Source organism: Streptomyces sp. NPDC003284, from assembly GCF_053589675.1.
The window spans coordinates 399460-456799 of the sequence record NZ_JBSFSI010000004.1; the positions used below are offsets into that span (position 1 = coordinate 399460).

General features: G+C 73.7%; 45 protein-coding genes, 4 pseudogenes and 2 riboswitches (2 of these 51 running past the window's edge). Of the genes and pseudogenes, 27 read left to right on the forward strand and 22 right to left on the reverse strand.

Translation table 11 applies throughout. The features are described from left to right. Positions 1-1985: the 3' portion of a protein kinase domain-containing protein gene (locus ACWDYF_RS11740; RefSeq protein ID WP_389465449.1), read on the forward strand. It extends 706 nt beyond the left edge of the window; only the last 1985 of its 2691 coding nucleotides appear in the window; its start codon lies off the left edge, out of view; it ends in the stop codon at positions 1983-1985. Between the two features lie 113 nt (positions 1986-2098). On the opposite strand, the gene ACWDYF_RS11745 is transcribed toward ACWDYF_RS11740, so the two are convergent. After that, positions 2099-3559, reverse strand: a complete 1461-nt coding sequence (locus tag ACWDYF_RS11745) for an APC family permease (protein WP_389465446.1) — start codon at positions 3557-3559, stop codon at positions 2099-2101. Beyond that, a complete protein-coding gene (locus ACWDYF_RS11750; protein ID WP_389465444.1) occupies positions 3552-5243 on the reverse strand; it encodes an amidohydrolase in 1692 nt (563 codons plus the stop codon). The genes ACWDYF_RS11745 and ACWDYF_RS11750 overlap by 8 nt, the downstream gene beginning before the upstream one ends. 154 nt (positions 5244-5397) lie before the next feature. Here ACWDYF_RS11750 and ACWDYF_RS11755 point away from each other — a divergent pair, with 154 nt between their 5' ends. Then, positions 5398-5997: a TetR/AcrR family transcriptional regulator gene (locus tag ACWDYF_RS11755; protein ID WP_389465441.1), complete on the forward strand. Its 600-nt coding sequence runs from the start codon at positions 5398-5400 to the stop codon at positions 5995-5997. Positions 5998-6066: 69 nt separating this feature from the next. Here ACWDYF_RS11755 and ACWDYF_RS11760 read toward each other — a convergent pair whose 3' ends face one another. Further along, on the reverse strand, positions 6067-6726 hold the full coding sequence (locus tag ACWDYF_RS11760; RefSeq protein ID WP_389465438.1) for a TetR/AcrR family transcriptional regulator: 660 nt from the start codon (positions 6724-6726) through the stop codon (positions 6067-6069). Between the two features lie 46 nt (positions 6727-6772). On the opposite strand from ACWDYF_RS11760, the gene ACWDYF_RS11765 reads away from it, so the two are divergent. Next, positions 6773-7240, forward strand: coding sequence for an SRPBCC family protein (locus tag ACWDYF_RS11765; protein ID WP_381742189.1), 468 nt, complete (start codon positions 6773-6775; stop codon positions 7238-7240). Between the two features lie 33 nt (positions 7241-7273). Here ACWDYF_RS11765 and ACWDYF_RS11770 read toward each other — a convergent pair whose 3' ends face one another. After that, complete coding sequence (locus ACWDYF_RS11770) at positions 7274-8800, reverse strand: SulP family inorganic anion transporter (RefSeq protein WP_389465435.1); 1527 nt, start codon at positions 8798-8800, stop codon at positions 7274-7276. 162 nt (positions 8801-8962) lie between these two features. On the opposite strand from ACWDYF_RS11770, the pseudogene ACWDYF_RS11775 reads away from it, so the two are divergent. Both ACWDYF_RS11775 and ACWDYF_RS11780 read left to right on the forward strand, forming a co-directional pair. Beyond that, positions 8963-9355, forward strand: a pseudogene (locus ACWDYF_RS11775) (MerR family transcriptional regulator); the annotation flags it as partial. A gap of 102 nt (positions 9356-9457) precedes the next feature. Continuing rightward, positions 9458-9742: pseudogene (locus ACWDYF_RS11780) on the forward strand (VOC family protein); the annotation flags it as partial. Between the two features lie 9 nt (positions 9743-9751). On the opposite strand, the gene ACWDYF_RS11785 reads toward ACWDYF_RS11780, so the two are convergent. Next, the gene (locus tag ACWDYF_RS11785; protein ID WP_381742185.1) at positions 9752-10312 is read right to left on the reverse strand and encodes a DinB family protein; all 561 of its coding nucleotides are present in this window, start codon (positions 10310-10312) and stop codon (positions 9752-9754) included. Between the two features lie 71 nt (positions 10313-10383). Then, entirely contained in the window at positions 10384-11049 is a 666-nt protein-coding gene (locus ACWDYF_RS11790; protein ID WP_389465430.1) for a TetR/AcrR family transcriptional regulator, read from the reverse strand. Positions 11050-11132: 83 nt separating this feature from the next. Here ACWDYF_RS11790 and ACWDYF_RS11795 point away from each other — a divergent pair, with 83 nt between their 5' ends. From ACWDYF_RS11795 to ACWDYF_RS11825, 7 genes and pseudogenes are all read left to right on the forward strand, one after another. After that, positions 11133-12074: an aldo/keto reductase gene (locus ACWDYF_RS11795; RefSeq protein ID WP_389465426.1), complete on the forward strand. Its 942-nt coding sequence runs from the start codon at positions 11133-11135 to the stop codon at positions 12072-12074. 106 nt (positions 12075-12180) lie between these two features. After that, positions 12181-12279 (forward strand): annotated as a pseudogene (locus tag ACWDYF_RS11800) (hypothetical protein); the annotation flags it as partial. 142 nt (positions 12280-12421) lie between these two features. Then, a complete protein-coding gene (locus ACWDYF_RS11805; RefSeq protein WP_451584277.1) occupies positions 12422-12838 on the forward strand; it encodes a hypothetical protein in 417 nt (138 codons plus the stop codon). A 498-nt stretch (positions 12839-13336) separates the two neighbouring features. Further along, positions 13337-17884: an RICIN domain-containing protein gene (locus ACWDYF_RS11810; protein WP_389465418.1), complete on the forward strand. Its 4548-nt coding sequence runs from the start codon at positions 13337-13339 to the stop codon at positions 17882-17884. Positions 17885-17893: 9 nt separating this feature from the next. Continuing rightward, positions 17894-18340 (forward strand): hypothetical protein, encoded by a 447-nt coding sequence (locus tag ACWDYF_RS11815; RefSeq protein WP_389465415.1) that lies wholly within the window; start codon positions 17894-17896, stop codon positions 18338-18340. Positions 18341-18736: 396 nt separating this feature from the next. Next, positions 18737-19299, forward strand: a pseudogene (locus ACWDYF_RS11820) (transposase family protein); the annotation flags it as partial. A 195-nt stretch (positions 19300-19494) separates the two neighbouring features. Continuing rightward, on the forward strand, positions 19495-20070 hold the full coding sequence (locus tag ACWDYF_RS11825; RefSeq protein WP_389465413.1) for a GrpB family protein: 576 nt from the start codon (positions 19495-19497) through the stop codon (positions 20068-20070). Positions 20071-20138: 68 nt separating this feature from the next. Here the strand turns inward: ACWDYF_RS11825 and ACWDYF_RS11830 are convergent, their stop codons facing one another. Beyond that, positions 20139-20975: an EamA family transporter gene (locus ACWDYF_RS11830; RefSeq protein ID WP_389465411.1), complete on the reverse strand. Its 837-nt coding sequence runs from the start codon at positions 20973-20975 to the stop codon at positions 20139-20141. A 174-nt stretch (positions 20976-21149) separates the two neighbouring features. On the opposite strand from ACWDYF_RS11830, the gene ACWDYF_RS11835 reads away from it, so the two are divergent. Further along, positions 21150-21761, forward strand: a complete 612-nt coding sequence (locus ACWDYF_RS11835; RefSeq protein WP_389465408.1) for a helix-turn-helix domain-containing protein — start codon at positions 21150-21152, stop codon at positions 21759-21761. A 51-nt stretch (positions 21762-21812) separates the two neighbouring features. Here ACWDYF_RS11835 and ACWDYF_RS11840 read toward each other — a convergent pair whose 3' ends face one another. Next, a complete protein-coding gene (locus ACWDYF_RS11840) occupies positions 21813-22991 on the reverse strand; it encodes an SGNH/GDSL hydrolase family protein (RefSeq protein ID WP_389465405.1) in 1179 nt (392 codons plus the stop codon). 223 nt (positions 22992-23214) lie between these two features. After that, positions 23215-23459, forward strand: a riboswitch (cobalamin riboswitch). Positions 23460-23612: 153 nt separating this feature from the next. On the opposite strand from ACWDYF_RS11840, the gene metE reads away from it, so the two are divergent. Next, positions 23613-25925, forward strand: a complete 2313-nt coding sequence (metE, locus tag ACWDYF_RS11845; protein ID WP_389465403.1) for a 5-methyltetrahydropteroyltriglutamate--homocysteine S-methyltransferase — start codon at positions 23613-23615, stop codon at positions 25923-25925. Here metE and ACWDYF_RS11850 read toward each other — a convergent pair. From ACWDYF_RS11850 to ACWDYF_RS11870, 5 genes are read right to left on the reverse strand one after another with little or no spacing between them, the layout of a single operon-like run. After that, entirely contained in the window at positions 25922-26878 is a 957-nt protein-coding gene (locus ACWDYF_RS11850) for an ECF transporter S component (protein ID WP_389465400.1), read from the reverse strand. The two genes, metE and ACWDYF_RS11850, sit on opposite strands and share 4 nt — an antisense overlap. Next, positions 26875-28506, reverse strand: coding sequence for an ABC transporter ATP-binding protein (locus ACWDYF_RS11855; RefSeq protein WP_389465397.1), 1632 nt, complete (start codon positions 28504-28506; stop codon positions 26875-26877). The genes ACWDYF_RS11850 and ACWDYF_RS11855 overlap by 4 nt, the downstream gene beginning before the upstream one ends. Continuing rightward, positions 28503-29672, reverse strand: coding sequence for an energy-coupling factor transporter transmembrane component T (locus ACWDYF_RS11860; protein ID WP_018565342.1), 1170 nt, complete (start codon positions 29670-29672; stop codon positions 28503-28505). The genes ACWDYF_RS11855 and ACWDYF_RS11860 overlap by 4 nt, the downstream gene beginning before the upstream one ends. Continuing rightward, the gene (locus ACWDYF_RS11865) at positions 29669-30631 is read right to left on the reverse strand and encodes a hypothetical protein (protein WP_389465393.1); all 963 of its coding nucleotides are present in this window, start codon (positions 30629-30631) and stop codon (positions 29669-29671) included. The genes ACWDYF_RS11860 and ACWDYF_RS11865 overlap by 4 nt, the downstream gene beginning before the upstream one ends. Continuing rightward, positions 30628-33399, reverse strand: a complete 2772-nt coding sequence (locus tag ACWDYF_RS11870; protein WP_381742170.1) for a prenyltransferase/squalene oxidase repeat-containing protein — start codon at positions 33397-33399, stop codon at positions 30628-30630. Before ACWDYF_RS11870 ends, ACWDYF_RS11865 begins: the two co-directional genes overlap by 4 nt. 179 nt (positions 33400-33578) lie before the next feature. Further along, positions 33579-33711, reverse strand: a riboswitch (cobalamin riboswitch). Between the two features lie 292 nt (positions 33712-34003). Between ACWDYF_RS11870 and ACWDYF_RS11875 the strand changes: the two genes are divergently transcribed. After that, entirely contained in the window at positions 34004-35416 is a 1413-nt protein-coding gene (locus ACWDYF_RS11875; protein ID WP_389465389.1) for a hypothetical protein, read from the forward strand. A 34-nt stretch (positions 35417-35450) separates the two neighbouring features. Here ACWDYF_RS11875 and ACWDYF_RS11880 read toward each other — a convergent pair whose 3' ends face one another. Further along, a complete protein-coding gene (locus ACWDYF_RS11880; RefSeq protein ID WP_381742167.1) occupies positions 35451-35921 on the reverse strand; it encodes an HIT family protein in 471 nt (156 codons plus the stop codon). Positions 35922-36072: 151 nt separating this feature from the next. Here ACWDYF_RS11880 and ACWDYF_RS11885 point away from each other — a divergent pair, with 151 nt between their 5' ends. Further along, positions 36073-36858 (forward strand): hypothetical protein, encoded by a 786-nt coding sequence (locus ACWDYF_RS11885; protein WP_389465385.1) that lies wholly within the window; start codon positions 36073-36075, stop codon positions 36856-36858. On the opposite strand, the gene ACWDYF_RS11890 is transcribed toward ACWDYF_RS11885, so the two are convergent. The 3 genes from ACWDYF_RS11890 to ACWDYF_RS11900 form a co-directional block, all read right to left on the reverse strand. Further along, positions 36847-37341: a MarR family winged helix-turn-helix transcriptional regulator gene (locus tag ACWDYF_RS11890; protein WP_018565348.1), complete on the reverse strand. Its 495-nt coding sequence runs from the start codon at positions 37339-37341 to the stop codon at positions 36847-36849. The genes ACWDYF_RS11885 and ACWDYF_RS11890 overlap by 12 nt on opposite strands. Then, a complete protein-coding gene (locus ACWDYF_RS11895; protein ID WP_389465382.1) occupies positions 37341-38822 on the reverse strand; it encodes an MFS transporter in 1482 nt (493 codons plus the stop codon). Before ACWDYF_RS11895 ends, ACWDYF_RS11890 begins: the two co-directional genes overlap by 1 nt. A 176-nt stretch (positions 38823-38998) precedes the next feature. Next, the gene (locus ACWDYF_RS11900) at positions 38999-39991 is read right to left on the reverse strand and encodes a TetR/AcrR family transcriptional regulator C-terminal domain-containing protein (protein WP_389465379.1); all 993 of its coding nucleotides are present in this window, start codon (positions 39989-39991) and stop codon (positions 38999-39001) included. A 163-nt stretch (positions 39992-40154) separates the two neighbouring features. Between ACWDYF_RS11900 and ACWDYF_RS11905 the strand changes: the two genes are divergently transcribed. From ACWDYF_RS11905 to ACWDYF_RS11915, 3 genes are all read left to right on the forward strand, one after another. Continuing rightward, positions 40155-41264: an FAD-dependent monooxygenase gene (locus ACWDYF_RS11905; RefSeq protein WP_389465376.1), complete on the forward strand. Its 1110-nt coding sequence runs from the start codon at positions 40155-40157 to the stop codon at positions 41262-41264. Positions 41265-41475: 211 nt separating this feature from the next. Further along, positions 41476-41883, forward strand: coding sequence for a YciI family protein (locus ACWDYF_RS11910; RefSeq protein ID WP_381742158.1), 408 nt, complete (start codon positions 41476-41478; stop codon positions 41881-41883). A gap of 19 nt (positions 41884-41902) precedes the next feature. Beyond that, the gene (locus tag ACWDYF_RS11915; RefSeq protein ID WP_389465720.1) at positions 41903-43042 is read left to right on the forward strand and encodes an RNA polymerase sigma factor; all 1140 of its coding nucleotides are present in this window, start codon (positions 41903-41905) and stop codon (positions 43040-43042) included. Between the two features lie 87 nt (positions 43043-43129). Here ACWDYF_RS11915 and ACWDYF_RS11920 read toward each other — a convergent pair whose 3' ends face one another. After that, positions 43130-44266 (reverse strand): FAD-dependent oxidoreductase, encoded by a 1137-nt coding sequence (locus ACWDYF_RS11920; protein ID WP_389465373.1) that lies wholly within the window; start codon positions 44264-44266, stop codon positions 43130-43132. Positions 44267-44463: 197 nt separating this feature from the next. Here ACWDYF_RS11920 and ACWDYF_RS11925 point away from each other — a divergent pair, with 197 nt between their 5' ends. After that, the gene (locus ACWDYF_RS11925) at positions 44464-45189 is read left to right on the forward strand and encodes a TetR/AcrR family transcriptional regulator (RefSeq protein WP_451584276.1); all 726 of its coding nucleotides are present in this window, start codon (positions 44464-44466) and stop codon (positions 45187-45189) included. Positions 45190-45351: 162 nt separating this feature from the next. After that, positions 45352-46344, forward strand: coding sequence for an alpha/beta hydrolase (locus ACWDYF_RS11930; RefSeq protein ID WP_389465369.1), 993 nt, complete (start codon positions 45352-45354; stop codon positions 46342-46344). On the opposite strand, the gene ACWDYF_RS11935 is transcribed toward ACWDYF_RS11930, so the two are convergent. Continuing rightward, positions 46273-47292, reverse strand: a complete 1020-nt coding sequence (locus tag ACWDYF_RS11935) for a LysR family transcriptional regulator (RefSeq protein WP_389465717.1) — start codon at positions 47290-47292, stop codon at positions 46273-46275. The genes ACWDYF_RS11930 and ACWDYF_RS11935 overlap by 72 nt on opposite strands. Positions 47293-47370: 78 nt before the next feature. Between ACWDYF_RS11935 and ACWDYF_RS11940 the strand changes: the two genes are divergently transcribed. The 3 genes from ACWDYF_RS11940 (at position 47371) to ACWDYF_RS11950 (ending at position 50084) form a co-directional block, all read left to right on the forward strand. Beyond that, the gene (locus ACWDYF_RS11940) at positions 47371-48372 is read left to right on the forward strand and encodes an EamA family transporter (RefSeq protein WP_389465366.1); all 1002 of its coding nucleotides are present in this window, start codon (positions 47371-47373) and stop codon (positions 48370-48372) included. After that, on the forward strand, positions 48369-49070 hold the full coding sequence (locus ACWDYF_RS11945) for an NAD(P)-dependent oxidoreductase (protein ID WP_389465363.1): 702 nt from the start codon (positions 48369-48371) through the stop codon (positions 49068-49070). The genes ACWDYF_RS11940 and ACWDYF_RS11945 overlap by 4 nt, the downstream gene beginning before the upstream one ends. A gap of 171 nt (positions 49071-49241) precedes the next feature. Further along, complete coding sequence (locus ACWDYF_RS11950) at positions 49242-50084, forward strand: class I SAM-dependent methyltransferase (protein ID WP_389465713.1); 843 nt, start codon at positions 49242-49244, stop codon at positions 50082-50084. 84 nt (positions 50085-50168) lie between these two features. On the opposite strand, the gene ACWDYF_RS11955 is transcribed toward ACWDYF_RS11950, so the two are convergent. Both ACWDYF_RS11955 and ACWDYF_RS11960 read right to left on the reverse strand, forming a co-directional pair. Next, a complete protein-coding gene (locus ACWDYF_RS11955) occupies positions 50169-50507 on the reverse strand; it encodes a WhiB family transcriptional regulator (RefSeq protein ID WP_018565362.1) in 339 nt (112 codons plus the stop codon). Between the two features lie 241 nt (positions 50508-50748). Further along, the gene (locus ACWDYF_RS11960) at positions 50749-51627 is read right to left on the reverse strand and encodes an alpha/beta fold hydrolase (protein WP_389465361.1); all 879 of its coding nucleotides are present in this window, start codon (positions 51625-51627) and stop codon (positions 50749-50751) included. Positions 51628-51836: 209 nt separating this feature from the next. Between ACWDYF_RS11960 and ACWDYF_RS11965 the strand changes: the two genes are divergently transcribed. After that, positions 51837-53834, forward strand: coding sequence for a BTAD domain-containing putative transcriptional regulator (locus tag ACWDYF_RS11965; RefSeq protein ID WP_389465359.1), 1998 nt, complete (start codon positions 51837-51839; stop codon positions 53832-53834). Between the two features lie 43 nt (positions 53835-53877). Here ACWDYF_RS11965 and ACWDYF_RS11970 read toward each other — a convergent pair whose 3' ends face one another. Continuing rightward, positions 53878-55278: an aminotransferase-like domain-containing protein gene (locus ACWDYF_RS11970; protein WP_389465356.1), complete on the reverse strand. Its 1401-nt coding sequence runs from the start codon at positions 55276-55278 to the stop codon at positions 53878-53880. Positions 55279-55388: 110 nt separating this feature from the next. On the opposite strand from ACWDYF_RS11970, the gene ACWDYF_RS11975 reads away from it, so the two are divergent. Next, positions 55389-56615 (forward strand): Tm-1-like ATP-binding domain-containing protein, encoded by a 1227-nt coding sequence (locus tag ACWDYF_RS11975; protein WP_389465353.1) that lies wholly within the window; start codon positions 55389-55391, stop codon positions 56613-56615. 87 nt (positions 56616-56702) lie between these two features. Next, positions 56703-57340, forward strand: partial view of a phosphoenolpyruvate hydrolase family protein gene (locus ACWDYF_RS11980; RefSeq protein ID WP_018565367.1) — the 5' portion only. Its footprint extends 205 nt past the window's final position; the window shows 638 of its 843 coding nt (coding positions 1-638); the start codon lies at positions 56703-56705; its stop codon lies beyond the right edge, outside the window.

Below are 57340 nucleotides of genomic sequence, written 5' to 3' on the forward strand. Positions count from 1 at the left end.
TACGGCGCCCCTCCGCGCTGCGGCCCGGACTCGGCGCCGTCTGGGACGAGTTGCTGCTGCGGCTGCTGGCCAAGGACCCGGCGGACCGCCCGGACGCGACGGCCGCCGCGACGGCGCTCGACGCACTGGCCCGCCCCGCCCCCGAGGGGGCACCTGCGGCCGCCGCCACCTCCTACGTCCTCGCGCCGCCCCGGCGCACCGGCCCCGCACCGGTCCGGCCCGCGCGCCGCCGCCTGTGGGCGGCGGCCGCCGCGGCCGTCGCCGCGGGCGCCCTCGCCGCCGCGCTCGCCGTCACGCAGCCGTGGCGGGACACGGGCGGCGGTGCAGCGGGCGGCGGCTTCGACGGCGCGGCCGGCACCGTGGCGCCCGCCGCGCACCCCGAGACCCTCACCGAGGGCACGGCTGCGGACTCCAGGGGCCCGGCCCCGGCGGTGAACGGCGCCCGGCGCGGCGGACGGGTCGCGGTCGTGGAGTCCTCCCTCACCACGGTCGACCCGGGCGACGCGCAGGCCGCGGGCGACGTCAAGCTGAGCCAGCTCGCCTATCGGAGCCTCACCGGTCTCAAGACGCTGCCGGACGGCACCGTACGCCTCGTCGGGGACCTCGCCGACGGTCCGGGCGCGGTGAGCGACGGCGGCCGCACCTGGACGTTCCGCCTGAAGCCGGGGCTGCGCTACGACACCGGCGAGCCGGTGCGCGCCGGGGACTTCGCGCACGCGGTGGAACGCACCCTCGACCCGGCGTTCAGCGCCGACGACGACCTGATGCGCCGCCGCCTGCTCGGTCTGTCGGGCGCCGAGCGGATGAGCGGCGCCGAGCTGCCCTCCGGGGCGGTCGGCACCCCGGACGACCGCACGGTCGTCTTCCGCCTGGCCGCGCCCTGCGCCGATTTCGGCGTCGCCCTCTCCGGCCCCTCCGGGGTGCCGGTGCCCCGCTCCTGGACCGGGAAGCCGCCGTCGGCGCAGGCACCGCCCACCACCGGGCCGTACCGGATCACGAAGGCGGACCTGTCCGGTGGCAAGGGCACGGTCGAGCTGGCGCGCAACCCGCGCTGGCAGCCGGACAGCGACCCGCTGCGCACGGCGTACCCCGACCGGTTCACCGTCGAGAGCACCGGCGACGCCTCGACCGCCGGGAAGACGCTGCTGTCGCTGGCGGAGTCGGGCGTGCCGGTGATGACCTTCACCGGCGGTCCGCTCGGCCGGGACAGCGTCCCGGCGGACGCGCGGCTGCGGACCCTCACGGCACCGGCGTGGTACGCGCGGAGCTACTTCGTCAACACCCGGCGCCTGACCGACCCGGCGGTCCGCAGGGCGGTCGCCACCGCGATCCCCGCCGGGCAGGTGCTGCGCGCCTCGGGGGTGTCGGGCACGGTCACCCATCATCTGCTGCCGCCCGGTGTCGTGGGCTCCCGGGGCTTCGACGTGTTCCGGGCCGGGGACGACGGCGACCCGGCCGCGGCCCGCGCCCTGCTCGACGGGGCGGGCAGGACCGGCCAGAAGCTGACGGTGGCCTACCGCTCGGACCAGTTCCACGGCGCCGCCCAGGCGGAGACCGTGCGGCAGGCCCTCAAGAAGGCCGGGTTCACGGTCACCCTGCTGGCCGTGGCGCCCGAGAAGTTCTACCAGGACACGGCCTCCTACGACGTGTTCGGCTCCGAGGCCCTCACCGCCTCCCTTCCCGTCGGCTCGTCCCTGCTGCCGGACTACTTCAGCGCGCACAGCGCCCAGGGCCTCGGACACGTCAACTGGTCCCGGCTCGCGGACGCGGGCGTCGACGGGGCCGTCGACGACGCCGACGCCGCCCCGGACATCCGTACCGCCGGGGCCCGTTGGGCGGCCGTGGACCGCCGGGTGATGGAGCAGGCCGCGGCGGTCCCGGTGTACGTCCCGACGCTCGCCTTCACCGTGTCGAAGTCCCTGCGCGGGCTCCAGACGGACGGCTACGGGGTGTCGGCCCTGCGCGCCTGTGTGCAGGGCGGGTAGCGGGGCGGCCGCCGGGCGTCCGCCCGGGTGCTCCACGACCGCGCCCGGCGGGGACGGCGGCGGGCGCGAGGCCGCTCCCGCGCCCCGACCGCCTCCGCGCCGGTCCCCCGCCCTCACTCCGCCAGGTCGGGTGCCCGCACCGGGCGGCGGAATCCGCCGGTGCGCAGCGCGAGGACGCCCACGCCCACCAGCGCCCAGACGGCGCCCACCACCTTGGCCGGGGTGTCCAGGCTGACCCACAGGGCCACGTTGACGGCGAACCCGAGGACGGGCAGCAGCAGTTGCAGGACGGCGGCACCGAGTCCGCGGGCCTCGGGCCGTCCCGCGCGCCGGTCGCGCACCCAGAACCCGATGACCGCGAGGTTCACCGCGGCGAACGCCACATAGGCACCGAAGTTGATCAGCGAGGCGGCGCTGCCGAGGTCCAGGAAGACGGCGGAGGCGGCGACCGCTCCCACGACGAGGACGTTCACGGCGGGCACGCCGGTGCGCGCGTCGAGCCGTCCGAAGACGCCGCGCGGCAGCATGCCGTCGCGGCCCATGGCGTACAGCAGCCGTGCCGCGCTCATCTGCTGGGTGAGGCCGCAGCCGAGGACCGCGGTGAGATAGCCGCCCACGAACACGGCCTGGAAGGCGGCCCCGCCGATGTACTTCGCGATCTCCGGCGAGGCGCCCACGATGTCGCCGACCGCGGAGACGTCCGGGAAGAGCGTCTGCATGGCGTAGGTGACGGCCAGGAAGAACACCCCGGCGGCGGCCACGATGAGCAGGATGGCGCGCGGGATGTCCCGGTGCGGGCGCTCGGCCTCCTCGGAGAGCGTGGAGACGGCGTCGAAGCCCAGGAAGGACAGGGCCAGCAGGGAGGCGCCGCCGAGCAGGTCGGTCACCGGCACCGTGGTCAGGTCGAACCCGGCGGTGCCGAAGGAGCGTCCGTGGCTGGTGATGGCGCGCACCGCGAACACCAGGAACGCCACGGCCACGCCCGCCTGGACGATCACGAGCGCCACATTGACCTTGGCGGCCATCCGCACGCCCACCAGGTTGAGCGCCGTGCAGACGACCACGGTGGACAGCACCCACACCCAGGCCGGGACGGCGGGCAGCACGGCGCCCATGTAGATCGCGGCGAGCAGGGCGTTGAGCATGGGCAGCAGGACGTAGTCCAGGGTGGCGGACCAGCCGACCAGAAAGCCCACGGGGGCGCCGAGCGCCTTGCCCGCGTAGGTGTACACGGACCCGGCGGAGGTGATGCGGCGGGCCATCCGGGCGTAGCTGAGCGCGGTGAGCCCGACCGCGACGAGGACCGCCAGATAGGCGAGCGGCACATGGCCGCCGGTCTGCTCGGAGACCAGGCCGAAGGTGTCGAACACGGCCAGCGGCGCCATGAAGGCGAGGCCGAGGAAGACGATGTGGCGCAGCTTGAGGGTGCGGCGCAGTCCGGCGCCCCCCGCGGTGTCCGGGCCGTCCGCGGTGTCCGGGCCGTCCGGGGCCGGTTCCCGGTCCGGGGCGGTGTGCCGGGCGCGGCCGGTGGTGCCGGTGGTGCCGGTGGCGGCACCGGGTGTGCTGTCAGGCATGGGCGTGGCCTCCGTCGGCGTGGGCGGAGCAGGAGGTGAGCGCGCCGTGGTGGGCGGGGGCGGGGCGTGCGGTGGCGGCCTCGTGGACGATCTCGCCGCCCACCCAGGTGATCTCGGCCCGCTGCTGGAGCAGGGCCGCGGGATCGGATTCGAGGGCGTAGAGGTCGGCGGACCAGGCGACGAGGTCGGCGTGGGCGCCCTCGCGGATGACGCCGTACTCGTGCTCGCGGTGCCAGGCCCAGGCGCCCTCGGCCGTGTAGCCGCGCAGCGTCTCGTCGAGGCCCAGGCGCTCCGCCGGGGTCCAGGTGTCCCGGCCGTCGAGCCCGGCCCGGGTCAGGGCCGAGTAGACGCCGATCAGCGGGTCCATCTCGCCGACCTGCCAGTCGCTGGAGAGGGCGACATGGGCGCCGGAGGCCATGAGCGAGCGCAGCCGCCAGGCGCGGTCCCAGCGGGCCTCGCCGATGTTCTCCATCCAGGTGCCGGCCACCAGGTCCGGGGAGCAGTGGCGCGGCTGCATGGCGGCGGTGACCCCGAGCCGGGCGAAGCGCGGCAGGTCCTCGGGGGCGAGGCACTCGACGTGCACGATGCCGTGGCGGCGGTCGCGGGTGCCGTTGGCGCGGGTGGCGTGCTCGATGGCGTCCAGGGCCAGGCGGATGCCGCCGTCGCCGGTGGCGTGGGTGTGGGTCTGGAAGCCCAGGCGGTCGAGTTCGGTGACGGCCGCGGTGAGTTCGCCGAGCGGCGCGGAGGGGTGGCCGCGGTGGCCGGGGCGGTTGGCGTAGTCGTCCAGCAGCCAGGCGTTGTGGGGTTCGACGACGTCGTCGGCGTAGAGCTTGACGGGGCCGAAGGCGAGGCGGTCGCCGCCGGGCGCGGCGTCGGCCGCCTCGCGCAGCCGCTGCCGGAACGCGCCGTCGGAGCCCATGGGGTGGAAGAGCGCGGCGATCACGCGGGAGCTGAGACGGCCCTCGTCCCGGGCCCGCCGGAACAGGTCGATCTCGGCGAGCGGGACCTGCGGTTCCACCACGGTGGTGATGCCGGCGGCGGTGGCCATCTCCAGGGAGCCCAGCAGCTTGCGGTAGCGGCGCTCGGGCGCGTACATGGGGATGTCGCGCTGGAGCCCGGCCAGGCCCGCCGTGGTCATGGCGCTGGTGTAGAAGTCGGTGACCCAGCCGGTGGCACGGCCCGCGGCGTCGCGTTCGGGCCTGCCCCAGGGGATGTCGCCGCCCTCGTCCAGGCGCAGCGCGGCGACGGCGGCGTCGTTGAGCCACACCGAGTGCTGGTCGTAGGTGGTGACGAAGACGGGGCGGGAGGTGAGTCCGGCCAGGTCGCGGGCGGCGGGGCGGCGGCCGGGGACCACCGAGTACACGGCGTTCTCGGCGCAGATCCAGGTCAGGTCGGGGCGGGCGGCGGCGAGTGCGGCGATGCGGGCGCGCACCTCGTCGAGGGTGTCGGCGCCCTCCAGGCTGACGGCGTCCGGGTCGAAGCCGAGCAGCAGGTGGTTGTGGCTGTCGATGATGCCGGGGGTGATCAGGCCGCCGTCCAGGCGGCGGTGCTCGCGGGCCGCGGGGGCGTCCGCCGCGTCGCCCACGTACGAGATCCGGCCGCCGGTGACGCCGACGGCGGCGGCCCAGGGGCGGGCGGCGTCGAAGGTGCGTACACGGGCGCCGGTGATCAGGGTGTCGAGCATGGTGGTCCTCGGTTCTGGTGCCTGCCACGGACGGGGGTCCGGTGCGTGGCCGCGGACGGGCGGCGCGGGGGTGCCGAGACGGTGCGCGCGTTATTTGTCATCGGCGTCAAAGAATGGGTCGAGTGTCATGACGTTCTCGGCTACTGTCAAGGGCATGCCGCGCCCGAAGAACCAGGAAGAACGCCGCGCCCACCTCATCCAGGCGGTCATCGACACGACCGCGCTGACCGGACTGCGCTCCCTCTCGCTCGCGGACGTGGCGCGCCGGGCGGGGCTGACCCGGGGGGCCGTCCTGTACTACTACGACGACCTCGACGCCCTGCTCAGCGAGGCGTACCGGGCGGGCATGGAGCGCCTGTGCGACCGGCGGGACGCGCTGCGGGACACGATCGGCGACCCGGCGCTGCTGCTCGGGGAGACGATCCGCGCCGGGCTGCCGACCGGCCCGGACGACGCGCTGATGCGTCTGCTGTACGAGTTCGACGTGGTCGCGGGGAGTTCACCGCTGCACACCACGCTGGTGGAGTCGATGTACGAACGGCAACTGGCCACGTACCGGGCCGTGCTGGAGCGCGGCGCGGACGCCGGGGTGTTCCGGCTGACCCTGGACCCGGCGACGGCGGCCCTGAACCTGGTCGCGCTGGAGGACGCCTACGGGCTGCACATCGTGGCGGGCAACGGCCAGATCAGCGTGGAGCGGGCCGCCGGGGCGATGTTCGAGGCGGCGCGGGCGTTCGGCGCACCGGCCGCCTGAGGCCGGGGTCCGGGCGCCTGAGGCCGGGGTCCGGGCGCGGGAGAAGCGAGCGAGCGGGCCCCCAGCGGGTCACTCGGGGCCGTAGTAGAGCCGCAGGAACTCCTCCATCGCGGCGTCGACGGCGGCGCGGTCGCCGGTGACGAGCAGGTCGAGCAGCAGGCCGCGGACGGTGGCGAGCCCGAGCCGGGCGCGAGCGCGGGCCGTGGCCGGGTCGGCTCCCGCGGCCGTCTCGGCGGCCGTCAGCGGCTCCAGCCAGTCCGCCACGAACCCCTCGGCGAAGGCCGCGACCTCGGCGCGGCCCCGCAGCGCGTGCCCGCACAGCTCGAAGAAGAGCCGTTCCTGACCGGCCGCCGAGGGGTCCGCCAGCCGCCGCCACAGCCGCCGCGCGACCTCGGCGGGCGGCAGGCCGGGCGCCGGGCGGGAGCGCGCCAGCAGGGAGCGCTGGCGCTGCTCCGAGGTCCGTACGATCTCGGCGAACAGCCGCTCCTTGGAACCGAAGTAGTGGATCAGCATGCGGTGGCTGACCCCGATCGCGGCGCCCAGCCCGCGCAGGCTCAGCTCGGCGATGCCGTGCACCGCGACATGGTCGGCGGCGGCGTCCACCAGCCTCGCGCGCCGGTCCTCGTCCGTGCCGTGCCCGGCCCGGCTCCCCCGGCGCGGATCCGCCGCGCCCCGGCCGTCCGCGCCGCCCGCCGCCTCGGCCGCTTCCCCCGCCGCACCATCCGTCACGCCGCGAGTGTACCCATCGGCGCGCGGCGCATGTACCGTGTGGTACATGCAGTCTGTCACCGTGTCGACCGACGTACCGCAGACGCCCGAGCAGGTCTACGACTTCCTCGATGTCATGGCGCACCACGAGCGCTTCACCGACCACTACCTGACGCACTGGCGCTACGACGGCCCGGACCGCGGCATCGGGTCGCGCGCCACCGTCACCGCAGCGCTGGCCGGTTCGCGCGCCGACGTCGCCATCGAGGTCGTCGAGGCCGACCGGCCGCGGCGCATCGTCGAACGCAACGTCAGCGCGGGCGGCCGGCGGCTGGCCCGCGGCACCTACACCGTCGAGCCGCTGGGCACCGGCGGCAGCCGCGTCGCCTTCACCTACGCCTGGTCGCGCGCCCCGCTCGCCGACCGCCTGCTGGCCCCGCTCGTCCGGGCCGTCATGCGGCGCGCCAACCGCACGGCCCTGCGCCGGATGGCCGCCGAGCTGGACCGGCGGGGGCAGTCCGCCGCCGCGTCCTGACCCCGGCGCGGGGCGGCGGTCGCGGCCCTTCGTTCAGTGCTGGGCGGCGAACGCGCCGCTGAGCCGCCCGCGCAGGGCACTGCCGGCGTCGTTCAGGCCGATGACCTCGACGCTCTTGCCCCGCTGGGCGTACTTGGTCTCGACGGCGTCCAGGGCCGCGACGGAGGACGCGTCCCAGATGTGGGTGCCGCTGAGGTCGATGACCACCTTGTCCGGGTCGCCCGCGTAGTCGAAGCGGCCCACCAGTTCGTCGGCGGAGGCGAAGAAGAGCTGGCCGCTCACCCGGTGGACGACCCGGGTGCCGTCCGGGTCGGTGACCGAGGTGACCTCGGTGAGGCGGGCGACGCGCCGGGCGAAGACGGCCATGGCGGTGAGCGAGCCGACCACGACGCCGATGGACAGATTGCCGGTGGCGACGACCACGACGACGGTGACGGCCATGACGGCACTCTCGCCCAGGGGCATGCGCCGCAGGGTGGCGGGCCGGACCGAGTGCCAGTCGAAGGTGCCGACGGCGACCAGGATCATGACGGCGACGAGGGCCGCCATGGGGATCGTGGAGACCACCGGGCCGAGCGCGATGCACAGGACGAGCAGGAAGAACCCGGCGAGGAAGGTGGAGAGCCGGGTCCGGGCGCCGCTCTTCACATTGATCATGGTCTGGCCGATCATGCCGCAGCCGCCCATGCCGCCGAAGAAGCCGGTCACGATGTTGGCGATGCCCTGGCCGACCGCCTCGCGGGTCTTGTCCGAGGGGGTGTCGGTGAGGTCGTCGACCAGCTTCGCGGTCATCATCGACTCCATGAGCCCCACCAGCGCCATGGCGAAGGCGTACGGGGCGATCACGGTGAGGGTGTGCCAGGTGTACGGCACGTCGGGCAGGCCGGGGACCGGGAGCGAGGAGGGCAGGGTGCCCTTGTCGCCGACGGTCGGCACGGCGATCCCGGCGGCGACGGTGATCACCGTGAGGACCGCGATGGCCACCAGCGGCGCGGGCACCGCCCGGGTCAGCCTCGGGAACAGCACCATCAGGGCGAGACCGGCGGCGACCAGCGGATACACCGCCCAGGGCACATCCCTGAGGTTGGGGATCTGCGCGGTGAACAGCAGGATGCCCAGCGCGTTGACGAAGCCCACCATCACGCTGCGCGGCACGAACCGCATCAGCCTGGCCACCCCGAGCCCGCCGAGGATCATCTGGAGGACACCGGCCAGGATGACGGTGGCGATCAGGTACCCGAGGCCGTGGGCGCGGACCACGGGTGCGACGACGAGGGCGACCGCGCCGGTGGCGGCGGAGATCATCGCGGGCCGGCCGCCGACGAAGGCGATCACCATGGCCATGATGCACGCCGCGTAGAGGCCGACCTTCGGGTCGACACCGGCGATCACGGAGAAGGAGATCGCCTCCGGGATCAGCGCCAGACCGACGACGAGGCCCGCCAGCGTCTCGGTGCGCAGCACCGCCGGGGCCGGCCAGGAGAGCCTGCCGGGCCCGCGCAGCAGGGCTGCGGGCGAGCGGCGGGAGGTGGGCGCGGGATCGGGACCGGAGGAGGGCAAAGGAGTACTACCTGTCGTGTTCGAGGAGGAGGGAAGGGGTGCGAAAGGGTGGGAGGAGCGGGGAAGAGCGGGGAGGAACTCTACTCTAACGTTAGGGTAGAGATCGCAGGCCGAAGAGCCGCACAGCGAAGAGGCGAAGAGCGGAGAGGCGGAGAGACGCACGTGGACGGCACCTATATGCAGATCGGCGAGGTCGCCGCGCGCACCGAGCTGTCCCTGCGCACGATCCGCCACTACGAGGAGAGCGGACTCGTCGTCCCCTCGGCCCGCTCCCAGGGCGGTTTCCGGCTGTACACCGAGACGGACGTCGCCCGGCTCATGGTGATCCGCCGGATGAAGCCGCTCGGTTTCACCCTGGACCAGATGCGCGACCTGCTCGACGCCACCGACCGCCTCGACGCCGTCCCCGCCCCGCGGGGCGAGGAGCGCGCGGCCCTGCTGGCGCGGGTGCGCGGCTACGAGCGGAGCGCCGCCGAGCAGGTCGGCACCCTGCGCACCCAGCTCTCCCGCGCCGAGGACTTCGCCCGCACCCTCCGCTCCCGCCTCGGTCCGGCCCCGGACACGGCGGACGCGCCGCTGCGGATGACGTGGGACACGGTCACTCTCGACTGCCCGGACCCCCTGGCCCTGGCGGAGTTCTACCGCGCGGCCACCGGTGCGGCGCTGCATCCGGCGTCGAACGCCGACTACGCCGCTCTCGACCGGGCGGGCGCGGTGGCCCTCGGCTTCCAGCGGGTCGCCGGGCACCGGCCCCCGACCTGGCCCGAAGCGGCCGTACCGCAGCAGCTCCACCTCTGTTTCACGGCCGAGGGCGACCTGGACGAGGCGGAGGCCCGGCTGCTGGCGCTGGGCGCGGGCATGTCCGAGCACCAGCCGCGCCCCGACCGGTGGCGGGTCCTCACCGACCCGGCCGGCCACCCCTTCTGCGTCCGGGCGGCCTGAGAGCCGCCGTCACTGGCCCACCCGCCCGTCCACGCGCTCGCGCAGCAGATCGGCGTGGCCGCAGTGGCGGGCGTACTCCTCGATCCGGTGGACCATCAGTTCCCGTACCGCGATCCGGTCCTCGCCCACCCGCTCGCCGAGGTCCGGGTGGGCGGCCAGGGCGGCGTCGGCCGCGGCCTGTTCGCGCGCCAGGTCGGCGAACGCCGCCCGCACCGCGCCCGGTTCACCGACGGCTCCGTCGAAGTCCGCGTCGCGCACGCCGTACAGCTTCGGCAGCGGGTCGCCCGCGCGGATCCAGTTGTGCCAGTCCCGCTCCACCTCGGCGAGGTGCCGTACGAGACCGAGCAGCGACATCGACGAGGGCGGCACCGACCGCCGGGCCAGTTGCTCCGCGTCCAGGCCCTCGCACTTCATCCGCAGGGTCGCGCGGTAGTGCGCCAGGAAGTCCAGCAGCGTGGCGCGTTCGCCCTCCGGGCCGGGACCGCCGCTGTCACGCGGGTCGTCGTCGGGATCGGCCCACATGTCGGGGTGGACGGTCGCCTGGGTCCACCGCTCCGGTTCGTCGCTCATGTGCGGCATGGTCGCCCGCGACGGACCGGCGGCGCCACCGAGTTCTCGCCGGTCCGGTGTGCCGGTGCCCCCTACGGGCGGAGCGCGGCGACGATCAGATCGAGCAGGCGGCCGGTCCGCTCCGGTGTGTTCTCGGCGGGCGCGCCGAAGAAGACGCCGAGCAGCATGCTGAGGATGTCGTCGGGTTCGACGTCCGCGCGGAGCGAGCCCGCCTCCGCCCCGGCCGCGAGGAGGGACGCGATGGAGGCGGTGAGGCGTTCCCGGGTGGCCGGCGTGGCGATGGTCCCCGCGGCCCAGCCGGCGCGGAGGGTGCCCATGACCCCGCGCTTGGCGGCGACGAACGCCGCGTAGCGGTCCATCCAGGCCCGCAGCGCCGCCGGGGGCGCGAGCTCGGCGAGCAGGGTGTCCGCGCTCGCGGTGACCTCGTCGAGTTCGGCGCCGTAGACGGCCTCGACCAGCGCCTCGCGGGTGGGGAAGTGCCGGTAGAGCGTGCCGATGCCCACGCCCGCCGCGCGGGCGACGCCCTCCAGCGGGACGGTGCCGTCCTCGGCGGCGGCGAACGCGGCGCGGGCGGCGGCCAGCAGCCGTTCGCGGTTGCGCCGCGCGTCGGCACGGGCGGGACGGCCGGGGGCGGACCGGTGCCCGGTGCCCTGGGCGGCGGGCGCGGGCGGGTACTCGGGCCCCCGGACAGCGGGCGCGGGCGCGCGGTCGGGGGACGGCGGTTCGGTGGCGGTCAAAACGGAGGCTCCTCCGGTAGTGCTACTCTCACAGAGCGGAGGCTCCTCCGCTTGTCTCATCGTCGCACGAGAACGGCACCCCCATGACGTCCTCCACCCCGCACTCCGAGACCACGGCCACCGGCGCGCCCCGCGCGGGCGGGGCCGCTCCGCTCGCCGGCCGCACCGTCTCCCGCGTCGGCTACGGAGCCATGCAGCTCGAACGCCTGCGCACCGACCGCGCCGCCGCCGTCGCCCTGCTCCGCCGCGCGGTCGAGCTCGGCGTCGACCACATCGACACCGCCGGGTTCTACGGCGAGGGCTTCGTCAACGACGTCGTCCGCGAGGCGATCCGGCCCGCGGACGGCGTCCTCGTCGTCAGCAAGGTCGGCGCCGCCGCCGACCCCGGCGGCCGCTTCCGGCTCCGGCTCGCCCAGCGCCCCGAGGAACTGCGCACGGGCGTCGAGGCCGACCTCGCGGGCCTCGGCGTCGAGCAGCTCCCGCTGGTCAACCTGCGCCGCGCCGCCATCGGCCCCGGACTGCGCGCCGCGGGCGACCAGGCGGTCGGCCTCGACGACCAGCTCGCCGAGATGACCGCCCTGCGCGACGAGGGCAAGATCGGCAGGATCGGGATCAGCAACGTCGGCGCCGACGAACTGCGCCGGGCGCTCCCCGTCGGCCTGGCCTGCGTACAGAACGCCTACAGCCTCGTGGCGCGCGACGACGAGGACATGCTGCGGCTCTGTCTGTCCGAGGGCATCGCCTGGGTGCCGTACTTCCCGCTCGGCGGCGCCTTCCCGGGCCTGCCGAAGGTGACCGACGAGCCCGCCGTCCTCGACGCCGCCCGCACCCTGGACCGCACCCCCTCGCAGATCGGCCTCGCCTGGCTCCTCCGGCACGCCCCGAACATCCTCCTCATCCCCGGCACCGCGGACCCCGCACACCTGGAGGCGAACATCGCCGCGGGCACGATCGACCTGGACACCGAGACCCTCACGACGCTCGACGCGGTGCCGTCCCGGCCGATGGAACTGTCCATGGACTAGGTCATGTCCGCGACGCGGTTGGTCAGTTGGTCCGTTCGTGGTGCGCCGTCATGAGCTGACCGATGAGTCGTGGGCGGTGATCGGACCATTGCCGGCTCCGTCGAGGATGGACAGACCCAGTACAGGACCGTCCTCAGGTGGTCAACGGCCTCTTGTGGAAGCTGTCCACAGAGCCGGACTGGCGGGACCTGCCGGAGCGGAGCGGTACGGGCCGTGGAAGACGGTCTACGCACGCTTCCGCCGCTGGTCGGCCGACGGAATCCAGTACCGGCTCCGATCCATGCCCCGCAGCACTGCGATGCCACCGGCACGGTCGAGGGACCGTCGTGTGCGTCGACTCCACGACCGTGCGGGCCCATCAGCATGCGGCCGCGGCCCGAAAAAGGGGGGCAGGAGCGGCCGGGCAAGGCGACCGGCCCTGCGGCGGACCGGCCACGAAGACCCACCTCGCCTGCGACGACTGGGGCCGTCCCCTGGTCTTCACCGTCACCGCGGGCAACGTCAACGACTGCACCCGATTCAAGCAGGTCAGGCCCGCATCAGCGGCCGCCGGTGCGGGCCCGGCCGGACCGGGTCACCGCGGACAAGGGCCACTCGTCACGAAGAACCGCACCCACCTCCGCCGACGCGGCACCAAGGCCGCGATCCCCGAGCAGACCGACCATGTCAACGGACGCATCCCCCGGGGCGAAAGCCTCTGCCGCCCGGCCCATCCCGGCTGCCGTTGCTCGTGTGCACTGTCCCGCCGTAGCCGTCGTGGTTGATCTACAACGGAGCGGAGCCCGGTCGTTGAGGTTGCTGCCGCCCAGGACAGGGAGAGCCGCCCCGCGGCATACGCCGGGCGGACGGTGCGAGTGCGTTTCCTGTGAACGCCCTGCGGCCGGAGCCGCCGCGACGACGGGTCCGGAGGGTTGACGAGGTCGGGGCGGGAGTGCGGGAGTGCCTGCCGGCCAGTGGATTTCGGCCAACTACAGCGAGTGCTCCTTGCCGAGAGCCGCAGGGCTTCACAGTCACTGCACAGATTCCGACGTCTTTCTTCTACTTTTCTGAGTGTCGGTTCCGGTCAGTCGCCTTCCGAGATCTTGTCGTACGTGCGTGCGATCAGCCTATGGTGACGCTGCGTCGGGCGGACCTGACCTGTCTGTTGCCCGGGCGCTTCCATGTGCGGTCGGGGCCGCCGCGAGTTCGTCTGCTGTCGTGGGTCTCGTCGACCTCGTCAATGAACGTGGCCCTGCCGCCTGCTCACGACGGAGGACGTATCCTTGACACCCAGGCCGACCTTTCTTCAGAGGGCGTTGCGAAGACCGAAGCGTCACCGGCGCGTTCTGCCGCCTCTCCTTGCACTCACCGTACTGGCAACGCTCGGTGCGGGGCCGGATATAGACGGGCCGTCGTTCTCCGGCGCCGCACCCGTGGCGGACAGCTACGACGGATTCGACTCCCAGGCCGCTGAGCAAGTCCGGCAGGACCAGTGCCTGGTGGCCGATGCTGCGCGTATCGGCGGACCCAGTACGTACGTACTCGCGCAGAACGCCTTGAACCAACCGCCGGACCAGCTGCATGCGACGGCCAACAGGGAGTACTGGAACAGCACACCGCTCCGCCAGACCTTTGAGAAGGACCGGGACACTGCAGCCCAGGAGGCTTCCGCACTCGACAAGCGTGTAGCTTCCTGGGCGATCGGCGGCCTGCCAACGCCGGGAGGGTTCAAGTCGGTCGCCGATTTCGAAAAGCCACCGGGCCTGACAGGTGACAGCGGCTCAGACTTCTATGTCCAGACCGGCATCGGCAAATGGATCGGGTCTCAGCTCTGGAGCTACCAGCGGGAGAGCGATCTCTACAAGGACCCGACGACGGAGACCGACCCGGCCACGTTCAAGGCGGTCACAGACCTCGGCAGTCCGCTCTACAGCGACCAGCCGCCCCTTGGCTCCGACTACCAGCTGGCGTTCGCGGAATACCAGACATGGCACCGCTTGGCGGACTCCGACAAATCTATCGGTGCGGATGACGCCCGCGTCTTCCTGGCATCAGGCGGGTTCCCGCGTACCGCAGCCGAGCCAGGCAGTACCGAGTACCGCGTCGCAGTGGAGGATCTGAAGTCCCGCTTCGCCGCCTGCGCCTGGCGTGCGCCGCTCGACCCGCGCAAGGTGCTGGGCAAGGAGGTCGCCGACGCGTCCACCGAGTGGCAGCAGGAAATCGCTTCGCAGGCCACTCAGCGCAACCAGATCCTCGACGCCAACCGCACTGCCGTTCAGGCACTTCAGGCTGGTGCGACAGGACTGGGTGAAATGCTGGGCCAGTCCTGGATCGCCGACCACCTCACGCGCTGGCAGGACTGGTGGTCACCCGGCGGCCGTGGCTGGATCGACGACAGCCCGCTGACCGTCCATCTGCACGCCGACAAGAACAAGTGTCTTGAGGTCGCAGGCGGCAGCGACAAGGACGGCGCGCTGGTCCAGATCTACACCTGCCACGACAGCGGCGGGCAGCAATGGCAGATCATCGGTGACCAGCTGGTGAACGTACACGCCCTCAAGTGCCTGGATGTCCGGGGCGGCAACTCCGCGGACGGCACGATCATCCGGATCTGGACCTGCAACCAGAGCCCGAGCCAGCGGTGGGAGTACTCCACACACGGCACGACGCAGCTCCTCAACCCGGCAACCGGCAAGTGCGTCGATCTGCATACTCCCGCCAACAGCCAGGACGCCCTGCTCCACACCTGCAACGGCACGGATGCACAGAAGTTCGACATTGTCCCCACCGGTCACCATGGCACGGAGAAGCTCGACTACCCGACCACAGGTCAGTTCGACAAGGCGAAGAAGGGCATTGACAATGCCCGGGCAGCAGCGCTGAAGCAGCTTTCTACTCTCAAGGCGCAACTGGCCACGGCCCAGACGGCCGCTGCTTCCTCGGACAAGGCTGAGCAGGCCGCTTACGCGATCGCGGATACCAATGGAGCGCCGCGGGGTCGTGGTCTGCTGGTGGGGCAGCAGAAGGCACAGGTCACCAAGGGCGCGGTGGCCGCGCTGGACGCGATGGTGAAGGCCGGCGAGACGGCGGAGGCCGCCACCCGCGCCTCCGCCGGTGACAGTGCCACGATCGCGCAGCGCGCGCTGGCGCAGGCGGCACAGTCGAAGGCGGAGTTCCGTAAGAAGGCCGCGGAGGCGGCCGAGGCGCAGGCCAAGGCGGCCGCTGATGCGGCGAAGATCCACCGGGACAACGCGAAGAAGGACAAGGAGACCGCGGAGGCCAAGCTGGCCGTCGCGGTGAAGGCCGAGGGCGACGCGAAGGCGGCCGCCGCCGACGCTCACGCCAAGCGGCTGGCCGCGGAGGCCGAGGAGAAGACGGCGAAGGCGGAGAAGGAGACCGCCGCGGCGAAACAGGCGGAAGCCGCCGAGCACAAGAAGAACGCCGAGACCCAGGCGGCCGCGGCCAAGGACGCCCAGGACAAGGCCGAAGCCGCGGAGAAGACCGCGCAGAGCAGACGCGACGCAGCGGTCAAGGCCCGCGACGACGCCAGGGCCAAGCGCGACGACGCCTGGGAGGCCGAGCAGAAGGCCGACGCGGCCCGCGCCAAGGCGGACGCGAAGGCCGCCTACGCCGACTCCCTCGACGCCGGCGACGCGGCCACCGCAGCCCGCGCGGCCGCCGACGAGGCCGACCAGCACGCCACCGCAGCCGAAACGGCCGCCACCAAGGCACGCTCCGAAGCCGACGCTGCGACCAAGGCGGCAGCCGACGCGGACGCCGCAGCGACACGCGCGGAGGCAGCTGCCAAGCGAGCGCGCTCCGATGCCGATGCCGCCCAGGCGGCCAAGCTGAAGGCGGACGCCGCGGTGAGGACCGCGACCAGCGCCGCCGCCGACGCCATCCAGGCATCCAAGGACGCCGCCGAAGAGGCAAAGACAGCGGTCAAGCTCGCCGACGAGGCCGAAGCTCACGCCAAGGACGCCAAGTCCCAGGCCGACCAGGCCAACGCGGAGGCCGGCAAGGCTCTCGCCGCCTCTGCCAAGGCCGCGGGCTTCGCCCACGTCACCGCCCAGGCCGCAGCCGACGCCGGCCACGCCGCCGAACAGGTCGCCGACCCGGCCAACGACGCCATCGAACTCGGCTCCCCCTACATCACCACCGACTCCGCGGCAGGACTCGTCGTCCTCACAGCCCAGGGCTCCAAGACGATCGCCGAACAGCAGCAGGCTGTCGCCGAAGCCCACGCCAAGAACGCCCAGGAGGAAGCAGCCGCCGCCAAGTCCCTCGCCGAACAGGCCCAGGGCGACGCCAAGGAGGCCTACCAGCACGCCGCGAACGCCGCCGGCTACGCCGCCGACGCCCGCACCTACGCCAAGGACGCCCTGACCTACGCCGCTCAGGCGGCCACCGCCGCAGCCAAGGCAGCCGCTTCCCAGACCCGCACCCTCGAATACGACCGCCAGGCCACCGCCGACGCCGCAGCAGCCGACCAGGCCGCCGGCCGCGCCGAAGGCTACGCCAAGGACGCCCGCGACTCCGCCGACCAGGCAGCCCTCGATGCCTCAGCCGCCCGCGCAGCCGCCGCCGAAGCCGAACAGGCCGCCAAGGACGCCCGCGCCGCCGCCGAACGCGCCGACACCGCAGCCACAGAAGCCGAACAAGCAGCCAAGGACGCCGCACAGGCAGCCAAGGACGCACAAGATGCAGCCGAGCGAGCCGAGAAGCAGGGCAAAGCGCAGCAGATCGAGACAGGAACGGTTCCGGACGAAAACGGGGCTGCCGTCGGTGGTGTGTTCTACGTCGTCGACAAGACGGAGACGACCGGCGATCCGGAGGTGATCAAGAAGGAGAACTGCAACCCGATCATCCACACAGGCGACTGCAAGATCACCGCCAGGATCCGTTTCACCGCGGTCCTCGACCTGTACCTGTGCACCGCGCAGGACCTGGACCTGTCGAAATTCACCTGCCCCACCGAAGCGACGGTGTACCTCGGCGCATACCCCACCAAAGAACTCACCAGCGAGGTCACCGACACCATCTCCATGGAGGAGTTCAACCAGGGCATCGACCCGGTGGACATCCTCTTCGGAAGCTGGATCAAATGCATCCAGAAGATCGCTCCTGGCGGTGAGAACGGCAGTTGGGGCGGATGCGCCTGGGCAGCCGTGGACGTTGCGTCCCTCTTCGCGGGCAGAATCATCAGACCCATCGCGGACGCAGTCAAGGCATTGGACGCAGCCGCAAGGACCGGGATCGATTTTGAAGACGCATGGATCGCTCTGCGCACTCTCGGGCTGCCTGAAGAGGTTCTGGCCAGCATCGGCACGAAGGCGCTGGATGCACTGCGTGGGGCGTGCAAGGCAGTCAGCCTCACACGCATCACCATCGCCGGGAAGCGCTGTTGGGTCGAGACAGGAGGCCCTGGAGTCTGGCAGTGGGTGAAGGACGAAGCAAAGGACAAGCCCGCGGCTGTCGCCTACGAAGAGCAGATCACGGGCATTCCGGTAGGCTTCGGCTATGTGATTCATGGAACGCCGAACGCACGAGGGTTCGTCAAATTTGACGGATACAAGGACGGCGTTCTTTTGGACGCAAAGGGGGAGAACTACGCCTGGGCTGTCAAGAACGGAAGATTCAGACCGGACTTCAAGGGTGCTCAGAGTATGGTCGATCAAGCAAACCGTCAGCTTGCTGCGGTGAAGGCCGTAGGCGCCAAAACTGCCATCACGTGGCACGTTGCCGAAGAAGAGACCTCGGTGGCCATCAGAAATCTGTTCGCCGATAATGGCATTGTCGGCATCCAAGTCACACACACGCCGAAGCAGTAGGGAACACACTTGAGCGACGACGTACTGTCGGTTTTTCCGACGGACCCACAATGGCAGCCCTCTCAAGAGGCCGCGAACAGAGCAGTGAAGACGCTGGAGCTACTGGCGCCGGGACATGACGGAGTCAAAGCAACATGGCATGACAAGATCATGTTCATCGATTGCGGTAGTCGATTTGACCAGGTGTCCTGCCCGCGGTGTAGCTCGGTCCTCGACAGAACCTGGCTGGGCGACCAGATAAGTCAAAGCCGCGAAACGGGTTTGCTGGACGTCATCAGCCCATGCTGTGGCGTCGAACTCTCCTTGAACGACCTCATCTACCGTGACCCGTGCGGTCTCGCCCGGTTTGACATCTCAGTGTGGAACCCGGGCCGCTCGTGGTTGACGAACGGCGAAATCAAAGCCGTTGGTGAGGCACTAGGGCATCCCCAGAAACAGATCATGGCTCACTACTGATCACCCTTCCAGGTAAAAAGTTATGCCACATGAGTGCCATGTCCGCCTTGACATTAGATGCCTGAATAATGCCCGAGTAGCCCGAGATATCGCCTGCGGCAGGGCTCACTCGGTCTCCGGGTGGATATAGGTGGGAATGCACTCGGAAGGGCAGACTGACAGGTTGCGCAGGGGCACTGTGACCGGTAAGCAGCAGGACCGGCCACAGTGAGCTTCTTCGAACCGGGCCCCGATCAGGCGACGCCCGTCAAGCGCAACGAGCGAGGCCCCCGGGCAGTCGATCGAGATGTCTGACGTCTCAACCACACTGCTCAGGGGCCTCGTTGGCCAACCATCCTGCCGCACTCGAACTGCCGCATGCACGCGTGGAGTGGGTCACCGTGCTCATCGCCCATGCGCGAGTACACAACCCTGGCAAAGATCGCTGCCGGGTTCGGGATCAGCGAGTCCACCACCCACGCCTACACCAGCACAGTCGCTTACCTGCTCGCCCGTCGCGCGCCAGGTCCACCGAAAGTCCTGCGCGAGGCCGACCCCGACTTCGTCCTGCTGGACGGCACCCTCGCCGAGTACGGCCGGGTCGGCGACTCACGCGCGGACCACTCTCACAAACGTCGTCGGCACGGAGTGAACGCACAGGTGGTCACCGATCCGGACGGCCGACTGCTGTGGCTTCACCCGCGCCGGCGGGCCGCGCCCACGACCTGACCGCCCCCGTACCCACCGGATCATCCGCATCTGCGAGCGCCAGGGCGTTCCCCTCCTGGCCGATCTCGCCTACCAGGGAGGCGGTCCGTAGCTGACCACGGACATCAAGCGCAGGCCCCCGCAGGAACTCACCCCTGCCGAGGAGACCGTCAACCGGGCCTTGGCGGTGGCACGGGGCACCAGGTCCCACTGCCGTCCGTACCGCATGACGTACATCGCCAAAGCCAGTCCTCACCCTGGAGCGCTATTGAGCCGAAACGGTTTGGGTTCTGGGTCGCGGGTTCTGGGTCGCCGGTGGGGTGTGAGCGATTTGGTGGGGGACGCGCGGCATCTGTCGCCGCTTCTTCCGCAGACGCCAGCGACAGCCGCACATCGTCCGCAGCTACTCAATAGGACCTGTGACCCAGTCGTCGAAGGGGCGAGCCCCCCTCCGGCATGATGGAGGCATGCCCTTCCCCGACGAGACGGCTCCGGTGGCGGTGCTGGACTACCGGCCGCAATGGGCCGTGGATTTCGAGCGGTTGGCCGGGGTCCTGCGCAAGGCGCTGGGAGGGCATGCCCTGGCGGTGGACCATGTCGGCTCCACCTCGGTGCCGGGTCTGGCCGCCAAGGACTGTGTGGACATCCAGGTCCGCGTCGGAGCCGTCGACACGGACCGGCAGACCGCACTGCTCGCGGCGATCGGCTTCCGCCGCCGCCCCGAGCCCTGGAACCGCACCGAGGTCTCGGGCGGCCAGGAGTGCCGCAAGCTGGTGTTCGCGCCGCCGGTCGGCGCCCGGCGGTGCAATGTGCATCTGCGGGAGGCGGGCGGCCCGAACGTCCGCTTCGCCCTGCTCTTCCGGGACTACCTGCGGGCCGACGACACCGCCTGTCGCTCCTGGGGAGCGTTCAAGAAACGGCTGGCCCGGAGCGTCCCGGACCTCGCGGACTACGGGCAGATCAAAGCACCGGCCACGGAGGTGCTGATGGGGGCGGCCGAACTCTGGGCGGCCGGGACCGGCTGGCGGGTGCCGGAGGCGTAGGCCGCCGCCGAGGCCGAACTCTCCAGCGCCCTGCTCACCCGGTTCGCGCAGGGCGGCGCAGCGGCGGGTCAGGCCAAGGCGAGCAGGCTGACCGCGACGGCGGCGGCGCCCAGCCCGACGAGCTGGGTGCGATGGACCCGTTCGGCGAGGACGCCCCGGGCGAGCAGGACAGTGCCCGCCGGATAGAGGGCGGTGATCACGGCGACGACGCTCAGGTCACCGCTGCGGGCGGCGCACAGGAACAGCAGGTTCGCCACGGAGTCCAGCGCGCCCGCCGCCGCCGACAGCGCGTACGCGGGCCGCTGCGGGCCGAGCCTGCGGCGCAGGATCCCGGCCGCGGCCAGGACGACGGCCGAGGAGACCGCCCGCCCGGTGATCAGCGGGGCCACGCCGCTGCCGGACGGCGTCTGGTGCAGGCAGACCAGTTGGACGGCGATGGCGGCGCCCGCGCCGAGGGCCAGCAGCAGCGCCGTACGGGAAGGGCGCGCGGACCTGGAGCCGGGCCCGGCGCTGACCAGGACGACCGCGACGAGCGCGAGGGGAAGTCCGATCAGTCCGGCCGCGGCCAGGTGCTCGCCCTGGAGCAGGCCCACGGTCACCGGCAGCGCGGCGGACACCAGCGCGGTCACCGGGGACAGTACGTTCATCGGACCGATCGCCAGGGTCCGGTAGAGCAGGGCGAACGCCAGGGCCGAGGCGACACCGGAGGCGGCGCCCCAGCCCAGGGCGGCCGGGCTGAACGAGGCGCCGAGCACCGGCCACAGCAGCAGCTCGACCGCGAGCGAGGCCGGGGCCGCGACCAGCACGGTGCGCAGCACATGGGCCTTGCGGGCGCCGAGGCCGCCGAGGAAGTCGGCACAGCCGTAGGCGAGGGAACTGCCCAGGGCCAGCAGCAGAGCGATCACGGTCCATCCCTTACCATCAGTGGAACGACCAGACCGTACAACGGACCGACCGGGATATGTCAACCGAATGACCGTACGGTCCGATGTACCGACCGACAGTGGCCGGTCGCGGAGACAGGCGCAGAGACCGGTTGCGGAGACCGGTTGCGGAGACAGTCGCAGAGAGGTGATCGGATGGCCGAGACAGAGGCGGCCCTGCGGACGCTCGCGCACAACGTGCGCACGGCCCGCACCCGCGCCGGGCTGTCCCTGGACGAACTCGGCCGCCGCGCCCAGGTCAGCAAGGGAGCCCTGGTCGGCCTGGAGAAGGCTCAGGGCAATCCGAACTTCGCCACCCTGGTCCGGCTGGCCGACACCCTCGGTGTCCCGGTCTCCGCGCTGGTGGAGGGGCCGGGCGAGGAGCGGGTGCGCGTCGTGGCCGCCGAGGACGTCGCTCCGCTGTGGTCCGGCGAGCACGGCGGCGAGGCGCGGCTGATGCTCACCACCCCGGGAGCCGCGCCGGTCGAGGTCTGGCGCTGGCGGCTCGAACCCGGCGAGGAGTACCCGAGCCATCCGCACCAGGCCGGGGTCATGGAGACCGTCAGTGTGACCCGCGGCCGGATGGTCCTCGTCGTCGACGGCACCGAACACCCCGTCGCCGCCGGGCAGACGGCCGCCTTCCGCGGCGATGTCCCGCACACCTACCGCGGGTCCGGCACCGGGACCTGCCATCTGGTCATGACCGTCCAGCTCCCGCCGCGAACAGGGACGGGTGCGGGTACGGGGACGGGTGCGGGCACCGACTGACCACCGCGAGCCCGGAACCGCGCGGACGGACGCCGGTGCCCGGTCACCCGGTCACCCGGCCGCGGCCGCGAACGGGCCGCCCGCGCCGAAGGCGAGCCGGGTGAAGTGGTGGGCGATGCGGTGGTGGGCCGCCGGGCCGGGGTGGATCTCGTCGGGCAGCGGGAACTCGGCGTGGTCCCGCTCGCCGTACAGCTCACGGCCGTCGAGGTGGTACAGGTGCGGGTCGTCGGCCTGCCGCTCGGCGACGATCCGGGCCAGCTCGGCGCGGATCACGGTGAGCGTGAGGCGTCCGGCGGCGCGTTCGGCCGGGTCGCCGGTGGCCCGGAACCGCAGGGTGCCGTCGGAGAAGTCGGGCATCAGGGGGCCGGGCGTGTCCTCCTGGACCGGGCACAGCAGGGGCGAGACGACCAGCAGCGGTGCGGCCGGATGGCCCTCGCGGACCGTGTCGAGGAAGCCGTGCACCGCGGGACCGAAGGCGCGCAGCCGCATCACGTCGCCGTTGACGATGTTGATGCCGATCTTGACGCTGATCAGGTCGGCCGGGGTGTCGCGCATCGCGCGGGCGGTGAACGGGTCGAGCAGCGCGCCGCCGCCGAAGCCCAGGTTGACCAGGTCCACCTCGCCCCCGGCGGCGGCCAGGGCGGTCCAGGTGCCGGTCGGATGGGTGGCGTTCGAGCCGTGGCTGATGGAGCTGCCGTGGTGCAGCCACACCCGGCGCCCGCGGTCCGCCACCGGTTCCACGGGGGCGTCGGTGCGCAGGGCGATCAGCTCGGTGGTCTCCGTGTGCGGGAGCCAGATCTCGATGTCCTTGTCGCCCTCGGGCAGGCCGGTGAAGCGGGCGGTGCCCGCGGGCCCCTCCCGCAGTTCGGCCGCCTGGGTGACCATGTCGGTGATGACACGGACGTTGCCGCCGGGCACCGTCGCCTGCGCGACGAGCCGGCCGTCGGCCAGCAGGTCGTACACGCCGTCCGCGGGGGCCGGGGCACCGGCGTAGCGGCGCTTGGTGGGGAGCGTGTCCAGTGCGATGTCCGTGGCGCGGGTGCGGAAGACCAGCCGTACGCCCGAGGGCTGGGACTCGGCCATGGCGAGCTGCGCGTCGGGGATCTGGCGGCGGGCGCGGGCGGGCAGCCGGTGCGGCAGCAGTCCGTGCGCGGTCTCCTCCAGATCGAGGAAGCCGCGCAGGAGGTCCGCGGTGACGGGGGTGGTGATCCGGTCGTACGGGGGGTTCATGGGGGCCGCTCCGGTTCCTGTACTGCCTGACTGCCTGACTGCCTGAGGTACTGCTTGTTGCCTGCTGCCTGAGAGTCGTCGAGTTTTCCCTAAGGTTTTTAGGCAATCACTTAAACACTGTAGCCCAAAGCCATGAGAGGCGCGGCCCGCCGGGGTGGTCCACGCGTCTCAGCGCGACATCCGCATGGTGGACGTGATCCCCCGTCGCCGGGAACCGACCCGTAGGGTGTGCCGTGCAGCTGGTTCGCCCCGTCCGCCAGGCGGGATGCGTCGCAAGAGGGAACCCGGTGAGAATCCGGGACTGCCCCGCAGCGGTGAGCGGGAACGACCGCCGTCATACGCACTGGGCCCCGGACGGGGCCTGGGAAGCGACGGCCAGTAGGTGTCCCCCTCGTACGGATCTGGTCGGATCGGTACGGCGAGGACGGGCCCGCGAGTCCGAAGACCTGCCAACTGCCCGCGCGTGAACCACTCGCGCGCGGACATCCCGGTGACCTCGAGGGCGGGTCGGCGCACACATCGGACGGACGGCCGCACGCCGTCGCCGTCCGGTGCCGTGACCCTTCGCGCTCTCGTCCCGTCCCCGGGATCTCAGGGATTCATCTCGCGAAGGAGATCTCCGTGACCACCACGTCCGCAGCCGCGGCAGCACGGGCCACCGTGTACGGCCACCCCCGCCAGGGACCGGACCGGGAACTGAAGAAGGCCGTCGAGGGCTACTGGAAGGGCCGTGTCGACGCCGACGCCCTCCGGGCCACCGCCGCCGAACTGCGCCGCGCCACCTGGCAGTCGCTGGCCGAGGCCGGTGTCGGCGAGGTCCCGACCGGCGACTTCTCGTACTACGACCACGTGCTGGACACCACCGTCATGGTGGGCGCGATCCCGGCCCGGCACCGGGACGCCGTGGCCGCCGACGCGCTGGACGGCTACTTCGCGATGGCGCGCGGCACCCAGGACGTCGCTCCGCTGGAGATGACCAAGTGGTTCGACACCAACTACCACTATCTGGTGCCGGAGTTGGGCCCGGACACGGTGTTCACGGCGGACTCCGCCAAGCAGGTCGCCGAGCTGAAGGAGGCCCTCGCGCTCGGTCTGACGGCCCGTCCGGTCCTCGTCGGCCCCGTCACCTACCTGCTGCTGGCCAAGCCCGCGCCGGGCGTGGCCGCCGACTTCGACCCGATCACGCTGCTGGACCGGCTGCTGCCGGTGTACGCCGAGGTGCTGGCCGACCTGCGCGCGGCGGGCGCCGAGTGGGTGCAGCTCGACGAGCCCGCGCTGGTGCAGGACCGGACCCCGGCCGAGCTGAACGCCGCCGGGCGCGCCTACCGCGACCTCGGCGCCCTCACCGACCGGCCCCGGCTGCTGGTCGCGTCCTACTTCGACCGCCTCGGCGAGGCCCTGCCGGTACTGGCCAAGGCCCCCGTCGACGGACTCGCGCTGGACTTCACCGGGCCCGCGGCGGCCAACCTGGACGCGCTCGCCGCGGCCGGCGGACTGCCCGGCAAGCGGCTGGTCGCCGGTGTCGTGGACGGCCGCAACATCTGGGTCAACGACCTCGCGCACTCGCTGTCCGTGCTCGGCACCCTGCTGGGCCTGGCCGACCGCGTCGACGTCTCCGCGTCCTGCTCCCTGCTCCATGTGCCCCTGGACACCGCGCCGGAGCGGGACATCGACCCGCAGATCCTGCGCTGGCTGGCCTTCGCGCGGCAGAAGACGGCCGAGGTCGTCACCCTCGCCAAGGGCCTCGCCCGGGGCACCGACACCATCGCCGCCGAACTCGCCGCCAACCGCGCCGACCTGGCCTCCCGCGAGCAGTCCCCGCTCACCCACGACCCGGCCGTGCGCGCCCGCGCCGCCGCCGTCACCGAGACGGACGCCCGCCGCGGGCAGCCGTACGCCGAGCGGGTCACCGCCCAGCGCGCCCGGCTCGGACTGCCGCTGCTGCCCACCACCACCGTCGGCTCCTTCCCGCAGACCCCCCAACTGCGCACCGCCCGCGCCGACCTGCGGGCCGGCCGGACCGGCACGGCCGAGTACGAGGAGCGCATCAGGGCCGAGATCCAGGAGGTGATCTCCTTCCAGGAGAAGACCGGCCTGGACGTCCTGGTGCACGGCGAGGCCGAACGCAACGACATGGTGCAGTACTTCGCCGAGCAGCTCACCGGCTACCTCGCCACCCAGCACGGCTGGGTCCAGTCGTACGGCACCCGCTATGTCCGCCCGCCGATCCTGGCCGGTGACATCTCCCGCCCCGAGCCGATGACGGTGCGCTGGACGACGTACGCGCAGTCGCTCTCCGACCGGCCGGTCAAGGGCATGCTCACCGGACCGGTGACCATGCTCGCCTGGTCCTTCGTGCGCGACGACCAGCCGCTGGGCGACACCGCGCGGCAGGTCGCCCTCGCCCTGCGCGACGAGGTGAACGACCTGGAGGCGGCGGGCACTTCGGTCATCCAGGTCGACGAGCCCGCGCTGCGCGAGACGCTGCCGCTGCGCGCCGCCGACCGGCCCGCCTATCTGGCGTGGGCAACGGAGGCGTTCCGGCTCACCACGTCCGGGGTCCGTCCCGACACCCAGGTCCACACCCACATGTGCTACGCCGAGTTCGGGGACATCGTCGCCGCCATCGACGACCTCGACGCGGATGTCATCAGCCTCGAAGCGGCCCGCTCGCACATGCAGGTGGCCCGGGAACTCGCCGCGCACGGCTATCCGCGCGAGGCCGGTCCCGGTGTCTACGACATCCACTCGCCGCGGGTGCCGAGTGTGGAGGAGGCGGCCGGGCTGCTGCGCGCCGGCCTCGGGGCCATTCCCGCGGAGCGACTGTGGGTCAACCCGGACTGCGGTCTGAAGACGCGCGCCTGGCCAGAGACCCGCGCCTCCCTGGAGAACCTGGTCGCCGCGGCCCGCCGGGTGCGCGCCGAACTGGGTTAACCGGCGGCGGGGAGCTGCGGGCCGTCCCGGTCCCCACCGGGCGCCCCGGGTCCACCGGGCCCAGCGGTCTCCTCGGTCTCCCTGGTCCCGTCGGTGATCTCCCCGGTCCTCGACCGTACGCGCGCCCGCTCCGGCTCACCGGCCGGGGCGGGCGCGTCGGCGTGCCGGGGCCCGGCGAAGCGGACCGGGGCGCGGAACCTGGCCCGGCGGGCGGCCCGCCGGAAGGTGGTCAGCACGGCGGGTCCCGCCAGCAGGACGCACACGAAGTTGGTGACCGCCCGGCCGGTGTCCCAGCCCAGCGAGGTGGCCAGGTCGAAGGCGAGGTAGCGGTGCCACTGCTCGGTGAAGGGCAGGCCGGGCAGATAGGCGATGGAGCTGTTGGGGTCCAGGGAGAAGGGCCAGAAGGACAGGTTGAGCAGGAACCCGAAGAGATACCCGGACAGGGAGCCGTAGACGGCGAGCAGCAGCACCTCGCGGCGGCCGGTGGCCCGGGGCAGGAATCCGGCGAGCATGCCGACGAAGGCGCAGCCGAACATCTGGTACGGCATCCACGGCCCGACCCCGCCGGTGATCAGCGCGGAGGTGAACAGCGAGGTGCAGCCGAGGACGAAGCCGAACCCGGGGCCGTAGACCCGCCCGGCCAGGACCAGGACGAAGAAGACCGTCTCGATCCCGGCGGTGCCCGCGCCCAGCGGACGCAGGGCCGCGTTCACGGCGGAGAGCACGCCCAGCATGGCGAGCGCCTTGGAGTCGATGCCGCCCTCGGCGATCTCCGAGAGGACCACGCACAGGATGAGCACCAGCAGCACGCCGAAGATGAGCACGGGCGCGTAGTTGGAGCCGAAGCGGCCGGGCGCGACGACGAACGGCCAGAAGAAGGCGACAAGGCCGAGCAGCGCGGCCAGCGTCACCACGGCACCGACCCGTGGGGTCAGCCGGATCGCGGACTTCATCCCGCCGCCTCCTCGGCCAGGGCCTGTTCGACCTGGCCGACCGTCAGGTAGGCGAGAGGTGCGAGGACTTTGGCGGTCTGCGGGGCGAACACGGGCGAGGAGACGATGACTTCGGCCGTGGGACCGTCCGCGACGATGTCTCCCTCCGCCATGACGACGACCCGGTCGGCGGCGCGGGCAGCGAACTCCACGTCATGGGTGGAGATGACGACCGCCCGCCCTTCGGCCGCCAACGCGTCCACGACGGCGATGAGTTCGCTCTTCGCCCGGTAGTCGAGGCCGCGGGTCGGCTCGTCGAGCAGGAGGTTCCGGGGCGCGGCGGAGAGCTGGATGGCGAGGACCAGGGCCAGTTTCTGCCCCTCGGAGAGGTCGCGCGGGTGGGTGGCGTCGTCGATGCCGGGGGCGAGCCGGTCGAGGATGCGGCGGGCCTCGCCGCGGGTGCCCGACTCGGCGTCCGCCTGGTCGAGTTCCTGGCGCACGCTCTCCAGGTAGAGCAGGTCGGCGGGGGTCTGCGGGACCAGGCCGACCAGGCGGCGGGCCTCGGCGGCGGGCACGGTGTGCGGGTCGGCGGTGCCGTTGGCGCGGGTCACGGCGACGGTGCCCGCGCGGCGCGGCCCGGAGCCCTGCAACGCCCACAGCAGGGAGGACTTCCCGGAGCCGTTGCGGCCCATGAGCGCGGTCACCTCGCCGGACCGCAGGTCGAGGTCGACCGCCCGGACGGCGGGCACCCCCCGGTAGGCGACCGTGACCCCGCGCGCGGTCAGCAGGCGCGGCCGCTCACCGGCGGCGGGCGGCCGCACCGGGCCCGGGGTGCGGTCGGCGAGCCGGGCCCGCAACGGCGCGGCGGCCCGGCGGGCGTCGCGGACGGACAGCGGCAGCGGGGACCAGCCCACCGCGCGGCCCAGTTCGACGACGGGCGGCGCGACGGCCGAGGTCCGCAGGACGTCGGCGGGCGCCCCGGCGCGGGCGGTGCCGTCGCCGGGCAGGTGGATGACGCGGTCGGCGTACTGCACGACGCGTTCGAGGCGGTGCTCGGCCATGAGCACGGTGACGCCGAGGTCGTGCACCAGCCGGGTGACGGCGGCCAGCACCTCCTCGGCGGCCGTGGGGTCGAGCGCGGAGGTCGGTTCGTCCAGGACCAGGACGCGGGGGTGGGCGGTGAGCACGGAGCCGATGGCGACGCGCTGCTGCTGGCCGCCGGAGAGTTCGTGCAGGGCGCGGTGGCGCAGGTCGGCGAGGCCGAGCAGATCGAGGGTCTCCTCGACGCGTTTGCGCATGGTGGCCGGGGGGATCGCCAACTGCTCCATGGCGTAGGCGAGTTCCTCCTCGACGGTGTCGGTGACGAAGCCGTCGGCGGGGTCCTGGCCCACCACACCGACGACGTCGGCCAGTTCCCGCGGCGGGTGCGCGGCGGTGTCGCGGCCGTCGACGGTGACCCGTCCGTACAGGGTGCCGCCGGTGAAGTGCGGCACGAGGCCGTTGACGGCGCCCAGCAGCGTGGACTTGCCGACGCCGGTGTGACCGACGACGAGGCAGAGTTCGCCCTCCTCGACGGTGAGGTCGAGGTCGCGCAGGGCGGGGGCGGGCGCGTCGTCGTACTGGACGGTGACCTGGTCGAAGGTGATCACGGTGTGTCGGTTCTCCGGACGGGGGCTGCGGGCTCGGGGGCGAGGAATCCGGCCGTGCCGGCGAGCAGGACCGCGGCGGCGGGCACCACCGGGAGTCCGGGCCAGGTCAGCGGATAGAAGGTCGGGTTGAGCTGGGCCGGGTCGTAGCCGAGGTCGCTGAACAGCAGGATCGCGGAGAGCACCCCGCTGCCGGCGACGGCCCACTCGGGCAGCAGCCAGGGGTCGGGGCGGTAGGTGGTGCGGGTGATCCGCCGGCCGCCGAGGCTGAGGCCCGCCACGCACAGCGCGGCGCCGCACGCCATCGCGGGCAGCCCGAGGAAGGCGGGCGCGGTGGCGTCCAGGAGCCCGTAGGCGCCCGTGCACAGGCCGCACATGCCGAGCAGCATCAGCGCGCCGGTCAGGCGGCGCGAGGCGCGGGTGGCGGTGCCCGCCCGGCCGTAGCCCCGGGAGTCCATGGCGGCGGCCAGGCGCAGCGAGCGTTCGAGGGCGTCCTCCAGGACGGGGACCACGATGCCGCGCAGCGCCTTCATGCCCTTGGTGCGGCCCGCCCGCAGCTTGCGGGCGCGGGCGACGCGCTGCACGCTCTGCACCAGTTGGGGTGCCACGCTGATCGCGACGGTGACGGCCACGCCGAGTTCGTACAGGGCGCCGGGCAGGGCGCGCAGGGCGCGTTTGGGGTTGGCGAGGGTGTTGGCGGCGCCGATGCAGCACAGCATGCAGGCCAGCCGCAGTCCGTCGGTGGCCGACGACAGCAGCGCCTCCAGAGAGACCGGGCCGCCGATGCGGATGCCCGCGTACCAGTCGGGGGTGGGGAGGTGCGGCAGCGAGAACAGGAAGTGGTCGTGCGGGGTGATGCCGGTGGCGAACACCGCCCGGAACACGACCCGTACGGCCACGACGGACACCGCGAGGTACAGGTAGTACTTGAAGCCGCGTGCCCAGGGCGCCTCGGTGCGGCGCGCGGTGACGACGTAGCCGAGGACGGCGAGGACGAGCAGGAGCAGCAGCGGGTTGTCGGTGCGGCTGACGGCGGTGGCCAGGGCGAGCGCCCAGATCCACCAGGCCATCGGGTGCAGGGTGCGCGGCAGGCGCCGCCCGCCCCGGTCCGGGGCGGGACCGGCGGGTGCGGCGGACGCCTCGACGGTCGTGGGGGCCACCGCGCTCACGCGCCGTCGGCGCGGCGGCGGCGCGCGACGTACACGGCCGCGCCGCCGATGAGCACGACGAGCGAGACACCGGTGACGACGGGCACGATCGATCCGGCGTCGTGTTCGGCGTCGGCGGCGGGGGCGGCGTCGACGACCCGGGTGCCGGTACCGGTGCCGGTGCCCGCTGCGGCCGTGGCGGACGCGGTCGGTGCCGGGCTCGGTGGGGCGGTCGGGCTGGGTGGGGCGGTCGGCGTCGGGCTCGGGCTCGCGGTGGTCTCCTCGGCGGGTGCCGTCGGGGTCCGCGCGGGCGGCGGGGCCGCCTTCGGCGGTGCGGCGGGCGGCTGTTCGGGCGCGGGTCCGGTGTCGACGCCGGGCGGCAGCGCGGGCGCCTTGGCGGTGGAGGCGGGTTTGCCGCTGTCGCCCTGGGGCCGGGTGTTGTGGGCGCGCAGCTGGTCGGGGCGGATCTTCGGGCGGCCCTCGGTGCCGCCGATGTCGGTGCCGCCGAAGATCCACAGGTCGACGCTGCCGGGTTTGGGCCGGTAGAGCATGGCGCCGAGCTGGCTGTACTCCCAGTCGTCGCGGCCCGGGTCGGCGTGCCAGTAGGACCAGTACGCGGAGGCGGGCGGGGTCAGGACGCAGTCGTCGTCCTTCGCGGTGGGGTACTGCCTGCCGCCCTGGTAACCGCTGTAGCCGATGCGGCAGATGAACGCCGGTCCGTCGTGCCCGGTGCCGGTGGTGCGCCAGCCACCCTGGTTGAGCAGTTGGTAGCCGGTGGTCGGGGTGGTGCCGCAGGCCCGGTAGACGGGCCCGCCCCAGTGGCTGAAGTCGACGGCGAGCACCACGCCCGAGGTGGTGGTGCACCGGCCCATCGGCTGCGGGTCGGCGGCGGCCGGGGAGGATGTCGCGCCGAGCGCGGCGGCGGCCAGGGCGAGCGCCGCCGCGGTCCGGGCGAGGGCGGCGAGGCGGGGCCGTGTCATCGCTCGCTCCCGGTGTGCGCGTCCGCGCGGCGGCGGGCGGCGACCGCGGTGCGCCAGCCCGCGAGGACCAGCAGGGCGGCGACCGCGGCGAGGGCCGTGGCCTGCACACCGGTGGAGGCCAGCGCGCCGCCACCGCCGCCGCCCGCAGCGGAGGCGCCGCCGGTGTCTCCGGTGCCTCCCGTTTCTCCGGCGGTGATGATGTCGGGGGTGCCGCCGCCCTGGTCCGATGTCGGGCCGGGCTGCGGCGAGGTGCCGGTCAGGTCGGCCTTCAGGGTGCCGAAGGAGATGCCGGTCGCGCCGCCCACGGCCTGGGCGGAGGCCCGTACGTCGGAGCCGCGCTGGCCCTCCTTGGCGACGTTGAAGCCGCCGTCCGCGTTCTGCTGCGCGGCGAGGAAGGCGAGGGCCCGGGTGATCTGCGGGGCGTAGGTGTCCTTGTCCAGGGACAGCCCCTGGACGGCGAGCCCGGTGGAGTTGACGGAGTCACCGGAGGCGCCGGGGAAGCCGCCGTCGGGGAGCTGCCGGGAGGCGAGCCAGGCGAGCGCCTTGCGCACGGCCTGCTTCGCCGTGTCGCCGCCGGCCAGGTCGAGGGTCATCGCGGCCATGGCGGTGGAGTCGACCTCGGAGTCGCCGGTGGAGGGGATGAGGCTCGGCCAGGCGCCGCTCGGGTGCTGGAGGCTCTCCAGGTAGGCGATCGGCTGCTGGGCCGCCGTCTTCTCGCCCGCGCGCAGTTGCGCGAGGACGCCCAGGGACTGGGAGAAGACGGAGGGCGCGTAGGTGTAGGCGCCCTTGGCCGGGCAGGAGCGGTCGGGGGCCTTGCTCGGGGCGGTGCAGACGGCCTTGGCCAGGGTGGCGATGAGGTCGTGCCCGGTGAAGTTCCGCGGGTCGCGGCCGACGGCCTCGGCGAGCACCGCGGCCTTGCCGACGGAGCCGCCCAGCACGTGTGCGGTGCCGATACCGGTCCAGGTGTCGATGGTGCTGCCCGTGGCGTCCTTGCCGCGGGAGTCGAGGAAGTCGACGATGCCGCGCAGCCTGGCGTTGTCCAGGCCGGTGGCGGCCAGCGCGTAGGCGCCGTCGATGGTGAGGCCGAACGACGCGGTGCCCGAGCCGGGTGCGTCGGTGTAGTACCGGCCCTGCTGGAGCTGGGCCGGGGCGGTGAGGTAGGCGACGCCCTTCTTCAGGTCGGGTCCGGTGCCGCCGCCCGGGGCGGGGCCGCCGGGGCTGCTGGTGGGCCCGGTCGGGGAGCCGCTGGGCGTGCCGCCGGGCTCGGTCGGCGGGCCGCTGGTGGGCGGCACGGACGGCTTCGTGGTGACGGTGACGAGGCTGGTGCCCGCCCCGGCGAGGACGGCGGGCGACGTGGGGTGGACGACGGGGTCGGTGTCGGTCTCCTCGAAGCCGAAGCCGCCGCCGTCGAGCTGGTGCCGGGAGAGCCAGCCGACGGCCGCGTCCGCCCGCCGGGTGTCGCCGAGGGCGCGCAGGGCCTGGGCGGCGTACGCGGTGGCGGTGACGCTGCCGGTGGTGGAGCCGGTGTAGCCGGGGAAGGCGCCGTCCGCCGACTGGGACTCGGTGAGATACGTACGGGCGGCGTCCACCGTGTCGTCGTGGCCGCCCGCCCGGTGCAGGACCAGGGCGACCAGGCCGGTGGTGGCGGGGTCGCCGTCGCAGTACTCGCCGGGGCGGATGAGGATGCTGGTGATGCCGCCGTCCTTGCACTGGAGCCGGGCGAGGCGGTCGACGGACGCGGCCGGGGGTGTCTGCCCGGCGCGCAGCAGGGCGAGGACGGACAGGGCCTGGCCCTCGGTCTGGAAGGCGGTGCGGAAGTCACCGGCGGCGGTGCAGCCGGGGGCCGGTCCGGACTCGGGGCCCGCCGTGCACACGTGTGAGGCGAGGGCGTCGATCAGGTCGTGGCCGCCGAAGGCGTGCGGGTCGCGTTCGGTGGTCTCGGCGAGGAGGGCGAGGCGGGCGGCCGCGGTGGCGTCGGGGGCCTGGCCGGCGCCGTTCGGGTAGGCGTAGTCGGCGACATGGGCGGCGAGGAAGCCGGTGACCTTGTCGAGGGTGGCGTTCCTGCCGTTCGCGGCGGCGAGCGCGTAGGCGGTGTCGGCGGTCAGTTCGTAGTTCGCGGTGGTCGCGCCGTCGTCGACGATGCGTTCGTCGTCGGTGAGGCGGCCGGCGAGCCAGGCCGCCGCGGCGGCGGTGTCGAGTTCGCCGGGTGCGCCGGTGGGGGTGCCGCTGCCGCCGGGGTCGGGTGTGTGGCCGCCCGGGACGCGTACGTCGTCGGGGCTGAAGGCGGGCTTGCCCTTGGTACCGCCGATGTCGGTGCCGCCGAACACCCAGGCGTCGACGTCGCCGTCCTTGACGGTGCGTGTCATCGCGCCGCGCGAGCTGTAGGTCCAGTCCTTGTCGCCGGGCGCGGCCACCCAGTACGACCAGTAGGCCGTGGCGGGCGGGGTCAGTACGCAGTCCTCGGCGGCCGGGGTCGGGTACTCCGTACCGGAGTGGAAGGCGCCGTAGCCGATGCGGCAGAGGAAGCCGGGGCCGTCGTGCTGGGTGCCGGTGGTGGTGAACCCGGCCTGGTGCAGCAGGTTGTAGCCGGTGGTGGGGGCGGGGTCGCAGCCGCGCTCGACCTTGCCGCCGAACGGTCCGAAGTCGACGGCCACCACGGCGCCATGGGTGGCGGTGCAGCCGTCGGCGCCGTCCGCGGCGGCGGGCGCGGTCGTGAGGAACGCCACACAGGTGGCGAGGACGACGAGCAGAGCCGAGCCGAGCGACACCGCCCGCCGTGTGCTCGCGGTCGTCGGCCCGCTTCTTCGCTTCCCCGTGTCCACCCCGGTCCCCTCGCGCCTGTCCGGCGCGGACGCGGACGTGGCAGAGGGGCCCTCACCGGCCGGGGTGGTCCCCGGACGGCCGGAAGGCCGGTCGCACCACGCCGTAGTCCACGACGGCGTCTGTTGCTGTTGAGCACGCTCCAGGCATTCCGGCTCGCCCGGCGGACCGGGCCCACGGTTGCGGGTCAGCGCCGGACTTCGACCGGCTTCCCCTGGAACTCGTTGCGTATCACCGAGATTTGAGCACGCGTCACGAGGGCCGTCAAGGAGCTCCGGACGGGCTCGACCGCCCTCCGAGGCGGGCACTGGCGGCCGGTTGGCCGGTCGGGTACCGTCCCGGACTGCCGAGTGGGGGAACCCGGTGGGAGTCCGGGGCTGACGCGCAGCGGTGTGGGGCGGCGGGAGGCCGCCCCGAGCCCGAATGCCCAGGCGGTGCACCATCTCTGGAAGCCGGTCCACGCGTCCGGACGGCGGCCACGCCCGCTGCTCCGCAGGCCCGCCCGGGCCCGGCAACGGGCCGGGTCGGCGTCCTTCATCCAAGGAGCAGGCCATGTCCCGTCCGCTGTCCCTCAGCCGCGTCGCGCTCACCGCGGCGGCCGCCGTCGGCGCCCTCACGCTCACCGCGCTGCCCGCCGCGGCCACCTCCACCCCGGCGCAGATCGCCACGTCCAAGGCGAACGGCGTCACCTACCTCAAGTCGCTCCAGGCGGCGGACGGTTCGTACGCGGGGCCGGGGCTGTCCAACGAGTGGGCGTTCAGCGCGCTCGCCGCGGCCGGTACCGCGGCCGTGGACGTCACTCCGGACGGCGATCCCGCCAAGAACGCCAGATCGGTCTACCGCACCCTGCTCTCCACCGCGAGCTGGCCGTCCGCCACCCCGGTCGTCACGGACTACGAGCGGGCCACCCTGAACGCCTACGCCGCCGGTGTCGACCCCGCCCGGGTCTCCGCCTCCCGCAATCTGATCGCCGACATCTACGGCTACTGGCAGACGTCCCAGCCCGGTTACTTCGGCCCGCCCGCCAACTTCAACGGCACCGTCTTCGCGGCGCTCGCCCTGGGCGGCGCCCGCACCCAGTCGGGTCAGGTGCGTGTCCCGCAGGCGCTGCGCGACGCGCTGGTCACCCGGATCCGGGCCAACCAGCACGACGACGGCGGCTGGAACTACAGCAAGGCCGAGGGCGATCCCGGGCAGCTCGCCACCGCCGGTGACATCGACATGACCGGGGCGGCGATGGCCGCGCTGTGTGTGTCGGGGGTGCCGAACACCGACACGGACATCGTGCAGGCCAAGGCGTTCCTGAAGAGCAAACTGGTCGCCAACAGCGGCGCTTTCAACGCCATGTTCGGGATCAACACCGACTCCAACGGCTGGGCGGTGTCCGGTCTCAACGCGTGCGGCATCAACCCGCAGACCGGGGACTTCCTCACCTCCCTGGGCAGGACTCCGGTCGACTTCCTGCTCGCGCAGCAGTTCAACCCGGGCGGCGGCTTCAAGTACCAGCCCGCCGACACGGTCCCCTCGGCCTACGCGTCGGCCGACGCGCTGCGCGCGGTGGCCGGCGGCGGCTTCACCGCGGCCCCGCCCGCACCGGTGACCGCGGGCGCCCCGCAGTGGGTGGCCCAGGGCTCACTGGTCTCCGGTACGGCCACGAAGCTGGCGCTCAGCGTCGACGACGGCACCGGCAGCCCGAAGGTGTGCTCCGTCGCGCTCACCCCGACCGGCACGACGACCACACTGGGCGCCGTCCTGGACGCCGCCACCGGCGCCGCCACCCCGGCAGGCTGCGTCACCGCCGTCACCCCGTCCTCCGGCACCGGCACGGTCACCGCCCTCAACGGCAAGGCCAACAGCGGCACCGGCACCTGGAAGGTGAGCATCGACGGCGGCGCCTTCACCACCGCCTCCCGGGGCACGACGGTCGGCGTCGGCGACACGGTCGCGGTGCGCTGGGGGGCCTGACCTCAGGGCGGGGCGGCGGTCGGGGCGGTCCCGTTCAGCGGTGGAGGACCTCCCGCAGCCGCCCGCAGACCTCGTCCACCTCCGCCGCCGACGCGAAGCACCCGGCCCCGCCCATGGCCGCCTGAAGGGCGGGGCCGACGGCACCGAACCGCGTCCGGTCCGCCTTCCCGACGGGCTGCACCACGAAGTGGATGTGGCCGGGAACCCCACCCGCGTGCGACCAGAGACACACGTACACCTGCTCCGGCGCGCTCACCTCGGTGACGGCGGCGCTCACCCGCCGCAGCAGCGGGCCCAGTTCGCCGGACTCCTCCGCCGTCAGCTCGGCGACATGCAGCACGTGCCGGACCGGTTTGACCACGAGGGTGCCCGCACCGAACGGGCCGACGCAGTGCTCGACCGCCCAGAGCCCGGTGCGCAGCACGCTGCCGCCCGGCAGCGGCGCCTTGCCCAGCATGAGGTCACAGGCCAGACAGCCCTCGCTCGCATCGGACTCCTCGGCCATGGCCGCCCCCTCTTCTTCCCGGGCCCTCCGCCCGTTCCCCACGTCGCGTGGCACCTGAGTATGCCTACTCATGCCGCGCGGCGGCGGGACCGGGACGATGGGTGTGCGGGTGTGGATGTGCGTGGGTGTGAGCGGGCGCGGAGGCGGCGGCATGGGCAGGGCTGTGGGTGCGGTGGCGGGTGTCGTGGTGGCGGGGGCGGCGCTGGTGTGCGCGTATGCGGCGGGGGCACCGGCCGCGGTGGTGTTCGCGGTCGGGGCGGGGGTGCTGAGCCTGGGGTGGCTGCTGCTTCTGCTGACGCTGCCCTGGAACCTGTACTTCCGTGCGCACACGGTGCTCGCCGAGATCGCGGTGAGCCGCGAGAAGGGCCTCGATGTCTCCCCCGCCCGGGACGCCGAGGCGGCGCGTATCGCCCGGACGATGCTGCGGGCGGCCGTCGCCGGGCATGTGCTGACGGCGGCGCTGGTGCTCGCGGTCGCCTGGGCGACGGGTGAGTCCGCGGGGTACTGGTTCGCCGGGTTCTTCCTGCTGAGCACGTTCTTCCGGCCGGCCGGGGCGTACTTCGGCCAGCTCAGGCGGCGCCTGGGCACCCTGCTCAAGGACGTCACATATCCGCGTGACGACGTGGTCGAGCTGAACCGCCGGCTGGACCGCGCCGAGGCGGGGACCCGGGTGCTGGAGGAGAAGGCGGAGGAGCAGTACCGGTCCCTGGCCGAACTGCGCCGCGCGCTGGACGCGCTGGCGCTGGGCACGCACGAGCGGGCTGAGGCGACGGACCGTCAGTTCGCCGCGCTCGGGAGGGAGTTCGAGTCCACGGTGAACCGGCTCACCGACAACCAGGAGATCATCGCGGGGGTGAAGGCGTTCCTGCGGCTGCTGCGCTCCACGGACGCGGGCGGGCTGGGCGCCGCGGGCGGGGTCGCGGGCTCAGTCCAGTAGTCTCGCCACGATGCGGTCCAGCGCCCGGATGTCCTCCAGGGGCAGGGCGAGCAGTTCGTCGGGCGGGGTGGTGAGGATCTCGGCCGCGCGAGCGGCCTTCGCCCGGCCCTCCTCGGTGAGATGGACCAGTTTGGAGCGGCGGTCGGCGGGGTTGGTGATGCGCTCGGCGAGACCGCGCCGTACGAGGTCGTCGACGATGACGGTGGTGTAGGGCGGGTCGCTGCCCATCCGCTCGGCCAGTTCCCGCAGGGTGATCGGACCGGCGGCGAGCCGCCGCAGCGCCCTGATGCGGCTGAAGCTCATGCCGAGGGCCTCGGCGACGGCCTTGCGGCGGTTGTGCCGCTCCATCAGCAGGGTGTTCATCCCCTGCCAGGCGCGGGCCGCCGTACGGGCGGTGACGTCGTCGTCGCCCGCGTCGGCCGCCCGGCGGTCCTCGCCCCGGCCCGCGTCATCGCCCTCGTTCTCGCGGTTCTCGCGCTCCATCAGGTGTTCACTGGCTCCTTCGTCTCCGCGGCCGTCTCCTCGGCGGCGAACCGCCGTGCCGTCCGCTCGGCCGTCGCACGGGCCCAGCGGCCGGAAGTGAGCGTACCCGTGACCAGCACGGCGGCACCGCACCCGGCGATGATCCACCAGGCGGTGCGGGCCGCGCCGGTGAACGCGGCCGGGTCGGTGTGCGTCCCGCCGGCCAGCAGCGCGCCGAGGACCGCCACGCCGAGGACCTGGCCGGTCTGCCGGCTGGTGGAGGCCACCGCCGCCGCGACCCCCGCCTGGGCGCGGGGCATCCCGGAGACGGCGGTGTTGGTGATGGGCGCGTTGACCAGGCCGAAGCCGGTGCCGAAGAGCAGGTAGGCGACGACCAGCACAGCGGTCGGCAGCCGCTCGGAGAAGGTGAGTGCCTGGAGCACGGCGCTCGCGCACAGCGCCGACCCGGCCAGCAGCAGGGGCAGCCGCGGTCCCCGCGCGGCCACCGTACGGCCGGACAGCGGCGCGGTCAGCAGCGCCATGACCGCCATCGGCAGCAGGAACACCCCGGTGTGCAGCGGGTCGAGTCCCCGTACGTCCTGGAGGTACAGGGAGCTGACGAACAGGAAGCCGCCCAGCGCGGCGAAGGCGGCGACCGCGATCACCGTGGCGCCCGAGAACGGCGCCGAGCGGAAGAACCGCAGGTCGAGCAGGGGTTCGGCGCGCCTCGACTCGTACCGCAGCAGGGCCGGCAGCGCGCACCCGGCGACGGCGGCGCAGCCGAGGACGAGGGGCGAGGTCCAGCCGCGGTGCGGCGACTCGATGATCGCGCAGGTCAGGGCGGCGAGCAGCAGTGCGACGAGCACCTGGCCGACCGGGTCCGCGCGGCGGGGGCGCGGCGCCCGGGACTCCGGTACGTAGCTGCGGGTCAGGAGCAGCGCGGCCAGGCCGATCGGCACGTTGAGCCAGAAGATGGCCCGCCAGCCGGCGGACTCCACCAGCGCTCCGCCGATGATCGGACCGGCGGCCATGCTGATGCCGACGACGCCGCTCCACACACCGATGGCGCGGGCCCGCTGCCGGGCGTCGGTGAAGGTGTTGCTGATGATGGACATGGCGACGGGGTTGAGCATCGAGCCGCCGACCGCCTGGAGCACCCGCGCGGCGACGAGCCAGCCGAGCCCGGGGGCCAGGCTGCACAGCAGGGAGGCCGTGGTGAAGACCACCAGACCGGTCTGGAAGGTGCGGCGGCGGCCCACGCGGTCGGCGGTCGAGCCGGAGAACATCAGCAGGCTCGCCAGCACCAGCGTGTAGGCGTCCACGGTCCATTGCAGCCCGGACACCGAGGTGTGCAGGTCGCGCTGGACGGAGGGCAGGGCGACGTTGAGGACGGTGTTGTCGAGGCTGACGATCAGCAGGCTCATGCAGCAGACGGCGAGGACGAGCCAGGGCCTTCGGCGGTCGGCGGCCGACTCGGCGGGGATGACCGGTGGGACGGGCATGCGCGGACTCCGGGGTGGTGGTCACAGCGAACTGGTCACAGCGAACTGGTCGCAGGGAACTGGTCGCATGAACTGGTTGCGTGAACTGGTTGCGTCCACACAATCATTGTAAACACACAATCATTGTGTTGACGCAAGCAATTCGGGCGACCGGTCCCGCACGCACCCGCCCCCACTCAGCGCCCGCGCCCCTCCACCACGTCCACCACGTCCACCCCCTCCACCATCGGCGCCACCCCGTCGAGCAGGGCCCGGAGGCCGAGTTCGAAGATCTTGTCGAGGTCGAGGTCGTAGCCGTGCTCACCCAGGGCCGCGACCGCCCCGGTGAAGACCGGGAAGCGGCCGGACGCCGTCAGGCCGCGCAGGGCGGGGGCGCGGCTGTCCATCCACTGGTCCTCCGTCTGTCCCGTGGCGGCCTGGGCGTGCGCCTCCCACTCCAGGTGCACCGCCAGGCCCTGGACATGTCCGTACACGAGGACATGGAGGTCGAACAGCGTGCCGGGATCGAGGCCGTGGCCGTCGAGCGCGGCGAGCGCCCATTCGCCGTGGACCATCAGATTGGGCAGGAGCAGCGGGCGGGTGAGCGCACCGAGCTGGGCCAGCCAGGGGTGCCTGCGGTAGAGGGTCCACAGGGTCCGGGCGCCCAGTTCGAGGCGGGCCCGCCAGCCCTCGGGCGGCTCGGCGGGATAGGTCTCCTCGCCGAACGCGGCGTCGGCCATGAGCAGGACGAGTTCGTCCTTGCCGGGGACGTGGCGGTAGGGCGACATGGCGGCGACGCCGAGCCGGGCCGCGACCCCGCGCATGGAGAGCGCGGCCAGTCCTTCCGCGTCGGCGATGTCGACGGCGGCGCGGACGATGCGGTCGAGGGTCAGTTCCCGGTCGGGGCCCGCGGTGTCCGGCGCGGACGCGGGCCTGCGCGACGGCGCGGCGGGAACGGCCCCGGCCACGACGGTACCGGCCCGGGGCCGGGCCTCGACCAGGCCCTCCAGACGCAGGGTGGTCAGGGCCTTGGCGGCGGTGGCCAGCGCGACCCCCCACTGTCCGGCGATCCGCCGGGTCGAGGGGACGCGCTCCCCCGGAGCGAGTTCACCGTCCGCGATACGGCGGCGGATCTCGGCGGCGATCCGCAGATAGGGCGGCTCGCCCGCGGCCGCTGTGGGCTTCGTCACGTACTCCTGCCTTCCTCTCCTGTACTAGCTCAGACGGTAGCAGCGAGGATGCGGAGCGGTGCCTGACTGTCCTAGTACAGCAACCCGCTTCTACCAGTTGGAACGCGGCATGCGTACGCCGTACGTTCAGACGCATACAGCGTACGCACACAAGGAGTCCTCCATGCAGACCGTGCTCGTCTCCGGCGGTGGGACCGCCGGGCCCGTCCTCGCCCACTGGCTGCTCCACCGCGGCTTCGCGCCCACCGTCGTGGAACGCGCCCCCGGGCCCCGCCCCGGCGGCCAGGCCGTCGACGTCCGCGGGGTCGCGCTCGACGTGGTCGAGCGGATGGGACTGCTGGAGCAGGTGAGGGACGTCCGCACACGGATGCGGGGCATGTCGGTCCTCGCGCCCGACGGCCGGGAGCTGCACCGCTCCACCGAGTCGACCTTCAGCAGCGGCCGGCTGGACAACGACGACGTCGAGCTGCTGCGCGAGGACCTGGTGCGGATCGTGTACGAACACACCCGCGCGGACGTCGAGTACGTCTTCGGCGACAGCGTCACCGCGCTCGACGAGCACGGGGAGGGGGTGCGCGCCGACTTCGCGCACGGGCCGTCCCGCGGCTTCGACCTGGTGATCGGGGCCGACGGTCTGCACTCGGCCGTGCGGCGGCTGGTCTTCGGCCCCGAGGAGCGGTTCGCGCACCCGCTCGGCAGCGGCCTCGCGGTGTTCGGCGCGGACAACTTCCTGGGCCTCAGGGACTGGCAGCTGTGGCTGCGGGACGGCGAGGAGGGCTTCGGCATCCTGCCCGTACGCGGCAACACCGAGCTGCGGATCGCCTTCGGCTTCCGCTCGGCGCCCCGGCCCACGGACCACCGCGACGACGGCTCCCTCCAGCGGTACGTCGCCGGGCGGCTGGCGTCGATGCGATGGGAGGGGGCGCGCCTGTCCGAGGCCGCCCGGCAGGCGACCGACTTCTACGGCGACGCCATGGCCCAGATCCGCATGGCGCACTGGTCGCGCGGCCGGGTGGCCCTGCTCGGGGACGCCGGATACTGCCCCTCCCCCCTCTCCGGCCAGGGCACCAGCCTCGCTCTCACGGGCGCCTACGTCCTGGCCGACTGCCTCGCCCGCACCCCGGGCGACCACCGCACCGCGTACGCCCGCTACGAACAGCGCATGCGCCCCTACGTCGCCCTCAACCAGTCCCTGGCCACCGAGAACCCCACCGGCCCCGCCTCCGAGGAGTCCGTGACCCGCGCCAAGAACGCCCTCACCCTGGACGACTGACGCCACCGCCCCGGCGGGTCCTCCGCATGAACCGCATGAACCGAATGAACCGAATGAACAAGGAGGGAGAAGGAGGGAGAACGGGGCAGAAGGGGAGTTCGCGGAACGGGGAGAAAAAACTTTCGCCGTGGATGTCGAGATGCCGTGGCCCGCTCCGTCCCCGGGGTGGAGGCGGCCACAATGGGGCGCACCAGGACCGAGGAGAGACACGATGGCCAAGTACCTGCTGCTCAAGCACTACCGCGGCGCACCGGCCTGTGCGAACGACGTGCCGATGGACCGGTGGACGCAGGAGGAGATCTCGGCACACATGAAGTACATGCACGACTTCGCGGCCCGGCTGGAGGAGACGGGGGAGTTCGTGGACGCGCAGGCGCTCGCGCCCGAGGGCACCTGGGTGCGGTACGACGGTGCGGGGCGGCCGCCGGTCACCGACGGCCCGTTCGCCGAGACCAAGGACCTCATCGCCGGCTGGATGGTGATCGACGTCGACAGCCACGAACGCGCGCTCGAACTGGCCGGGGAGCTGTCGGCCGCCCCCGGCAAGGACGGCGAGCCGCTCCACGAGTGGCTGGAGCTGCGCCCGTTCCTGTCCGCCCCGCCCACCGTCACGGAGTGACCCGGACGTGACCGCGCCGATGGACGAGGCCCTGCTGCGCGGGCTCACTCCCTATGTGCTCGGGATCCTCGTCCGCCGCGGAGCCGGCTTCGCCGCGGCCGAGGACGCCGTGCAGGACGCGCTGCTGGAGGCCCTGCGCGTCTGGCCGGACGAGCCGCCCCGGGATCCCAGGGGCTGGCTGGTCACGGTGGCCTGGCGGCGCTTCCTCGACGCGCGGCGGGCCGACACCGCCCGCCGCGCGCGGGAGGACCGCGTCGAGGAGGAACCGGCGGCCGGGCCCGTGCCCGACGCGGACGACACGCTCCGCCTGTACTTCCTGTGCGCCCACCCGTCGCTGACCCCGTCGTCGGCGGTCGCGCTCACCCTGCGCGCCGTCGGCGGCCTGACCACCCGGCAGATCGCGCGGGCGTACCTGGTGCCCGAGGCGACCATGGCGCAGCGCATCAGCCGGGCCAAGCGCACCGTCTCGACGGTGAAGTTCGACCGGCCCGGCGATGTCGCCACCGTGCTGCGCGTCCTCTATCTGGTCTTCAACGAGGGCTACTCGGGCGATGTCGACCTCGCCGCGGAGGCCATCCGGCTCACCCGGCAGCTCGCCGCTGCGATCGACCACCCCGAGGTGGCGGGGCTGCTCGCCCTGATGCTGCTCCACCACGCCCGGCGCGCCGCCCGGACCGCGCCCGACGGCTCGCTCGTGCCGCTCGCCGAGCAGGACCGCGGCCGGTGGGACACCAGGGCGATCGCCGAGGGCGTGGCGATCCTCCAGGGGGCGCTCGCCCGCGACCAGTTGGGCGAGTACCAGGCACAGGCCGCCGTCGCCGCGCTGCACGCCGACGCGCCCACCGCCCAGGAGACCGACTGGGTGCAGATCGTCGAGTGGTACGACGAACTGGTGCGGCTGACCGGGAGCCCGGTCGTCCGGCTCAACCGGGCGGTCGCGGTCGGGGAGGCGGACGGGCCGCGCGCCGGTCTCGCCGCGCTCGCCGCGCTGGACGACTCGCTCCCCCGGCACACGGCGGCGGCCGCGTACCTCCACGAGCGCGACGGCGACCCGGCGACGGCGGCACGGCTGTACGCGGAGGCCGCGGGCAAGGCGTCCAGCCTGGCCGAACGCGATCACCTGACCCGCCAGGCCGCCCGACTCAACTCCCGCGGGTGACAGGAACATCGGGTCGGTGCCAAAGAGGTCGGTGCCGGACAGGACAGTGCCGGAGGGGTCAGTGCCGGACGGGACAGTGCCAACGGGTCAATGCCGGAGGGATCCGTCCGCGTCGGCGTCGGCCGTGGCCAGCAGCCCTTCGGCGCCGCCTTCCAGCGTCCGGGCGATCTCGGCCGAGCGCGGCAGCATCGTCTCCTCGTAGCGGCGTACGGCGTCGTCGACGGTGGCCGAACCGGCGAGGGCGAGGGCCAGTTCGGCGGCGTCGAGCATGGCGAGGTTGACGCCGACGCCGAGCGGCGGCATGAGGTGAGCGGCATCGCCCAGCAGCGTCACGCCGGGGGTGTGCTCCCAGGTGTGCGGCACCGGGAGGGCGTACAGCGGACGGTCGACGTAGGGGCCGTCGTTGTCGGTGATCAGCCGCAGGAGCTGCGGTGACCAGGACGCGTACGTGTCCAGCAGATGGGCGCGGATGCCCTCGGTGTCCCGCGGACGCAGTCCGTTCGCCGTGATCCAGTCCGCCGGGACCCGCTGCATGATGTAGACGCGCAGATGGCCGCCGCTGCCGCGCTGCGCGAACAGCCCGCGCTCGCCGTCGGCGGCATGGGCGCTGCCCAGACCGACCAGCGCGGCGATCTCGGGGTGGGCGCGCTCCACGTCGTCGAACCACGCCTCCAGGAAGCTGACCCCGGTGTAGCGGGGTGTCGCGGGCGACAGGGCGGCGCGGACGCGGGAGCGGGCGCCGTCCGCGCCGATCACCAGGTCCGCCTCGCAGGTGGTGCCGTCCGTGAAGGTCAGGGTGCGCGGTCCGGCGGCTGGGCCGTCCACCGAGGCGAGGGTGCGGCCCCACCGGACGGTCCCGGGGGCCAGTGAGCGCAGCAGGAGACCGCGCAGTTGCCCGCGGTCGATCTCGGGTGTGGCCGTCTCGCCCTCCCGCGGCAGATGGTGGGCGAGGAGGCGCCCCGAAGGGTCAAGACCGCGCATCTCCTGGCTCTCGAAGCGGGCGAGCGCGAAGAACTCCTCCAGCAGGCCCGCCTCGCGCAGGGCGAGCTGGCCGTCGTCCTCGTGCAGGTCGAGCGAGCCGCCCTGGTCACGGGAGTCCGCGTCCCGGTCCCGGTCGTGGACCGTCACCTCGATGCCGTGCCGTTGCAGGACGCGTGCGCAGGTGAGGCCGCCCGGACCGGCGCCTATGACGCTGATCCGCGCCTGTGCGGGTGTGGGGTTCATGGGGTTCCTCTCGTCGGCGGGTCGGCGGGTCGGCGGGCGCGGCGGCGCCCGGCGGTGCGCCGTATGAACCACCAAAGCAGAAATGAGTCAGAAACTGCAACTGTTCAAGTTTTTGCTTCGCTTCACTTACTGGCTCACTTCAGTGCCGGTGTCGATGCGGAAACGGCCCTGTTCCAGGCTTCGGGTAGAGTGCGGGCATGCCCGACTCCCCGACCGTCGGCCGCCGCGAGCGCAAGAAGGCCGCGACCCGGCAGGCCATCGCCGACGCCGCCCTGGAGCTCTTCACGGAGCACGGCTTCGACCAGGTGAGCGTCCGCGACGTCGCGGACCGCGCCGATGTGTCGACGACGACCCTCTTCGCGCACTTCCCGAGCAAGGAGGCGCTGGTCTTCGACCGCGACGCGGACAACGAGGCGCGGCTCGCCGCCGCCGTCCGCGACCGGCCCGCGGGCCAGGACGTGGTCGAGGCGCTGCGGGCGCACGCGCTGGAGTCCTGGGTGGCGGTCTCCGCGGATCCGCGGCACGAGCGGTTCACGGCGCTGGTGGAGCAGACCCCCGCGCTGCGCGAGTACGCGGAACGCATGTGGATGCGGCACGCCGGTACCCTCGGCGCCGCGATCGCCGGGGAACTCGGCCGGGAGCCGGACGATCTCGCCTGCTCGGCGCTGGCCCGGTTCGTCCTGGAGATCCCGGCCCTGACCGCGGGCAGGCACGACGCGCGCGCCACCGTGGAGACCGTGTTCGACCTGCTGGTCCACGGCTGGCGCTCACGGTACGGCGACGGCACCGGCGACGGGCACGGAACCCGCGTGAGCCCACCGGCGCCGCCCGCGCCACCGGCCCCGCCCCAGCGACCGGCCCCACCCGAGCCACCGCTTCCGCCCGCGCCGCCGGTTCCGCCGAGGCCCGCCGGATCCCCCTGAGCCGCCCCGCCCGGTTGGTCCGGGTGATCCGGGTGATCCGGGTGATCCGGTCGTGCACGGCGCGCGGGCCGGACCCTGTGGGCCGCACGGCGGGGTGGTTCTCGGTACACCCCCATGGGGGTGCTGGACCGTTGGTGGGCCGAACGGGCCGTCCATAGCGTGGTGTTCATGACGGATGACACGAACAAGGAACGAAAAGGCGCCACCCGGCGGGCGGCACTGTGTGGGCTGGGACTCGTGGCGGGAGGCACGGCGCTGGCCGCCGGGCTCGGAACCTCGTCGGCCGCGGCGGCCACGCGTCGCGGGCCCGTGACGTACGTGCTGGTGCACGGTACCCACAGCGCGGGCGCGTTCTGGATGCCGATCGCGCGGGAACTGGTGCTGCGCGGCCACCGCGTCGTCATGGTGGACCAGCCGCGGCACGGCGCGGAGGCTTTCGTGGCGGAGTCGTACCAGCGGCAGGACCTCGCGGCGATGGCGGTCGAGCCCTCCCCGCTGAAGGGCCTCGGGCTGGACGACTACGAGGCGCGCGTCACGGGCATCGTGCGGCGGGCCGCACGCAGCGGCCCGGTGGTGCTGGTCGGGCACAGCCTGGGCGGCGTGTCGGTCAGCCGGGTCGGCGAAGCCGTCCCGCATCTGCTGCACCACATCTGCTACATGGCGGCCTTCTGCCCCAGCCGCGTCATGCCCACGGCGGACGCCTGCACGGCGGCACCGGAGAACGCGAACGCCGTCAGCCCGGTGGAGCTGACGGTGGGTGACCCGGACCGGCTCGGGGTGCTGCGGCTGAACTTCCGTACCGGTGTCAGCGGTGAGCTGGCCCTCCTGAAGGAGATGATCTGCGCGGACTACCCCGACGCCGACTTCCGCCGGATCCTGGCGGGCATGCAGACCGACGAGCCCGTCGCCGCCTACGCGGGCCGGGCGGTCGGCCGGCCCGGCACCTGGGGACGTATTCCCCGCACATATCTGCGGTTCGGCGAGGACCGTACGATCGCCACCGCGCTCCAGGACAGAATGATCGCGGAGGCCGACGCGTCCACACCCGGCAACAGGTTCCGCGTGCACGACTTCCCCGGCGCGTCACACGTCGGCCCGCTGGACCCCACCCCGGTCGCGGACGCCCTGGACACACTCGCGGGGCCGAGGGGCTGAGGTGTTTCCACCGCTCCCGTGGCCCCGGCCGGACAGGTCCTGGTCCGGCCCCGGCGCCGTCCTGGCTCCGGGCACGCCGAGGACGGCGAGCATCGCGCGGGTGGCCGGGCCGGGGTTGAACCGGCTCCAGGCCAGGCACTCGATCCGGCGCGGCCCGTCGGTCACCGGGACCAGCGCGAGGGCCGGGTCGGCCGCGGCCACCGGGCGGATGTACGCCGAGGGCAGCAGGCCGACGCCGAGCCCGCGCGCGATCAGCCCGGTGATCAGTTCGACGGCCCCGGCCTCGTAGGCGACCTCGCGGCCCAGTCCGGCGGCGGCGAACGCCTGGTCGGACTGGGCCCGGCCGGGCGTCCCGGCCGCGAAGTCCACGAACGTCTCCCCGGCGAGGTCGCGCAGGGCGACCCGGGCCGCGTCCGCCAGCCGGTGCCCGGCGGGAACCACCAGCACATGCTCGTCGTGGTCGAGGACGATGCTCTCCACACCGGACGGCTCCTGTCCCTCCGGCAGCCCCAGGAAGGCGATGTCCAGGTCGCCGTCGCGGATCGCGGCCACCAGTTCGTCGCTGCGCCCGGACCGCAGGACGACCTGGACGTCCGGGTGCCGGGCGCGATAGCGCTGGAGCAGTTCGGGTACGTCCACGGCGGCCGTCGTCACGATCACGCCGACCGCGAGCCGCCCGCGCACCGCTCCGGTCGCGGCGGCGGCGTCGGCCACCGCGCGGTCGGCGGCGGCCAGGCACTCGCGCGCGGCGGCCAGGAAGGCCGCACCGGCCCCGGTCAGCTCGACCCGGCGGCTGGAACGGGCGAACAGCCGTACGCCCAGCTCCCGTTCCAGCCCGGCGATGCGGTGGCTCAGGGACGACTGCACCACCGAGCAGCGCTCGGCGGCCCGGGTGAAGTTGCGCGTCTCGGCCACGGCGACGACGTACCGCATCTGCTGGAGATCCACCCATCCATCGTCCTTGTTCATGACTGTGATGACAACCATGCTTTGGAAGCATGGCGGGAGACGGCCGAGACTCCCTCCATGCATGCCTCGCACCTCTCGCCCTCCCCGGCCAGGTGGTCCCCCGGTCCGTCACCCGCCTCCACCGCGCGGCGGACCGCGACGACCCTCGCGCTGACCGCGCTGGCCCCCGCGTCCTGGGGCACGACGTACGCCGTGACCACGGAGCTGCTGCCGCCCGGACATCCGCTGTTCGCCGGGCTGATGCGCGCCCTGCCCGCCGGGCTGCTCGCGCTGGCGCTCACCCGGGTGCTGCCGCGCGGCGCCTGGTGGGGGAAGGCCGCCGTGCTCGGCGTGCTCAACATCGGCGCCTTCTTCCCGCTGCTGTTCCTGGCCGCCGAGCGGCTGCCCGGCGGGGTCGCCGCCACGCTCGGCGCCGCGCAGCCGCTGCTGGTCGCCGCGCTGGCCGCCGCGGTGCTCCGCGACCGCCCCACCGCCTGGCGGCTGGCCTGGGGGGTGATCGGCGTGATCGGGATCGGCCTCGTCGTGCTCGGCCCGCAGGCCGGTCTGGACACGGTCGGGGTGGTGGCCGGGCTCGGCGGCACGGCCACCATGGCGGCCGGGGTCGTCCTCACCAAGCGCTGGGGCCGCCCGGAAGGGGTCGGCCCACTGGCGCTGGCGGGCTGGCAGCTGACGGCCGGCGGTCTGCTGCTGCTCCCGCTCACCCTCACGGTCGAGGGCGTACCCCGGCACCTCGGCGCCGCGGCGGCCGGAGGCTACCTGTGGCTCGGCAGCATGGGCGGGCTGATCGCGTACACGCTGTGGTTCCGCGGGATAGGCCGGCTCCCGGTCGGCGCGTCCGCGCCGCTGGTGCTGCTGTCCCCGCTGGTCGCGGCCGTCGTCGGGCTGGCGCTCGGCGAGTCGCTGAGCCTGCTCCAGGTCCTCGGCTTCCTCCTCGCGCTGGCCGCCCTGCTCGCCGCGCAGCTCCGGCCCCCGGCCCGGCGCACCCCGCTCCCCCGCACCCGGCCGGCCGCGCCCCGGTCACCGGAGACCGCTCCGATCCCAGGAGGACGGACACGATGAACGCGACACGATCCCCTGTGACGCATTCCCGTACGAGGACGATCGCCGTGCTCGGCGGCACCGGCATGGTCGGCAGCCGGGTGGTCGCCGAGGCCGCCGCCCGCGGGCACCGGGTGCTCGCCCTGGCCCGGAAGCCCCCGCGCGAGGTTCCCGGTTCCACTCCCGTCACCGTGGACGCCACCGACGCCGACGCGCTGCGTACGGCCCTGTCCGGCGCCGCCGCACCCGGCGGTGTGGACGCCGTCGTCCTGAGCGTACGGACCGAACCGGCCGACGAGGAGTTCCTGGTCGGTGTCACCCGTACGGTGCTGGACGCCGCCGTACCGCTCGGCGCGCGCGTCCTGGTGGTCGGCGGCGCCGGTGCGCTGCGCAGTCCGGGGGCCCCGGGGCTGCGGGTCGCGGACGACCCCGCCCACGTGCCCGCCGCCTTCCGGCCGGTCGCCGCCGCCGGGGTCGCCCAACTGCGGGCCTGCCGGGCGCACACCGGCGCCGACTGGGTCTATCTGAGCCCGCCCGCGACGCTGGAGCCCGGTGCGCGCACCGGACGCTACCGGCGCGGCACCGACACCCTGCTCACCGACGCGGGCGGCCGCTCCTGGATCAGCGCCGAGGACCTGGCCGTCGCCGTGCTCGACGAACTGGAGCACCCGGGGCCCGACCGCCACATCACCGCGGTCCATCGCGACCCCGGCACATGACATCATCACCGGCCGGGCCTCAGGGGTCCGGCCGGTACGAGGACGGTGGTCGGCCTCGTGGACGTGGTCGGCGTGGTCGGCGTGATGGACGAGGTCGACGTGATGGACATGGTGGACGAGGTCGACGTGGTGGACGAGGTCGACGTGGTGGACGAGGTCGACGTGGTGGACGTGGTGGACGGCTGGGAGTGGGACGACACGTTGTTCGCGGGGTGCGCTCCTCATTACACGCGCGGCCGACTGCCCTACGCCCCCGGGCTCGGCGACACGCTCGCCGGGGCGCTGGGGCTCGACGGGCGGGCGCGTCTGATCGACGTGGGCTGCGGTCCCGGTACCGTCGCCCTGGCGCTGGCCCCCTGGTGCGGTGAGATCGTCGGGGTGGATCCGGACGGCGGGATGATCGCCGAGGCCGAACGGGTGTGCGCCGAGCGGGCGTTGGAAGCGAAGGCGCGCTGGGTCCGGGCGCGGGCCGAGGAACTGCCCGCCGGGCTCGGCACGTTCGACGTGGCCGTCTTCGCCCAGTCCTTCCACTGGACGGACCGCGAGCTGGTGGCGGCGACCGTCAAGGGCATGCTGCGGACCGGCGGTTCACTGGTGCATGTCTCGGACCTGAAGCCGGAGGGCGCCCGGGTGGCCGCCGTCGAGGGGCTGCCGCATCCGGCGGTGCCCCACGCGGCGATCGGGGAGCTGGTCCGGGAGCGCCTCGGACCGGTCCGCCGGGCCGGGCGGGGCGTCCTGACGCGGGGAACTCCCGGCGGTGAGGCGGAGATCCTGGCCCGCGCTGGCTTCCGCGGTCCGCGACGGCTCGTCGTCCCGGGCGCTCCGCCACTGGTCCGCACGGCGGACGACGTCGTCGCGGGGGTGTTCTCCATGTCCTTCTCGGCCCCGCACCTCTTCGGCCCGCACCTGGCCGCCTTCGAGGCGGACCTGCGCCGCCTGCTGCACCGGGCCTCTCCCGCGGACCGCTTCAGTGAACTCCCGCCGGACACCGAGGTGTTCGTCTGGGGGGCCTGAGCCGGTCGGCGACACGGTCACGGCGCACCGCACGCGCACCGCACGCGGACAACCCACGGAACACGCGCGGACCCGTCCGGAGGGTCAACCTGCCTCCGCCCAGCGCTCGTTCCAGCGCGGGCGGTCGGCTCCGGCGGTGGCCAGACGGGTGTGCTCCAGGCGGGCCGTCTCCAGCAGCAGCCGCCAGGACGTCACCGTGGGCCGACGGCGGAGCAGGGCCCGCCGCTCACGCTCCGTCATGCCGCCCCAGACACCGTGTTCGATCCGGTTGTCGAGCGCGTGCGCCAGGCACTCGGTGCGCACGGGGCAGCCGGTGCACACCATCTTCGCTCTGTTCTGGGCGGCTCCCTCAACGAACAGCTCATCCGGATCCGCGGTCCGGCACGCCGCCCGCTCGCCCCACTCCTCGTTGTCCCCAACCACCCCGGCGCCGTCCTCTCCCCATATGGCCAGCGGTTTTCCGCCCGGTTTGCGGGCAGGCACGTGACAGTACGGCAGTTGGGCATATGCCGTCAGTGCCTGCCGCCTCCGTTCCACACCTTCGGGTGACCCGGATTGCGGGCGTGTAAAGCCTGGGGGTATAGGGAAGTTCGGGACGGCGAACGTTGCGCGGGCGGGCGCCGGGACGGCTGATCCTGCGGTGCCGACGGCTGACCCCGTGGTGTCAGCGGGCCATCAGGTCCCGGAGCGCCCGCGCGATGTCGCCGGGTGCCTCCTCGGCCATGAAGTGCCCGCAGGAGACGGTGGAGTGGTGCAGGTCCGCCGCCCAGGCACCCCACAGGGCGGCGGCCTCGTAGCCGAGTGCGGCGCCCCAGTCCTGCTGGAGCACCGAGACCGGCATCGTGAGCCGGCTGCCCCGGGCGCGGTCCGCCGTGTCGTGCTCCACGTCGATCCCGGCCGAGGCCCGGTAGTCGGCCACGATGGAGGGCACGGCCTCGCGGCAGGCGGCCAGGTAGGCGGCGCGGACGTCGGCGGGCAGGGCGGCGGGGTCGTTCGCCCACAGGTCGAGGAAGTGGGCGAAGAACGCGTCGGGGCTCGCGCCGATCAGCGTCTCGGGCAGTCCGGGCGGCTGGGCCATCAGATACAGGTGGAAGCCCACGGCGGCCGTCGTGCCGCGCAGCGCCTCCCACATGTCCAGGGTCGGCAGGACGTCCAGGCAGGCGAGGTGGGTGACGGCGTCCGGGTGGTCGAGTCCGGCCCGGAAGGCCACCAGGGCGCCGCGGTCGTGGCCCGCCAGGGCGAAGCGCTCGTGTCCCAGGGCGCGTGCGAGCCGTACGGTGTCGCGGGCCATGGTCCGCTTGGCGTAGGTGTCCGGGCCGTCCTCGCGCGGCTTGTCGCTGGCGCCGTAGCCGCGCAGGTCGGGGCAGATCACCGTGTGGTCGGCCGCCAGGTCGGCGGCGACGTGCCGCCACATCAGATGGGTCTGCGGGAAGCCGTGCAGCAGGACGACCGGCGCCCCGCTGCCGCCGACGGCGACGTTCAGCTCGACGTCCTCGTCGACACGGATCCGCCGGAGTCCGAATCCCGGGATGGTGGGTGCCATGGCGCTGCTCCTCGTGGTGTGCGATGGGGTGTCTCGTGGTGTGCGATGGGGTGTCTCGTGGTGTGTGGTGCGGTGGGCGATGCGGCATGTGGTGGCGTGCGGTGTATGTCGTGTGGTGTGTGTCGTGCGGTGACCAGGGTGCGGGCCGTGGATCAGCAACGGATGAACGCTTGTAGGTTGGTCGGACCGGCGGGTGCGAAGGGACGGATGTGGAGATCGGGGTGCTGGGGGCCGTGGCCGCCTGGGACGAGGACGGCGGTCCGGTCGCGCTCAAGGGGCCGAGGCACCGCGCGGTCCTGGCCCGGCTGGTCGTCGCCCACCGGCGGGTGGTACCGGTGGCCCGGCTGGTCGAGGACCTGTGGGACGAGCCGCCCGCGGGCGCGGTGGGCTCCGTCCGCACCTTCGTCGGTGATCTGCGCCGGGCCCTCGAACCGGACCGGCCGCCCAGGACCCCGCCCCGGCTGCTGGTCACCGAGGGGCCCGGCTACGCGCTGCGGGCCGCGCCGGACGACGTGGACGCGTGGCGGTTCACCCGGGCGGTGGAGGGCCTGGCCGACGCGGGACCCGAACGGGTGGCGGCCGGGCTCGCCGAGGCACTGGGGTGGTGGCGCGGTCCCGCCTACGCGGACGTCGGCGACGCCCGCTGGGCGCGTACGGAACGCACCCGGCTCACCGAACTGCGCCTGCACGCCGTGGAGCGCCGCGCCGAGGCCCGTATCGCCCTCGGGGAGGGCGCCGCGGCCGTGGCGGACCTGGACGCGCATGTCACCGAACACCCGTGGCGCGAGGACGCCTGGCGGCTGCTGGCCCTGGCGCTGTACCGGTCGGGGCGGCAGGGGGACGCGCTGTCGGTGCTGCGGCGGGCGCGCGCCCTGCTGCGCGAACGGCTCGGTGTCGATCCGGGCCCGCGGCTGCGCCGCCTGGAGGAGGACGTCCTGCGGCAGGCCGCCCACCTGGAAGGACCCGGCCCCGGCCCTGGCACCGGGTCCCGCGTCGACGACGTGTGGCACGAGGCGACCGCCGCGTACGAGAGCGTGCTGGCCGCGCGGGCGCGGACCCGGCTGGAGTCCACGGCGGGACTGATGCGGGACCTGGCGGTGACCGGCGGCGGTGGCCTGGAGGCGGCCCGGCGGCACCGGGTGGCGGCGGTGGCCGCGGCGGAGGGCCTCGGCGATCCGGAGCTGACGGCGCGGGTGATCGGCGTGTTCGACGTACCGGCCGTCTGGACGCGTTCCGACGATCCGGAACAGGCCCGGTGGCTGGTGGGCGCGGCCGAGCGGACGCTCGCCCGGCTGCCCGCCGAGGGGCAGGACGCGACGCGCTGCCGACTGCTGGCGACCGTCGCCGTGGAGTCCCGGGGCGCGCTGCCCGCCGACCCGGCGGCCGGGGCGGCGGCGCGTCCGCTGCGGGCCGCCCGGCAGGCGGAGGAGATCGCCCGCCGCCTCGGCGACGCCGCCCTGCTGTGCTTCGCGCTGAACGGCACCTTCATGCAGACGTTCCGGCGGGCGGGGCTCGCCGCCCGCCGGGACGCGATCGGCGCGGAGGTGGTCGCGCTGGCGGCACGGCACGGTCTGGCCCGGTACGAGGTGCTCGGCCGTCTCGTCCGGATGCAGGCGCGCTGCGCCGTGGCGGACCTGGCCGGTGCCGACCGGCACGCGGCCGCCGCCGACGCGCTGGCCGAGCGGCACGATCTGCCGCTGGTGCAGGTGTTCACCACCTGGTACCGGGCGCTGCGCACCGCCATGACCGGCCCGCCGGACACGGCCCTGGCCGCCTACGAGGCCGCCGGTGCCCGGCTGCGCGATGCGGGCATGCCCGGCCTGACGGAGGGTCTGCTGCCGCTGGCGCTGCTGAGCGTACGGCTGCGGCACGGGCTGCCGTACGAGGGCCCGCCCGTCGAGGACTGGGGGCCCTACGCGCCGTGGGTGCGCCCGCTGCTCCTGCTGGGCGAGGGCCGTCCCGAGGAGGCGGCGCGGGCGCTGACCGGGGTGCCGTCGCCGCCGCGCGACCTGATGTACGAGGCCATGTGGTGCCTGGTGGCGCGGGCCGCGGCGGCGGTGGGCGACCCGGACACGGCGGCTCGGGCCCGGACGGCACTGACACCCGCCGCCCCCGAACAGGCGGGCGCGGGCAGCGGCCTGATCACCCTGGGCACGGTGACGGAACACCTGGACCTGCTGGCCGCCGTACCGCCGAGGCGCTGGTGAGCCCTCCCCCGCCTCGCTCCGCACGGCCCTCCCCCGCCGCCGGTCACACCTCCCCCGGATCCGTCAGGGTCGCGAGGGTGCGGGCCACGTCGAGGAGGGTGCTGTGGGGGTGCCAGACGGGCAGGCGGACGTGGCCGCGGTGGCTGTGGTGCGGGGAGAAGGCCGGGCCGGGGGTGAGCCGCAGGCCGTGTTCCAGGGCGCGGCCGGACAGCGCGACGGCGTCCTCGCCGGTGTCGATCCACAGGCCGGAGCCGCCGGCCGGGGGCCACCACCGCCAGCCGGGCAGGACGGCGCGCAGCACCTGCTCAGTGTCCGCGTACTGCCGCAGCAGGAACGCGCGCCGCTCCGCCCGCTGCGCGGCGGCCCGGGGCAGCAGGAGCAGCGCGGCGAGCTGGTCGGCGACGGGGCTGCCGAGGTCCACCGCGCGGCGCACCTCCACCAGCCGTCCGACGATCTCGCGCGGCCCGCGGACCCAGCCCACCCGGATGCCGCCCCAGAACAGCTTGGACAGGGTGCCCACGGTCAGCAGCCGGGCCGGGTCGGCGAGCCTGTCCAGGCCGGGCAGCGGCTCGGAGCGGTGCCAGGCGAGGTCGGCCTGCGACTGGTCGTCGACCACCAGCAGGCCGTGGCGCGCGGCGATCGCGGCGAGTTCCCGGCGGTGGGGCGCGGGGGTGTGCACGCCGGTCGGATTGTGCAGGGCGGTCTGCGCGTACAGCAGTCCGGCGGCGCCGGCCGCAGCGGCGGCGCCGTCGAGCAGCCCGAGGTCCGTCCCGGTGGGGGTGAACCGTACGCCCTGGACCCGGCCGCCCGCCCCGGCGAACGCCTCCAGCGCGCCCCGGTAGCTGGGGTCCTCCACCAGGGTGCGGGTGCCGGGCCCGGTGAGGGCCGTCGCGATCAGCCAGACGGCCTGCTGCGACCCGGCGGTGATCACGATCTCGTCGGGGCCGGTCGGCAGCCCCCGGCCGGTGAAGTCGGCGGCGAGCGCCTGCCGCAGCTCGGGCAGCCCGGCCGGGTGGTACCCCGAGTCGGGCAGGTGGCGGCGCAGCAGCCGGCCCACCTCGGGCATCACCTCGGCGACCAGTTCGGAGCCGGGCAGCGCACCGGACGACAGGTCCGTCACGGGCCGCCCGTCGTCGAACGAGGTCAGCCGCCCCTCGCCCGGCCGGCCGCCGCCGCGCGCGCCCCGGACGTAGGTGCCCGAGCCGTGCCGCGCGGCCAGCCGGCCGTCCGCCGTGAGGTCCGCGTACGCCCGCGCGACGGTGCCCCGGGCCACGCCGAGCGCCCCGGCCAGGTCCCGCTGTCCCGGCATGCGGCGGCCGGACGGCAGGTGCCCGCCGTCGATCAGTTCGGCCAGCGCGTCGCGCAGCGCGGCGGCGGCCGGTGCGCCCGTCCGCCACGCGCCGAGCAGGCGTGCCACCCGTTCCGCCTCGCCCCGTCCGCGCATGCGCCGCTCCTCACCGGCTTGGTCCACTTGGCTCCAAGTGGACCACGGCACGTGCGGGCGGTGCGGCCAGGATGGGGGTGTCGGCTCGAAGAGGAGCGGAGGTACGGGACATGGCGACAGTGGCGCTGATCGGCACCCTGGACACGAAGGGTGCCGAGTACGCGTGGCTCGCGCGGCGGCTGGAGCGGCACGGGGTGGCGGTCGTGACGGTGGACGTGGGTCCGCTGTCGGACGCGGCGGCGGACGTCACGGCGGCCGAGGTGGCGCGGGCGGCGGGCACGGATCTGGCGGCGCTGCGGGCGGCCGGCGACCGCGGGGCGGCGATGGAGGCGATGGCGGCGGGCGCGGCCTCGGTGGTGCGGGAGCTGCACGCCGCCGGGCGGCTCGACGGCGTCCTCGCGGTGGGCGGGTCCGGCGGCACGTCGGTGGCCTCGCGCGCGGTGCAGGCGCTGCCGGTGGGCGTGCCGAAGCTGCTGGTGTCCACGATGGCCGCCGGGGACGTCGGCCCGTACGTGGGCGCGGTGGACGTGACCCTGATGTACGCGGTGGTGGACGTCGCCGGGATCAACTCCCTCTCCGCGCAGGTCTTCGGCAACGCGACCGCGGCGGTGGCCGCGATGGCGCGGGAGTACGCGGCGCGCCGGGCGGAGCCCGCCGCCGAGGGGCACCGTCCGCTGGTGGGGCTGTCGATGTTCGGCCTGACCACGCCCGCGGTCGACGAGGCGCGGGCGGAACTGGACCGGCTCGGCTACGAGGCGCTGGTCTTCCACGCCACCGGCGCGGGCGGGCGCACCCTGGAGAAGCTGGCCGCCGACGGCCGGTTCGCCGGGGTGCTCGACCTGACGACGACGGAGCTGGCCGACGACCTGGTCGGCGGGGTGCTCAGCGCCGGACCGCACCGGCTGGAGGCGGCCGGTGCCGCCGGGATCCCGCAGGTCGTCTCGCTCGGCGCCCTCGACATGGTCAACTTCGGGCCGCGCGCGAGCGTTCCGGCGGCGTTCGACGGCCGTACGTTCGTGGTGCACAACCCGACCGTCACGCTGATGCGGACCACGCCCGCCGAGAACGCCGAGCTGGGGCGCCGGATCGGCGCGAAGCTGGCCGCCGCGCGGGGGCCGGTGACGGTCTTCGTGCCGCTGCGGGGCGTGAGCGGCATCGACCGGGAGGGCGGTCCGTTCCGGGACGAGGAGGCGGACGCGGCGCTGTTCGCCGCGCTGCGCGAGGCCGTGGCCGGTACGTCCGTCGAACTCGTCGAGGCCGACGCGCATCTGAACGACCCGGGCTTCGCCCGGCGCGCGGCGCTGCGGCTGCACGAACTCGTCACCGCGGCGCGCTGAGCGCCGTACCGCATAGCCGCTGCTGTGCAGACATATCCATTCATCGACTTCTCCCGCACTGGGGCGGGCGAAGGAAGGAGCGACACCATGGACCGGCAGACGGCTCTGCGGCGGCTGAGGGCGACGGTGGCGTCCGGCCGGCCGGTGATCGGCGGCGGCGCCGGTACCGGCATCTCCGCCAAGTCCGCCGAGGCGGGCGGCATCGACCTGCTGATCATCTACAACTCGGGGCGCTACCGCATGGCCGGCCGGGGCTCCCTCGCGGGCCTGCTGGCGTACGGCGACGCGAACGCGATCGTGCTGGAGATGGCCGACGAGGTGCTGCCGGTGGTGCGGGACACCCCGGTGCTCGCGGGGGTCAACGGGACCGACCCGTTCCGGGTGATGGGGCGCTTCCTGGACCGGCTGAAGGAGACCGGGTTCGCCGGGGTGCAGAACTTCCCGACGGTGGGTCTGATCGACGGTGTCTTCCGGCAGAACCTGGAGGAGACCGGCATGGGCTTCGGTCTGGAGGTCGAGATGATCGCCGCCGCGCACGAGCGGGACCTGCTGACGGCGCCGTACGTCTTCGACCCGGACCAGGCGGTCGCCATGGCCGAGGCCGGTGCGGACGTCCTGGTGCCGCATCTGGGCCTGACCACCAAGGGCAGCATCGGCGCGGCCACCGCGCTCACCCTGGACGAGTGCGTCGAGCGGATCCAGGCGATGCGGGACGCGGCGGTCGC

Bases quoted from the DNA above. Each gene is read 5' to 3' on its own strand.
- ACWDYF_RS11745 (WP_389465446.1), bottom strand. From the start codon at position 3,559: ATGCCTGACAGCACACCCGGTGCCGCCACCGGCACCACCGGCACCACC.
- ACWDYF_RS11750 (WP_389465444.1), bottom strand. From the start codon at position 5,243: ATGCTCGACACCCTGATCACCGGCGCCCGTGTACGCACCTTCGACGCC.
- ACWDYF_RS11755 (WP_389465441.1), top strand. From the start codon at position 5,398: ATGCCGCGCCCGAAGAACCAGGAAGAACGCCGCGCCCACCTCATCCAG.
- ACWDYF_RS11765 (WP_381742189.1), top strand. From the start codon at position 6,773: ATGCAGTCTGTCACCGTGTCGACCGACGTACCGCAGACGCCCGAGCAG.
- ACWDYF_RS11785 (WP_381742185.1), bottom strand. From the start codon at position 10,312: ATGAGCGACGAACCGGAGCGGTGGACCCAGGCGACCGTCCACCCCGAC.
- ACWDYF_RS11795 (WP_389465426.1), top strand. From the start codon at position 11,133: ATGACGTCCTCCACCCCGCACTCCGAGACCACGGCCACCGGCGCGCCC.
- ACWDYF_RS11825 (WP_389465413.1), top strand. From the start codon at position 19,495: ATGCCCTTCCCCGACGAGACGGCTCCGGTGGCGGTGCTGGACTACCGG.
- ACWDYF_RS11835 (WP_389465408.1), top strand. From the start codon at position 21,150: ATGGCCGAGACAGAGGCGGCCCTGCGGACGCTCGCGCACAACGTGCGC.
- ACWDYF_RS11840 (WP_389465405.1), bottom strand. From the start codon at position 22,991: ATGAACCCCCCGTACGACCGGATCACCACCCCCGTCACCGCGGACCTC.
- ACWDYF_RS11850 (WP_389465400.1), bottom strand. From the start codon at position 26,878: ATGAAGTCCGCGATCCGGCTGACCCCACGGGTCGGTGCCGTGGTGACG.
- ACWDYF_RS11865 (WP_389465393.1), bottom strand. From the start codon at position 30,631: ATGACACGGCCCCGCCTCGCCGCCCTCGCCCGGACCGCGGCGGCGCTC.
- ACWDYF_RS11875 (WP_389465389.1), top strand. From the start codon at position 34,004: ATGTCCCGTCCGCTGTCCCTCAGCCGCGTCGCGCTCACCGCGGCGGCC.
- ACWDYF_RS11880 (WP_381742167.1), bottom strand. From the start codon at position 35,921: ATGGCCGAGGAGTCCGATGCGAGCGAGGGCTGTCTGGCCTGTGACCTC.
- ACWDYF_RS11885 (WP_389465385.1), top strand. From the start codon at position 36,073: ATGGGCAGGGCTGTGGGTGCGGTGGCGGGTGTCGTGGTGGCGGGGGCG.
- ACWDYF_RS11890 (WP_018565348.1), bottom strand. From the start codon at position 37,341: ATGGAGCGCGAGAACCGCGAGAACGAGGGCGATGACGCGGGCCGGGGC.
- ACWDYF_RS11895 (WP_389465382.1), bottom strand. From the start codon at position 38,822: ATGCCCGTCCCACCGGTCATCCCCGCCGAGTCGGCCGCCGACCGCCGA.
- ACWDYF_RS11905 (WP_389465376.1), top strand. From the start codon at position 40,155: ATGCAGACCGTGCTCGTCTCCGGCGGTGGGACCGCCGGGCCCGTCCTC.
- ACWDYF_RS11910 (WP_381742158.1), top strand. From the start codon at position 41,476: ATGGCCAAGTACCTGCTGCTCAAGCACTACCGCGGCGCACCGGCCTGT.
- ACWDYF_RS11915 (WP_389465720.1), top strand. From the start codon at position 41,903: ATGGACGAGGCCCTGCTGCGCGGGCTCACTCCCTATGTGCTCGGGATC.
- ACWDYF_RS11920 (WP_389465373.1), bottom strand. From the start codon at position 44,266: ATGAACCCCACACCCGCACAGGCGCGGATCAGCGTCATAGGCGCCGGT.
- ACWDYF_RS11925 (WP_451584276.1), top strand. From the start codon at position 44,464: ATGCCCGACTCCCCGACCGTCGGCCGCCGCGAGCGCAAGAAGGCCGCG.
- ACWDYF_RS11940 (WP_389465366.1), top strand. From the start codon at position 47,371: ATGCATGCCTCGCACCTCTCGCCCTCCCCGGCCAGGTGGTCCCCCGGT.
- ACWDYF_RS11945 (WP_389465363.1), top strand. From the start codon at position 48,369: ATGAACGCGACACGATCCCCTGTGACGCATTCCCGTACGAGGACGATC.
- ACWDYF_RS11960 (WP_389465361.1), bottom strand. From the start codon at position 51,627: ATGGCACCCACCATCCCGGGATTCGGACTCCGGCGGATCCGTGTCGAC.
- ACWDYF_RS11970 (WP_389465356.1), bottom strand. From the start codon at position 55,278: ATGCGCGGACGGGGCGAGGCGGAACGGGTGGCACGCCTGCTCGGCGCG.
- ACWDYF_RS11975 (WP_389465353.1), top strand. From the start codon at position 55,389: ATGGCGACAGTGGCGCTGATCGGCACCCTGGACACGAAGGGTGCCGAG.